Here is a 55,708-nt window from a genome sequence, read left to right on the forward strand (position 1 = left end):
ATTCTATCTCAACGGCTCTGAGGTCCACGAGATCTACAAGGTGAATACAGATCGGTCCGTATCCTTGGTCTCCCGTTCGATGGCGAACGACTGACCACCGATACCACCGCAGACACCCTCCGCAGACAGTGAAATTCCGCCTTCAACCACAATCATGAGCTGAATGTAAATTCATCTGCTCAATCTTAAAGATAGGAAAACGACCATGAAGACCATCATCTCTGCAGCCCTCATCGCCCTCGCTGCCGGCACCTCCGCTTTTGCCGCCGTCCAGCCGATCCCGGGTTCGATCACCTATGACAACGCCAACGTCATGCTGGAAAAGGCTCCGGCCGGTTCGACCTTCTTCCACACCTTTGCCAACGGCGACGGTCGTGACGTCCGCGAAGTCTACAAGGTCAACGCCGACAAGTCGGTGACCCTCGTCAACCGCACCATCTCCAACGCTTCGTAATCCCGAAGCGTCCAGTCAACACGCGTCCCAGGACGCCCCCTTCGGCGGCCGGCTCGGCTCCCCTCTCCCCCTTCCCCCAACCGAGCCGCCGCCACCCCAAACGCACAAAGGAAACAAGATCATGAAGACCATCATCTCCGCAGCCCTCATCACCCTCGCCGCCGCTTCGGCTTCTTTCGCCGCCGTCCAGCCGATCCCGGGCTCGATCACCTATGACAACGCAAACGTTCAGCTCGAAAAGGCTCCTGCCGGTTCGACCTTCTTCCACACCTTTGCCAACGGCGACGGTCGTGACGTACGCGAAGTCTACAAGGTCAATGCCGACAAGTCGGTGACCCTCGTAAACCGCACGATCTCCAACGCTTCGTAATCCGAAGCATCCAAGACCATAGCGCCTCCCAAGACGCAAAGACCTCCAGCGGCAGGCTCGGCCCTCTCCACCGCCCCGAGCCGCCGCCCATCAAACGCACAAAGGAAACACGACCATGAAGACCATCATCTCTGCAGCCCTCATCGCCCTCGCTGCCGGCACCTCCGCTTTCGCCGCCGTCCAGCCGATCCCGGGCTCGATCACCTATGACAACGCCAACGTTCAGCTGGAAAAGGCTCCGGCCGGTTCGACCTTCTTCCACACGTTTGCAAACGGTGACGGCCGCGACGTTCGCGAAGTCTACAAGGTCAACGCCGACAAGTCGGTGACTCTCGTCAACCGCACCATCTCCAACGCCTCCTGATTCAAGGGTGCGTGATGGGCCTCGGGGCTTCGGCCCCGGGGCCTTTTTGTGTCTGTAGGGATGACGTGAAGGACCTGCGGCCGTTCCCGTTCAGTGGGGAGGTTCGCTGACTTCGCCTGCCGCATCCGCAAGGCTGGTCGACAGCAGCACTGCGCGGGTCTCGTCGGCGACCCGGGCAAAGACGCGGCGGATCTCGCAATCGGTCTCGCCGTCGCAATCCTCGCAGCGGCGATAGGCCGTCAGCGACAGGCAAGGCAAGGGCGCGACGGGACCGTCGATCAGGCGCAGAACCTCGCCATAGGTGATATCGCTTGCCGGCCGGTGCAGAAGGTATCCGCCCTGTTTGCCACGCCGGCTTTCGACCATGCCGCCGCGTTTCAGGTCGAGCATGATCTGCTCGAGAAACTTCTTCGGGATCTTTTGGCGGTCGGCGATATCAGGAATCTGGATCGGCTCCCCCGGCTCTGCACGGGCGAGGAGTGTCAGCGCCCGGAGCGCATATTTGGCTTTCTGCGTGATCATGAGGCGTATCCCGGAGCGCATGGGCGAGACCCGGGCGCAGGTGGGCCTTAGCGCAATTTCCCCTCGCATTCAAACGACAAGGCTGGGAGGACCCGGCAGGAATTGCCGCATTTGCCGGTTGAGAGAGAGATATTTGCTCTGGGTCGCCCTTCCTGCGAAAGGCGTTTCCTGTCTTCTCGGCAGAAGCTCGGCGATAATCCCGCATGATCAGCAGGAATATCGTGATGCCTTCCAGCAGTCCCGCAGAGCTCGCCGCCTCCCTCGACCGCCAACTCGCCTCCGTACCCCTCCAGGAGCGCCTGCGCATCGTCGCCGGGCTGGACGGCCGCGCCGTGTTCACCACGTCACTCGGCATCGAGGACCAGGTGATAACAGCCGCGATCGGGCTTGGTCGTTTTCCGATCGACGTCTCGACGCTGGAGACCGGGCGCCTGTTCAAGGAGACGGTCGATCTGATCGCCGAGACCGAGGAGCGCTTCGGCATCGCGATCAAGCGCTTTTATCCCAAGCCTGACGACATCGATGCCTATGCAGCGAAGTTCGGGCTGAACGGTTTTTATGAAAGTGTGGAAGCCCGCCATGCCTGCTGTCATGTGCGCAAGCTGGTTCCGCTCGCGGAGGCGCTGTCCGGCGCCCGCTTCTGGATCACGGGCTTGCGCCGCTCGCAGTCCGGCAACCGCGCCGCGACGCCCTTTGCCGAATACGACGCCGAGCGCGATCTGATCAAGGTGAACCCGCTGGCCGACTGGTCGCTCGACGACATCAATGCTTACGTCGAGGCCGAGAGCGTGCCGACCAACCCGCTGCACAAGAAGGGCTACCCCTCGATCGGCTGCGAGCCCTGCACCCGGGCGATCAAGCCGGGCGAGCCGGAACGCGCCGGCCGCTGGTGGTGGGAAAACGACGAGAAGCGGGAATGCGGGCTGCATGTGCCGGAGGCGGCAACGTCTCTGGTGCCGACGCCGGCTTGAACTGAATTCGCTCCGGTCGCTGCGAACGAACATATGCGGGCGACAGCCCAGTGAAAGAAAAGAAGACCATGCACGTACACACATCCGAATTCGATCCACATTCCAAGGATCCCGTGACCAAGCCGCCACTCGATCCGCATCTGAAGGCGCTGGAAAACGAAGCCATCTATATCTTCCGCGAAGTGGCGGCCGAGTTTGAGAAGCCGGTGATGCTCTATTCGATCGGCAAGGATTCGTCGGTGCTCTTGCATCTAGCGCGCAAGGCCTTCTTCCCCGGCCGCGTGCCCTTTCCGCTTCTGCATGTCGACACGGGCTGGAAATTCCCCGAGATGATCGCGTTTCGCGATGCGACGGCGGAAAAGTTCGATCTGGATCTGATCGTGCACACCAATCCGCGCGGTGCAGCCGAGGGCATCGGCCCCTTCACCCACGGTTCGTCTTACCACACCGACGTGATGAAGACGGAAGCGCTGCGCCAGGCACTCGACGCCGGCAAATATGACGCGGCCTTCGGCGGCGCACGCCGCGACGAGGAAGCCTCCCGCGCCAAGGAACGCATCTATTCCTTCCGCACGCCCGATCATAAGTGGGATCCGCGCAACCAGCGGCCGGAACTCTGGAACATCTATAATGGCATGGTTCGCCGCGGCGAAAGCGTGCGCGCCTTCCCGCTGTCGAACTGGACCGAAGTCGACATCTGGCGCTACATCCAGGCTGAAAACATCGAGCTTCCGCCGCTCTACTATGCCAAGCGCCAAAAGTATGTCGAACGTGACGGCATGCTGCTCTGGGCGGAAGATCCGCGCTTCGAACCGCTGCCGGGCGAAGAGATCCAGGAAGGCATGCTGCGCTTCCGCACCCTTGGCTGCTGGCCGCTGACCGGCGGCATCCGTTCCAACGCGACGACGCTCGATGCTGTCATCGCCGAACTCGAAATCGCCACCGTCTCCGAACGCCAGGGCCGCGCCATCGACCGCGACCAGGCAGGCTCGATGGAAAAGAAGAAGCGCGAAGGATATTTCTGAGATGACCGCTCAAGCCAACACCGCCCTCGCCGCCGAGATTTTCGAAGCCCCGCTTGCCGATGCTGCACCGGCCACGCGCGATTCGCGCCCGCTGCGTCTGATCACCTGCGGCTCCGTCGATGACGGCAAATCGACGCTGATCGGTCGCTTGCTCTGGGATACGAAGGCCGTCAAGGAAGACCAAGCGGCGAGCCTGCACCGTGATTCCGGCAGCCAAAACGATCTCGGCCTGCCCGATTTCGCGCTTCTGCTCGACGGTCTGCAAGCGGAGCGCGAACAGGGCATCACCATCGATGTCGCCTATCGCTATTTCGCCACCGACCGCCGCTCCTTCATCGTTGCCGACACGCCCGGCCACGAACAGTATACCCGCAACATGGCAACCGGCGCTTCGACGGCGGATCTCGCGATCCTGCTGGTCGACGCGCGGACCGGGCTGCTGGAGCAGACCCGCCGCCATGCCACCATCGCCTCGCTGATGGGCATCAAGCAGTTCGTTCTGGCGGTGAACAAGTTCGACCTCGTGGGTTATGACCGCGCCGTGTTCGACCAGATCAGCACCGACTTCAAGGCGCTCGCGCTGTCGCTCGGCGTGCGCCAGGTCACCGCCATCCCGATGTCGGCGCTGAAGGGCGAAAACGTCGTCTATTCCGGCAAGTCGGTCATTCCGTGGTATGAAGGCCCGACACTGGTCGAGACGCTGGAACTCGCGACGCTGCGCTCTGGCCAGTCGACCGGTTTCCGTCTGCCCGTCCAGCGAGTCTCGCGCCCCGGCGAGAGCTTCCGTGGCTATCAGGGCACCGTCGCTGGCGGTGCGGTGAAGCCTGGCGACAGTGTCGCCATCCTGCCGTCGGGCCAGGTGGCGAACGTCAAGCAGATCGTCACTTTCGACCTCGTGCGCAATGCGGCCGTCAGCGGCGACGCGATCACGCTGGTGCTCGACCGCCAAGTGGACGTGGCGCGCGGCGACATGATCGTCTCGCTCGACGCCCAGCCGCAGACGGGCCTTGCCTTCGACGCCCAGATCGTGGCGCTTCAGCCCGACGGTATCGTGCCGGGGAAGCGCTACTGGCTGAAGGCCGGCTCGCGTCGCCAGCGCGTGCAGGTGCAGCCGGTGCAGCAGCTGGACCTCAAGTCCGGCAAGTGGCAGCCGGCCGAGATGCTGCAGATGAACGCGATCGGCAAGGTGCACCTTTCCTTCGACGAGACCGCGATCTTCGACCCTTACGAGCTGAACCGCGGGACCGGCGCCTTCATCCTGATCGACCCGGATACGAACAACACGGTCGCCGGCGGCATGATCTCCGCCAAACGCACCGAGCTCGGCGGTCTGAATGCCCATGACGGCCGCGTAATCCTGTCGCTCCCATCAGATCTCGCCGAACAGCTGCTCGCGACCGAGCTGCTCGCCAGCCGCCGCGACGAGGTGGAGACACGCCGTGTGACCACGGCTGCCGCGCGCGAACTTCTGGACGACATCGACGGCTGAGCCGGCATCCCGACACTTGCCAGGAACGGCCCGCCTTGCGCGGGCCTTTTCTCGTTGACGCGTTCACGCCAAGTCCCGCTTCCCTTCCTGAAACTGAGCGCTAATATAAGGAACAAATCAGGTTGGGGTTGCATGGTGCGAATCAGGCAAAGGAATGAAGGCGCGCTGATCAGTCTTTCCGACGCGCTTTCCACCAGTGGGCTGACCAAGCTCCTGCTGCATGCCTGGGAACGGCGCTATGGCCTCACTCCCGCCGAGCGCACCGACACCGGGCGACGTTTCTACACAGCCGATCAGGTCGAACGCATGCGGCTCTTGAAGTCCTGCAGCGACGGTGGCCACCGGATCGGGTCACTCGTCGAGCTCCCGACCGAAGCTCTGACCCGCATCGAGCAAGAGCTCAAGGCGAAGGAATCTCTGACGGAAATCCTGAAGGCCATGCAGGAGCTGGACAGCGATCGCCTGCATGCATTGCTGCAGGCGCGGGCAGACACTGAGGATCCTGAGCGTTTCATTCGCATGACCGTCCTGCCGCTCATGCGCGAGGTCGGAACGCGGTGGGCATCGGGGCGGGCGACAATCGCGGCCGAACACCTGGCGACGGCGAAGATCAAACGGATCCTTGGTGGGCTCTTCGACCGCTGTCCTCCGGCCGCCAGCGACGCATTGCGCCTCGTCGCCACGACGCCGGAGCGGGAGGAACACGACATCGGCGCGCTCGTCGTCACCTTGCTCGCACGCCTCAGGGGCTGGAATGCCCTCTTCCTCGGCGCGAGCTTGCCGGCTGACGAGATCGCGGATGCCGCCCATCGCAGAGGCGCCCGGTGTGTCTGCCTGAGCGCACTCAATGGCCGCCGCGCCGCCCTTGCGCGCCACTTGCGCGATCTCCGGTCCGAACTCGCCCATGGTATCGACATCTGGATCGGCGGTCCGGCCTATCAGGCGGTGCCATCCGTCGAAGGCGCCAGCTACCTGCCCGACCTCGATGCCTTTCTGCAGGCTCTCGACGCTGCACAGACGGATCCTGCCATCGCTCTTTGAGACTGGTCTTCGCCCCTCCCAGACAAATCTCCAGACGCTCAATGCCGGGGGTCGAAGCTGCCCGTGCGGGTGACGCGGGACGCGGCTTTGCCGTCGTGGCACGATAGATGCGCGAACTTGCCCAGCGGTAACTTCACCCTTCGCGTGCGGTCGAGCCGCGCTCGACGAGCTGGAAACCGAGATCGACCATGTTCGGCGGGGGCATGCCGGTACCGGCCGCGCGTATGATCATGTCGGCGGCGCGATAACCGATATCGTAGCGCGGGACGCGCACCGAGGTGATGGCCGGGAAGGCAAAACCCGCATATTCGAGATCGTTGAAACCGCAGATGCCGAACTCCTGCGGCACGGACAGTCCACGGCGTTGGCATTCGAAGAGCGCACCGAGCGCAATGTCGTCGTTCTGACAGAAGGCGGAATCGGCATCCGGATGTTCGCTCTTGAGCCGCTCAAGCAGTTGGCAGCCGAGGCCGACGCTGCTGTGGCTGTCGACGGAGAGAACGAGCGTCGGGTCGAAGAGACCCGCCTCCTCCAGCACCGCCTGATAGCCGTCCAGGCGCCGGCGGGCACGGAAATCCGAGCCGTTGCCCAGCATGGCGATGCGACGATAGCCTTTCGCGATGAGATGACGGGTCGCCGTCTCGGCCGCCAGCCGGTGATCGATGCCGATCACCATGTCGGACGGTGGGCGGCTGATATCCATGATTTCCACGACGGGACAGGGCGCACGCCGGAGCAGCTCGTCGATGGCAGGGTCCGGCATCTGGCCGACATGGACCAGCCCCGCCGGATTTTGCGAAAGGAAGAAACGCAATTGCCGGAGCTGGTCCTCCCTGTCGCTGTCGGAACTCGCATACTGGATGCGAAGGTCGGAGGAACGGACGCGGTCTTCGATGCCCCTGATCACGGCGACGAAGACGTGACTGGCGAGACCGGGGGAAATGACGCCGACGAGGCCGCTGTTCTTGCTGGCGAGCGCACGGGCGGCGAGATCGGGCACATAGCCCATCTCCTCGACGACCCTGAGGATCGTATCGCGCAGATGCGGGGAAACTTTTTCCGGATCGCGCAGCGCCCGCGAGACGGTGATCGCGCTGACACCGGCGCTCTGCGCCACATCCGACAGGGTGACCTTGTCCTGGCGCTGTCGACGCTTTCTCGTTCCTGGAGTCATGCCCACCGAACCGGCCCGATCACAATCTTCGGTGGATGACACGGTTGTATTTCTGCAAACCGTCGACTGCCCCCACGACAATTCAAGATAGCCTAATCTTCTTGTTGCAGCAATGGCTTGCAGGCAGTGATCGCAGAAACGAGCGCAGTCGAAGGATGCGTATCCACTACCACTGTTTGCATTGGATACTATTATTCGGCGCGGCCGAAGCCGACGCGTTTACGCACCGCCAGCGGCGGCGGCTCGCTCTCGAGAGAGCAAATATCTTTTCGGAACAGGGGATTGGTCGGGATTTCAAGCTGGTCGGAGTGAGATGATTCGAACATCCGACCCCCACGTCCCGAACGTGGTGCGCTACCAGGCTGCGCTACACTCCGTGACCAGCGGCGCTTCTATAGACCAGTGATTTTCGTTGTACAAGCAGGGAAACGAAAAAACCCGGAAGAAAGTTGAAAATTTCGTGACGGTCCTGCGTATCCCTTTGATATCACTTCCATATGAGCAAGCGTCCAGCCGAGAGAGAGGGCCGCCCGGGCGGGCATGGCATGGTGTGGGAGCGATGCGCGCCGCAGGGGCCGTTGCCGAGAAGACACCGGTCGGAAAATTGCGCGCGTAACCAGCTCGCCTCCGTTTCACGGCCGCGCGTTTCGCAGTAAAGCAGTCGTGGGCCATGTGCGGCAGGCGGCATGGCGACCATGGCGCCGCACAGACCTTCATGGGGTTCGAGGGACAGTGACAATGACTTTGCTGAAAAGCACGACAACAGGACTGATCGCAGTGTTCTGCCTTGCGGCCGCTGGCTGCACGACGACAGGCGGGGTCCCGAAAAACGAGATCGAAGCGCGCTGGAGCGGCCAGCAGGCCGGCGCCTTCTTCGCCAAGTTCGGCCCGCCGGTCTCGGATGCCGCTTCCGGCTCGTCGACGCTCTACACATGGCGCGGCGGCTTCAACACCCGCGTCGTGCCGGCAACGTACGAGGATCTCGACGGCAAGAGGGGCAAGATGCTGACCCGCGCCCGCACCGAATATCTGCGCTGCGAAGTGCAGTTGACCGTGTCGTCCGAATACATCATCCGCGGTGTGCGCACGGTCGTCGATCGCCCCGGCACGAATGGCGGCAAGAGCTATTGCGCGGAGTTCCTGACGGCCAGCTGAGTTGGCCCAGTCGGACGCGCAGGTCCAAAATCGAAAGCCTCCCGCCGATATGGCGCGGAGGCTTTCTCATGTCTTCAAATCGGATTGGGATCACTTCCAGCCGGCGGATCGGAGATGATCTCGCCATGGGGCCTCATGCCCTTGGGACGCGCGGTCGATGGCGTAAACGGGAGAGCGCCGTGGATGACGCCCTCCCCGATACGCAATACAGAAACCGTGCGCTTCGCGACGCATTACCTTGGTGGAAGCGCATTCTTTATAGAGAGATCAAGGTTAACAGTTGGCTTACAAGCCGCAGAATTTATGGTTAATTTTCAGTGACCTAGCAAAGGCACTGGAAGGCCGCGCAAGCTCGCTTCGAAACCCGTGAAAAGCCTTGAAATCCAGTGCTTCCAGCGTTTCGTGATCATGTTCTCACTTGACGATGTTCTTGTTTTGTTCAAGATCATTCCCATGACCCAGACAATCGATACCCTCGGAAAAGCCCTGCGCCACAACATGCTGGTGGTCGCCACCTGTCGCGAATGCCAGAACCAGGGACGCTTCATGGCGAAGGACCTCGCGACCTTCTATGGCCACGGACGTGACCCCTCCTCGCTGAAATTTCGCTGCACCCATTGCGACACGCGAAACTGCAAGGTGACGATCATGGACAACCCCTATGACCGCACGCCGGAGACGATCGTCTGGCGGCCCGTGAAGGTGAAGCTGTGAGCCCTTGTGACGTCGCCGTCCGGCCGCCTCTCGAAGAACCCGCCCAGGTTGCGGCAGAAAATTCCGTGTCACGATAACCGCCTGCCTGATAGCAGGAAGCGGCGTTACCGCAGAACTAAGCAACAGCCGAAAGCCTACCCAAGGACTGAGTGAGCTTCATCACTTTCTTTCGTAGTTTTGCAGCAAATTCAAGAAAGTTTAACCATGCCAGTTGAAAACGGTTTTAATTGAAACCAGTGATTCAGGCCGCTCGCATGGGGTCCAGTTCGATCATCGTCTATATTCCACCTGTGCTGTTCGGACTGGTTGCATTGACCTTCCTTGTCCTACGGCAGCAGAGGATCGTCACCAACTGGCAGTGGGGTGCCGGCTTCGCTCAGACCGCGCTCGGATTTTCGCTGTCGACCTTCCCGATCGAGCCGACCTTCGATGCCTTCACTTCCGGCATGATTTTCATCGGTGCTGCCTATTGTTACAGCAGCGCCGTGTTCGACCACTTCCAGGCGCGGTCCTACGACCGTGAAAGGCACTGGTTCGTCGGCGCCTACACGCTGCTGCTCGTTTATTTCGTCTTCGGACTGCAAAGCCTGCGCTACCAGCTTTTCCTCACCGATATCGCCTTTGCCTGCCTGATCGGTATGGCGCTCGTCTCTGCCTTCTCCAAGGCCAGACGCAACGCGGACAAATGGCTTGTCGCCTCCATAGCCCTGGTTGTCGTCGATACTGTTGCGCGGGCCGGCTATTTCTTCTTTCACACCGATGGCAGCGACAGTTTCTCGGACTTCGTCGATTCAGCCTATAACCTCGCGGTTCACGTCACGACGATCACCATCTGCATGACCTTTCCGTTCTCGGCGCTCGTGGCGAGCGGCGTGGCGGCGCTCGAGCGGCATCGCGAGGCGGCCGAACGGGACCCGCTGACCAGCCTCTTCAATCGGCGTGGCTTCGAGGCAGCCCTTGGCGGCGACGGAGCGTCGGATGGGGCCGTATTGGTCTGCGACATAGACCATTTCAAACAGATCAACGATACGCTCGGCCATGCCGTCGGCGATGCCGTCATTGCAGCCGTGGCCGACATGTTGCGTCAGGTGAGCGGCGATGATGCCGTGACCGCGCGTTTCGGCGGAGAGGAATTCGTCGTCTTCCTGCCGAGGCGACAACTGCCGGAGGCGCTCGCGTCGGGAGAACGGATGCGACAAACAGTGTGCGAGAAGGACTGGCGCTTCTTCGGCCTGACCCGGACCGTGACCGTCAGCATCGACCTTGTCCGCGAGGGCGAGAGCGATCCGCATGCGGCCATCGCACGGGCGGACAGGGCGCTTTATGCAGCGAAGGCCGCCGGCCGAAACCGCGTATTCCAAGCGGGCCATGAGGCAGACGCAAACCTCAGCGAACTTGCATCTGCCTGACCGGCCTCGTCAGGGCAGATCCGGATAGCCCGCGTCGATCGCCGCCTGCTCGTAGTCGAGCAGAATCTCGTAGGCGCTCTCCTCCAGCACCACCACATCCTTCAGGCCGAGGATCGCTCGGGCCTCGGCGAGCTGCGGTGCTGTCACCGCTGCCTTCAGCGCTTCACGCAGGGCGGCCACTTCCTCGTCTGGGGCAGACCGTCGGGTGATGAAGGGAAGATTGGGACCGGACGGCGTTCGGTCGAGGATGGAGAGCCCCGCAAGGCGCTCAGGTGCGTGGCGGCGCAGGAGGTCATAGGTGATGCAATCGATCGCCGCGAGATCGGCCGCGCCCGCCTGCACCGCCTCCATGCTGGCGACGTGACCACCCGTTTCGACGACGCCTGAGAAGAAGGGTTTGCCGCCGGCATGGGGCGCTACGGCGGCGCGCAGGAGATTGTAGCCGGAATTGCTGCCCGTCTCGTTGATCGCGGCCTTCAGGCCGGCGCAGGCGGCGAGGCTCGATGGGGCCTGCCGTTCGCGGACGACGATGACGCTGCACATGGTCGCCCCTTCACAGCCCGGGGCTTGATAGACAGGGGTGGCGACGAGACGCACGCGGCCCCTCAGGCGCTTGACGAAGGGAAAGCCGCAGGTCTGGGCGAGCAACAGGCGCGGATTAAGCCAGGCGTCGTGATGGGCCATGTGCTCGTCGAGCGCCTCCGGAACGTCGGCGAAACCGTTTTGGCGCAGGTTATCCCGCAGGAAGAACCAGAGGACACGCTGCGCCTCCACCACGACAGCGGGGGCGACATACATTGCGAGGCTCGCGAGCCTTGCCTCTCCGGCCCCGGTCAGGAATGCCTCGGATGGGTCGGGGCGTCGTGCTTGCGGAACAGGTAGCGGCGGGCGACATCGAGATAGCCTCGATAAACCAGACCGCCGTTCAGCCGCACGAGGAAGTCGCGATGTTTCTCGTAGAACCGAGGCAGCATGTACCAGGGCAGCGCCGGCACGCGGTGATGCAGGACATGCAGGTTGTTGTAGAGGAAGAGAAGGCCGAAAAGCGGGGTCTTCTCGACGATCGCCGTGCGTTCCTCATGGTCATCCGCAAAACGGTGCTCGGCATAGGAGCGCAGGCGCGACAGCGCCGTGCCGCAATAGATGAAGCCGAAGAAGAAGAGCAGGAAGGGCATGTCGCAGACGGCGAGTACCCACCAGAGCACGATCGCCACACCCAGGCCATGGCCCGCCCAGAGACGACGGCTGTCGCCCTCACCCCGGATCACCTTGACCGCCTCATGCCAGAGGAAGGAGCCGAGGATGATGGCGGGGCCGACGGTCAGACGGCCGGCGAGTGTCAGGTTGAACTCGCGCAGCGTGCGGCCGAACCAGCCGAAGCGGTCCCAGTCCTGAGCCGTGAAATAATAGGATTCCGGATCCTCGATCGGATCGGTCAGGTGCTCGTCGCGGTGATGGGCGAGATGGCTCTGCTTATAGACGTGATAGGGCAACCAGAGCGAAATCGGCGGAACGCCAATCGCATCATTGATCCAGACATGACGGGTCGGATGATTGTGGATGACCTCGTGCTGCAGGGAGCCATGCCAGGCAGTCAGCCATGCCCCAAGTGGAACGAGGATCCAAAGCGGAATGTCGCGCCAGAAGAAAGTGAGGCCCAGGAAGCCTCCGTATATCAGAGCGGCCAATGCGACGGTCGGCCATTCGATGCGCGCTATGCGCGGTATTGCGATCTCACCTTCGGCAAGATGTGCCATGCAGTCCCCATGTGACTATCCCCATGGAACATGACAGTAGCTGCATTTCAAATGATTCGCTGAAGCAAAAACGGCACGTTTCGCCGCGAAATGAGCAGAATAAGGCCCATTTCACGCCAGATGCGGCAGGAAACCGCTCCACCTCTCATGCGTCCGGCCTTTGCCCCTCAGGCGGCGAGCTTCGCGTACGCCCCTGCCCGCTCCAGGAGTTCGGCATGGGTGCCCACCTCGACGATGCGGCCCTGCTGCATGACGACGATGCGGTCGGCATTGCGGATCGTGCCGAGCCGGTGGGCGACGACCAGCGTGGTGCGGCCCTTCGACAGCTCTTCCAGAGCTGACTGGATTTCCCGCTCGGTCGTGCTGTCGAGCGCCGAGGTGGCCTCATCGAGCAGCAGGATCGGCGGATCCTTGAGGAAGGCGCGGGCAATCGCCACGCGCTGCTTCTGGCCGCCCGACAGCATGATGCCGCGTTCGCCGACGATCGTGTCGAGGCCCTCGGGCAGGTTCTCCAGCATGGTGGAGAGCTGGGCGCGCCGACAGGCTTCCAGGATCTCGTCATCGGTCGCGCCGAGGCGGCCATAGATGACGTTTTCCCGGAGCGTGCCGCCAAAGAGGAAGACGTCCTGGGAGACGAGACCGATCTGGCGGCGCAGGCTCTCGACGGTCATGGCGGACAGTTCCAGACCGTCGATGGTGATCGTGCCTGACGTCGGCTCGTAGAAACGCGGCAGGAGCGACAGAAGCGTCGACTTGCCGGCACCGGATTCGCCGACAAAGGCGACGGTCTCGCCCGGGTTTACATGCAACGAGATGTCATGCAGCACCGGGCGGCCAGGCGTGAAGGCGAAAGCGACATCCGAGAAGCGTATGTCGCCGCTGAGCGTCGAAACCGGACGGGCATCGGGCCCATCGGTGATCTCCGGCTCGGTGGCAAGAAGATCCAGATAACGGCGGAAGCCGGCAATGCCGCGCGGGTAGGTTTCGATAACGGCGGTGATCTTGTCGAGCGGCCGGAAGAAGACGCCGACCAGAAGCAGGAAACCGACAAAGCTGCCGGTCGACATGGAGCCCGACAGCACATAGCCGGAGCCGATCACCATGATCACCACCTGGACGGCGCGCATGCCCATGTAATGCAGCGAGGAAGACGCTGCCATGACACGATAGGCGTCGAGCTTGGTCCGGCGGTAGCGGGCATTGTCTTTCGCGAACAGCTTGCGCTCATGATCTTCGTTGGCATAGGCCTGGACCACACGGATGCCGCCGATCGTCTCTTCCAGCCGCACATTGAAAGCGCCGATGCGGCCATAGATCTCCTGCCAGGTGCGCGTCATGCGGCCGCCATAGACGGAGACGATGGCGACCGTGCCCGGCACGATGAGCGCCGTGACGAGGGCGAGCTCGACATGCAGGTTGAGCATCAGGAAGAAGGCACCGACAAAGGTCATGATGGCGATGAAGAGGTCTTCGGGACCGTGATGGGCGACTTCGCCGACTTCTTCCAGGTCGCGGGTCACCCGGGCGACGAGCTTGCCGGTGCGGGCGGTGTCATACCAGCGCCAGGAGAGCGTCGTCAGGTGCTCGAAGGCCTTGGCGCGCATCGAGGTCTCGATGTTGATGCCGAGCTTGTGGCCCCAATAGATGACGATCGCCATCAGAGCGGCATTAACAACATATATGGCGAGCAGGCCGGCAGCGGCGATCAGGGTCAGCGTCCAGTTGCCCGTCGGCAGCAGCCTGTCGATGAAGGCGGTGACGGCAAGCGGAAAGGCGAGCTCGAGCAGGCCGGAGACGACGGCACAGGAGAAATCCAGCCAGAACAGGCCCTTCCACGGGCGATAATAGGCAAAGAACTGTTTCAACATGCGATAATCCTGCAATTGTCCACTGCACCCTCAAAGGGCGCTGGCGAGCGGCGAGCGGCCGGGACGTGTCACCACATCCATGGCAAGACCGTAGACCCGTGACAAGGCATCCGGTTGCATCAGGTCTTCCGACGTGCACAACCTTTCCGCCTTTGAGCGCGATGATGTGATCGGCGAAGCGGGCTTCATAGTCGGCGAAACCGCACTCGACAATCGCGGCCAGGCCTGGATCGTTTCGATCACCGTTCGGAAGACTGGGCGACAAAATGTTCCGGAAACATTTTCTGATCGGCCTAAACCGGCAGGAATTGCCATTCATGGCAATGGCTGGGGCGCCAGGATTCGAACCTGGGAATGCCGGTACCAAAAACCGGTGCCTTACCGCTTGGCGACGCCCCAACAGGATTGCGAGAACACGAAGTGGCGCCGCAAATCGCCGCCTGATTAGCAAAGCGCAGGCGGGGCGGCAACACCTGTTGTCAGGGAGCTCGAAAGTTTTTCGGGGAACGATGCGGACGCGTCTCCGTTTCCTTCTCATCCCCAAGGCAACGAGACACGAAAGGACATCCCCATGCCTTCCATCACATCCGCCCGCATCCTCATTCTCGCCACCCATGGCTACGAGCGCTCCGAGCTGCGCGTGCCGCTGGAACAGCTCACCGCCAAGGGCGCCACGGTCAAGATCGCGTCACTCGAAAAGGCGCCGATCAAGAGCTGGGACGAGAAGAACTGGGGCGACACCGTCAATGTCGATCTGACGCTCGAAGAGGTCAAGATCGACGACTTCGACGCGCTGGTCATTCCCGGCGGCCAGATCAATCCCGACCTCCTTCGCAAGGAGCAGAAGGCCGTCGATCTGGTCAAGACCTTCGTCAATTCGGGCAAGACCGTCGCTGCGATCTGTCACGGCCCGTGGCTTCTGATCGAGGCCGGCGCCGTCAAGGGCCGAAAGGCAACCTCGTTCACCTCGATCAAGACCGACATGATCAATGCCGGCGCCAACTGGCGCGACGAGGCTGTCGTGACCGACCAGGGTATCATCACCTCGCGCAAGCCAGATGATCTCGATGCCTTTGTCGCGAAGATCATCGAGGAGATCGAGGAAGGTCGCCACGAGCGTCGCGCGGCCTGAGGGCATTCGCGCCTATTCCGACATCATGGAAGGAGGCCCGGCAGTCCGCTGCCGGGCCTCCTTTGGTCAGGACACATCGAAGGGGCCCAACTCTCCGGGGCGATCTCACCCGTGGACCCACAGCACATCGCGTTTCAGATCCGGTTCGTCGTGGATGAACGTGAGCCGCAGGGTCGCCATGCGCTCACCGGCGCGATCATCGGGACCGTCTATCCGGGCGGGTGATCGATCACGACGCCGCGCTGCTGCGGTGCTCGATCGGCCGGACAAAGGCACCGGCTGGCAGGGTCGGTCGGACCGTGTTCATCATGTTCGAATACACGCGCACATCGCCGATCCAGCCGCCGAAGCGGTTGACTGTGTCGAAGACGAAACTGGTTGCGGTCCGGCGCTCGGGGAGCGTTGCGGCCTGCAGCATGATGATAGCCGTGTCGGAGCCTCCCGGCTGTTCTGAAGAATGAAATCGGCTGCGGTGACAAATCGAGCCCTGTATGGAATAGGCTCTGGGGGACGCGCCTCGCGGCGCCAAGGGCAGGCACGGGCATGAAGAAGCAGAAGCATCCGAAACAAAAATCGGGACGGGGCAAACCGAAGAACGGACGCGTGGTGACCGATGAGGCGCAGGCGGTTGCGGCTCATGGTGATCGCGCATCGTCTGCGGGGCGAAGCAGCCCGTCGACCGACAAGGGCACTGCGCTTGTGGGTGACATACGCCCCGACGGCAGCGCGGCCTCCGCCCGCTTCAGGGCCGGCGTTCGGACGCCGGCATTTCGCTGGGCCTTCCTCGCCTTTATCCTCGGTGTATCGATCGTCGCAGCCTCGCTCGTGATCCCGCACGAATTCGCCTTTTTCGAGCTCGGCTATCTCTTCACCCTGTCGATCTACGATCTGGTGCTCGCCATGCTGGGCCTCTCGATCGCCATTGGTCTCGCGGAGCGCCGGAGCGAGGTTGTTTCGATCTTGCTCGCCTTTATCGCCTCCATCGCGCCGATGCTGCTGTTCTTCGATCCCATCTTCCATGCAATCCTGCAAAGCCCGCTTGGCCACGAGCTTTTCCTGATCGCGCCTGTTGCCGTGATGTTGTCCGGCCTCGTGCTCTGGCTTCCGGCCAGCCTGCGCCGGTTTGCAGCGCCGGTTTCAGCAAGCATTGTGGGCTTCTCGCTCTCGCTCTTTATCGGGCTCGACGATTTCGGCATCGGCATCAAGGAATTCGCCTTTTCCGCCGTACTCGGCGCCGTGTGGATCCTCGCCGTGCCGGGCCTGATGCTGCGGCCTTTCCGGGGAGCATGGCTCACCATACCCGCCCGCATCATCGGGTCCTGGCTGATGGTGATCGCCGTCATCGTCACAGTTTCACTCTACGTGCCGTTCAGCCCAGACGCGCCGCCGCTCGCCCCGCCGCTTACTGATCCCACTGAGCCCGACGGCGGAACGAACCTCGACGCACCGGCGCTGCCACCGCTCGATCCGGCGGTCGAAGAGGGGCTGATGGAAGCGCCTGAAAGCTTCGATGACGCACCGCCAGACGGCGGCATCCCCGCACCGGATCTGGGTGGCAATCCGCTGCTTGGTGGCGGACGCTCCGGCGAGCCCTAGCGACACTCGCACAGCTTTGCCTGTCGACGCCCTCCGCGCGAGCCGTTACAACCGAGGACGAAACGCCTCCTGATTCCGGTAGATCCGCATGCTTGTCCGCTATGACCGTCCGGTGTCCCGGTCCGCCTTTGTCGCGCGGCGCATGGCGCTGTTTTCGCTGGGCATGCTGGTGGTCGTGGTACTGGCGCATCGCTTCGGGCCGCTCACGACCCCGGATTTCGTTCTTCTGGTGCTGGCATGCGCCCTGCCGGCAGCACTTTCTGTGCCGCTTGCGCTTCTGGGGCTCGCCCGGCTTTGGCGGATCGGGGCCCTGGGCGGCGTCGCCGCCGCCTGGGCGCTGATCTATGCCGCCCTGCCGCTCGCACTGCCGGGTTATGGCTATTATCTCTATGTCACCAAGCCACGGCTGACCGAGGTTGCGACCGATCTTTCGGATCGGCCGGCCTGGGTTTCGCTGCCGGAGGCGGAGCAGCATCTCCTGCCGCGCCCGGCCCTGCCTGAGAATGCCGATGCGGTGCAACTCTCCGCCTATCCGGGTCTCATCGGGCGGCGCTACGAGGGGGCGATCGACCGCGTCTACGAGGCGGTGCGCAAGGTGGCGGCACAGAACAGGCTGGTGGTGACGGCGAGCCGCGGCGAGGAATATGGCCTGCCGGCGCTGGAGCTTCGTCCGACGACGGAGGAGCCGGATGCAACGGCCGCCGGGGCAGTGACGGCGACGGACGAGGCCCTGCCGGAAAGCGGGCCACTGCCCATCGCACGGCCGGAGCCCAGTCTCACCGTGCCGCTCGACGACGGCGAGCCCGAAGGGACCGCGCGGCTGCAGCTTTCGACCCGTACACTGGTGTTCGGCCTGCCCTTCGATGCGGTGGTGCGGCTGCGCGAGGAGGCGGAAATGACGCTGGTCGATATCCGCGTCGCCTCGCGCTACGGGCCGCATGATCTCGGCATCAGCGACCGGATCGCCGAGGGCTTCCTGCACGCGCTGGATGCAGAGCTTCTGGGGATTGCCGGCAACTGAGGGTCTGGCGTTTGACGACGTCCAGCCTTGTGCCGGACCTTGCCCCCCTCTGCTTGCCAGGCATCTCCGCCACGGGGGGAGATCGGATTGACGCTGGCGCCGCAGCCTTAACCCGGCCGGTACTCGCCCGATAGTCTTGGCGAGCCATCCGTCGCGACTAGCCCCTTCTCCACCAGGTCCTCGATATGGGCGAGCACGGAGAGGGCGGCGGCCCCATGCAGGCGCGGATCGGTCGAGGCGTAGATGACGCTCACCATGTCCGCGATCAGGCGGTCACCCTTTCGGACGCGCTCCAATACCGCCCTTTCGCGCATGCGGCGATGGGTGCGGAGCGCCCTCACGAAGGTTCGAGGCTCGGAGACGGGGCCGCCATGGCCGGGCAGATAGAGGCGGTCGTCGCGCGAGAGCAGCCGGTCGAGCGAGGCCATGTAGTCGGCCATGGCGCCATCCGGGGGGGCGACGATCGAGGTGGCCCAGGCCATGACGTGATCGGCCGAGAAGAGGATACCGGTGTTATCGAGCGCGAAGGCCGTGTGATTGGCCGTGTGGCCCGGCGTGTGGACGGCGGTGAGCCGCCATCCGTCGCCTTCGACCGTGTCACCATCGGCAAGAGCGCGATCGGGGACGAAATCGGTGTCCGAACTTTCGGCAAAGGGGTTCACCTCACCCTCGAACAAAGGCCGTGATGGCCGGTGCGGGCCCTCGGCGACGATCACGGCCCCGGTTCGTTCCTTGAGCCGGCGGGCGAGCGGGGAATGGTCGCGATGCGTGTGGCTGACGGCGATGTGGGAGACCTCCCTGCCCTTCAGCGCCGCCATCAGGGCATCCAAATGCGCGTCGTTATCAGGGCCGGGATCGATGACGCAGACGGATTTCTGGCCGACGATATAGGTGTTGGTGCCGTGGAAGGTGAAGGGGCTGGGATTGGGCGCAGTGAGGCGCTCTACGCCCTCGGCCACCGGTACCGCCACCCCGTGCTGCGGATCGAAGGTGGTGACGAATTGCGGCAGCGCCTGATCGTCGGTCTCGCTCACTTGTATTCGATCTCGATGAAGCTCATCGGCTGATCGCCGCCATTGACGACATTGTGCTCGACGCCGGCATCTCGGCGATAGGCCTCGCCGGCCTTGCTCGTCACGCGGCGCTCGCCCGCGGCATCCTCGATCAGGAAATGGCAATCGGTGAGCGGCACGACGACATAGCCGAGGCCATGGGTGTGATGGCCGGTCGCAGCACCCGGCTCGAAATCCCAGCGGGTGATGCGCGTGACGGCGTCGTCGAGAACCACGGTCGGGATGGCGGGTGGACGGGCGGAATAGCCGGGCATCTTGGGTCTCCGGTGGATGCGGCGCAGGATGCGACGTCTCCCCGATTTATACCCGGCCCGGAGCCTGCGGCAACCGCCGCAGGCCCGATTGCGGACCCAAGTCCCGGCCAATCATGCAGCCGTTGCGAGCGCGACCGCATCTGCCCCTGCCGGATAGCGCGCCTGTGCCGTGCCGTCCGTCACCGCATGCCAGACGGCTTCGGCAACATCGCTTTCGCGGGTCACCATCGTGGGGGACGCGAAGGCTTCGAAGATCGGCCGGGCAAAATCGAGATAGGCGCCGGGAAGAAGATCCATGACGTTGATATCGGAATTGGCGGCAAAGCGGGTCGTCGGCGCATAACCCGGCTCGACCAGTTTGGCGCGGATGCCGAAGGTGGCGAGTTCATGGGCGAGCGACTGGGTGAAACCCTGGATCGCCTGCTTGCTTGCCGTATAGGCAGCGGCAAGCGGCATCGGTGCGAGCGTGACGCTGGAGGTGACGTTGACGATGACGCCGGCGCCCCGTTCGCGCATGCCGGGGATCGCGGCCTGGCTCATCGCCATGGTGCCGAAGGTATTGGTCTCGAAAACCTTACGGATATGCTCCATCGGCGTTGCCTCGAAGGCGCCGACCACGCCGATACCGGCATTGTTGACCAGTGCGTCGATCGGGCCTGCGGCCTCGAAGGCGGCATGGATGCTGTCAGTCTTGGTCACGTCGAGCGGCAGGATGCGCAGGCGGTCGGACGGGGCGAAGATGTCCTGGCGGGGCGTGCGCATCGTTGCGATCACGGTCCAGCCGCGGTCGAGGAAATGCTGGGCGATGTGCTGGCCGTAGCCCGACGAGCAACCGGTGATGAGAATGGTCGGCATGGAAAACTCCTGGGACGTTTTGTTGGAGGCGCTTGGTGTTGACGTCCCAGGTTTAGCCGCGTTACTCTGGACTATCATCAACCATAAGTCCGCATTTCATTCGAGATAGTCCAGATGCGTGATCCGCTTTCCGATGTCATCGCGCTGCTCAAACCGCGCACCGTCTTTTCCAAGGGCATTAGCGGCGCTGGTCGTTGGGCGGTTCGATACGCCTCCTTCGGTCAGCCCGGCTTCTGCGCCATCACGAAAGGGCGCTGCCGGTTTGCGATCGATGGTGAGGAGCCCGTCATTCTCGAAGAAGGGGATTTTCTGCTGCTGCCGGCAACGCCCGCCTTCACCATGGGCAGCATCGAGCCTGCGCCGCCCGTCTCGATCGATCCCAAAACCCTGGTTTTGACACCCGACGGCGAGAAGCGGCATGGGCGGCCGGATGGCGAGCCTGACATGCGGCAGTTCGGCGGCTATTTTTCCTTCGATGCGCCCGATGCCTCGCTGTTTGTCTCGCTTCTGCCGCGCATGATCCATGTGCGCGGCGCGACCCGGCTGACGCAGCTCGTTCACTTGCTCGGGGACGAGGCCCGGCGCGCGGATTTCGGGCGCGATCTCATCCTGGAACGCTATGCCGAAATCCTGCTGATCGAGGCGCTGCGCAGTGTGCCGGCCGAACAGGCACCGCCCGGTCTGTTGCGCGGACTGGCCGATCCGCGTATCGCGCTTGCGCTCCAGTCCATGCATGCCGAGGTCGATCGCTCCTGGACGGTGGAGGCGCTGGCACGACTGGCGGCCATGTCACGATCTGCCTTCTTCGACCGTTTTCGCGATACCGTCGGCCTGCGGCCGATGGAATATCTGATGACCTGGCGCATGGCTCTCGCCAAGGACCTGCTGCAGCGCCAAGATCTGAGCCTGGATGCGGTGGCCGAGAAGATCGGTTATGGCTCGGCGAGCACATTCAGCACGGCCTTCAGTCGGCATGTCGGCGTGCCGCCGGGGCGGTTTGCAAGGGCGGCGGCATGAGGCAGACGGACTTTGGGCGTCAGACGGCGATGGCGGCCGCCTGTTCCCGCTCCTGCTCGACACCGTAGCGCGAGGGCGGCACGCCGACGAAACGGGTGAAGGCGGTGGAGAAGGCACTGGCCGAGCCATAACCGACGCGGCCTGCGATCTCCTCCATGCCCAGATCCTCCTGATCCAGATAGGTCTTGGCGAGCGCCATGCGCCAGGCGGTGAGATATTCCATCGGCGGCATGCCGAGAGCCGTGCGGAAACGCTTGTAAAAGGCCGAGCGCGATAGGGCCGCCTCGCGGGCGAGGCTCTCGATCGTCCAGTCCCGGGCGGGATCGGCGTGCAGGCGGCGCAGGCTTGCCGCCAGGCGTTCATCGGCCAGGCCACGCAGGATGCCAGCCGGCGGCGCTTCGCCGAGGGTGGTTTCGTCCGGTGCTGCGCGCAGGGCTTCGAGCAGAATGACGTCGAGCAGGCGGGCGAGGATCATGTCGCGCGCCGGGAGGATCGCTCGCGTCTCGTCGGACAAGAGCCGGACCAAAGCCGACAGCCGTTCCGCCTTGCGTAGGTGGAGGAAGCGGGGCAGGAGCTGGATGAGCAGGCGCGAATCCGGCGAGCCGAAATGGAAATGGCCGACCAGCAGCCTCGCATTGGCCGGGCCCTCCGGATCGCCATGGCGGATCTCGCCGGGCAGAGCCGTGACCAGCGATGGATCGGGCGCCGTCAGGCCCTCCATAGCCGCCACCTCCCTTTCCATGCTCTCCATGGCGAAGTGGAAGAGCGACGGGACGAGGACAAAATCGCCGGCCTGCAACTGCACGGTCGGATGGCCGTCGACGGTCATCCGGGCCGTCCCGTCGAGCACCACGCAATAGAAAGGCTCGCCATCCAGTTCCCGCGTCACGCGCCAGTGGCCGGCCCCGCTCGCCACCTTGGCAAAACCGGCACGTGGCCTGAGCAGCGATACGATCTCGCCAAGAGGATCACTCGAGGGATCTGCCAAACGACACTCCTGATAATGGAAACTGCACGATCCATTATAGATAACATCACGACCAGAATCTAGTCTCCGGACATGCAATCACACAGGAGACGGCACATGAAAACAATATTGATCACGGGCGCTTCGGCAGGCTTCGGCCTTGCCACGGCACACCTCTTTCTCGACCGCGGCTGGCGGGTGATCGCCGGCATGCGGACCCCACGGCACGACCTTCTGCCCGCATCCGACCGGCTTCAGGTGGTGGCGCTCGACGTCACCGATCAAGCCTCCATCAAAGCCGCCATCGAACAGGCGGGGCCGATCGACGTGCTCGTCAACAATGCCGGGATCGGCTGGATGAATGCGGTGGAAGGCACGGATGGAGAGACGCTGCGCGCGCTGTTCGAGACCAACATCTTCGGGCCGACCGCACTGATGCAGGCGGTGCTGCCGCAGATGCGGGAACGGCGCTCGGGCGTGATCGTCAACGTCTCCTCCAGCGTGACGCTGAAGCCGCTGCCGCTGCTCTCGGCCTATACGGCGAGCAAGGCGGCGCTGAATGCGCTGACGGAGGTTTCGGCGCTGGAACTCGCGCCCTTCGATATTCGGGTGCGGATCGTCCTGCCCGGACGCGCGCCGACCACCGGCTTCGGGGACACGGCACGCGCCCGGATCCAGCAGCAAGGCGGCTTTCCGGAGCCCTATCTGCCGATCGTGAAGGCAGCCTTCGATACATGGGCCGAGGAGAGCGAGGCAGAGGTGACACAGGCAACCGACGTCGCCGAAGCTGTCTGGCAGGCGGCAACGGATGCGGCAGCACCGATGCGCATTCCGGCAGGTGCAGATGCGCTGGCGCTGGCGGGCTGAGCCAGGCCGACATCGGGAGGGCGAGCCAATCGCCCTCCCCCGCCGTCAATCGGCTCCAGTCGAACCGGCCGCAGAAACCGGTTGACTAGAAAACTATAACCTTATAGTTTCCTAGTCAACCACATGGAGCCTGGCATGCCACCCCCATCAGAACTCACCGTCCACCAGGGCTACTGGTTGCGCATGGTCTCGAATGCCGTGTCGCAGGATTTTGCCCGCAAGCTTGCCGCAGAAGACGTGACGGTCGCGGAATGGGTACTGATGCGATCCCTCTACGGCGAGGCGCCGACGACACCATCGAGCCTCGCCGACCGGATGGGTTTGACGCGGGGCGCGATCACCAAACTCGCAGACCGGCTGATGGCCAAGGGGCTGGTCGGGCGCAAGTCGCATGAAAGTGACGGGCGGGCGCATTATCTCTTCCTCACCGAAGAAGGCATGACCCGGGTGCCGAAACTCGCTGATATCGCTGACGAGAACGATGCCGCGTTCTTCGACGTGCTGGACGCAAATGACCTCGCCACCCTGGACCGGCTGCTCCGGCTGCTCGTCGAAAGGCACAGCCTGAGAGACGTACCGGTGGACTGACGAACCGCACCCCCCGTTACAACAATCTGACCCAAGAAGGAGATCCGCCATGGACGCGGAGCGCATTTCCATTGCCGAAACCTGCCTGAAGGCCGCACACGACGGCAGCCTGAGCTTTCCTGATATTGTCGGCCGGCTGATCGCTGCCGGCTTCGAGGGCTATACCGTCGACTACCGGCGCAACGAGCAGACCTATTACCTACCCGACGGCGATAGCGTGCAACTGGCCATGCCCGCGCATGCCGGTCCGATTGGTGCTGCCTTCGACGCAACCGAGATCGAGCGGCTGGTGCGCTGGGCGCAATCCGGCGCGGAGGAATACAGCTATCTGGCCTTCAGCGCACAAGCGAAGGCGGCGGGTTGTGCGGGATATCTCGTCTCGTTTCTCGGGCGGCGCGTGGTCTATTTCGGGCGGACAGCGGAGACGCATGTGGAGATGTTTCCGCCGTGAGGCGTGCACGTTCCGGGGCTGCCTGCTATGGGCCGCGGCTCGCTCGGCGAATGCGGGCGAACCGTCGGCGTCAGACGCCATAATAGAGATAGATGGCATAACAAGAGGCCAGGCCGACGATGATGTTCATCGGCAGTCCGATCTTGACGAAATCGCTGAAGCGGTAATTGCCGGCGCCGTAGACCAGGGTGTTGGTCTGGTAGCCGATGGGGGTCGCGAAGCTGGCGCTCGCGCCGAACATGACGGTGACGACCAATGCCCGCGGCTCGATGCCCAGTTGCTGACCGAGGCCGATGACGATGGGCGTCAGGATGACCGCGACGGCATTGTTGGTCACGCATTCGGTCAATGTCGAAGCCAGGACATAGACAAGGATCAGGACGACGAAGGGCGAGACGGTCGACATGATCGGCATGGCCGCATCGACCACGAGTGTGACGGCGCCGGTCTCTTGCAACCCCTGGCCCACGACCAGCATGGCAAAGATGAGGATCAGGATTCCGCCCTCGATCGACCCCCAGGCCTCGTCCGCATCGATGCAGCGTAGGATGAGGATGGCAGGGACGGCGATCATCGCCAGGATGCCGATCTCCATCACATTGAAGGCCGCAAGCACCACGACGAGACCGAGCGCCAGAAGCGCCAACGGTGCCTTGGTGGGCCGAAAGGCACGCGCTGTCGAGCGGGTGACGGAAACGAGTTCACTCTGTTGCGCCAGTTCATCGAGCGCCTCGGGCGTGCCTTCGAGCAGGAGTTTATCGGCAGGACGCAGTCGCACATTGGCGAGATCTGGGCCTGGCACATGCCCCTGTCGATGGGCACCTATTATGCGTACGCCATACCGACGGCCGAGCGACAGACTGGAAAGACGCGTACCATGGCTCATGCGGCCGGGCGCCACCACCGCTTCGACGACGATGCCCTCGCTATTGGCTGCAGCACCCCGCCTCTGGCCCACGCGCAACCCTTCCTGATCGTTCAGCGTCAGAAGTGCCGAGGATTTGGCGAGGATGATCAGCCCGTCGCCCTTTTTCAGGACGATGGCGTCGAGATCCTTGCGAACCACGCCTTCGTCCGAGCGCACACCCACAATGCGCAGTCCGGTCTGCTTGAACTCGGTAATCTCGCCAATGGGTTTTTCGGTGTGAGGACCGTCTGCAAGCACGGTCAGTTCGGACAAGAACTCGGCGTCATCCCCATTGTCCAGCTCCCCGCCCTCCTCGCGCCGGTCAGGCAAAAGAAATCTGCCCAGCACGAGCATTGTGAGGATGCCCGTGGCGGCAGCCGCCAAGCCGATGGGCGTGATCTCGAAGAGGGAAAATGGCTCGAGGCCCTGGTCGCGCGCGACGCCATCGACGAGAAGGTTGGTGGACGTGCCGATCAAGGTCAAAGTACCGCCAAGAATAGCCGCGTAGGACACCGGGATGAGGAGCCGGGTCGCTGCGATGTCGAGTGCGGCGGCAAGCCGGATGACAATCGGGATCAGAACCAGGACAACGGGCGTATTGTTCATGAAGGCGGAGGCGACGAGTGCCGTCAGCAGAAAGACGGCAAGTGCCAGCTTCGGACGCTTCTTGGAGCGGTCGAGCACCAGCCCCGCGACCCTTTCCAGCACACCGGTTCGGACCAGCGCGCCAGTGAGCACGAACATGGCCCCGATCGTCAGCGGTGCGGAATTGGAAAATACCGCCATGGCCTTGTCGGTCGGCACGAAGCCGAGCACGATGAAAAGGGCAGCACCGGCGGACGCCGTGACGTCGGCCGGATATTTTTCCCAGATGAACATCCCAAAGAGCAAGACGACCAGCCCGAGCGCGATCTGCGCCTCGTAGCCCGCAAAGAACCCCATCATCATATTTGGTATCGTCCCCGAGTTTTCACGTTGCTAAACGCGCGACCTTCGATCTGGCTCCACCGACCGCAAAAGATCTCGTAGACGATAGCCGCATACACGGCGATCGCATTTAAAAACACTGTGCATGGGCAAGTTCAAGGCGCAGGCGAGCGGGTAGAGACGACGCTGTGCTCCTACCAAACTACCCCCGCGCCTTGATCGCCGCCTGGGCCGCAGACAGCCGCGCAATCGGTACGCGGAACGGCGAGCACGACACATAATCCAGGCCGACATCCTCGCAGAAGTGGATGGAGGTCGGGTCGCCGCCGTGTTCGCCGCAGATGCCGAGTTTCATGTCGGGGCGCGTCTTGCGGCCGCGTTCGGCGGCAATGCGGATGAGTTCGCCGACGCCGTCGAAATCCAGGGATACGAAGGGGTCCTGGATGATGATGCCCTTGCGCTGATAGGTCGGGATGAAGCGGGCGGCGTCGTCTCGGGACATGCCGAAGGTGGTCTGGGTCAGGTCGTTGGTGCCAAAGGAGAAGAATTCGGCGGCTTCCGCGATGATATGGGCGCGGATCGCGGCGCGGGGCAGTTCGATCATCGTGCCGACGAGATAGGAGATCTCGAGCTTGGCTTCGCCCATGACTTCGGCGGCGACGCGGTCGATCACGGCTTTCACGTAATCCAGCTCGGAGCGCAGGCCGACCAGCGGGACCATGATTTCGGGCACGACGGGTGCGCCCGTTTCGCGGGCGGCGGCGACGGCGGCTTCGAAGATGGCGCGGGCCTGCATTTCGGCGATCTCCGGATAGGAGATGGCAAGCCGGCAGCCGCGATGGCCGAGCATGGGGTTGAATTCGTGCAGCGCATCGATGCGGCGGCGCATGAAACCGGGTTCGAGGCCCATGGCGTTGGCCACTTCCTCGATTTCCTCATCCGACTTGGGCAGGAATTCATGCAGCGGCGGATCGAGCATGCGGATCGTCACGGGCATGCCATGCATGATGGTGAAGAGCTCGGTGAAGTCAGAGCGCTGCATGGGCAAGAGCTTGTCGAGGGCGGCGCGACGGCCGGCCTCGTCTTCGGCGAGGATCATCTCGCGCATCGCGTGGATGCGCTCGCCTTCGAAGAACATGTGTTCGGTGCGGCAAAGGCCGATGCCCTCTGCGCCGAAGGAGCGGGCGGCGCGCGCGTCGCCCGGCGTATCGGCATTGGTGCGCACGGTCATGCGGCGGGCAGCATCGGCCCAGACCATAAGCTGGGCGAAATCGCCCGAGAGTTCCGGCTGCAGCATGGGCACCTCGCCCTTCAGCACCTGGCCGGAAGAGCCGTCAATGGTGATGATATCGCCTTTTGTCAGTGTGACGCCGAGGCCAACGAGCTTTTCCTGGCGCAGGTCGACGCGCATGGTGCCGGCACCGGAGACGCAGGGGATGCCCATGCCGCGGGCGACGACCGCCGCATGGCTGGTCATGCCGCCACGCGTGGTCAGGATGCCTTCGGCGGCATGCATGCCGTGGATGTCCTCGGGGCTCGTCTCGACACGGACGAGGATGACCTTGCGGCCTTCGGCTTCCGCCTCGACCGCCTCTTCTGCGGTAAAGACGATGGCGCCGGTCGCCGCTCCCGGTGAGGCGGGCAGGCCCGAACCGATCACATGGCGATCGACACGCGGATCGATGGTGGGGTGCAGGAGCTGATCGAGCGAGGAGGGCTCGATGCGCAGGACCGCCTCCTGCTGGCTGATCAGGCCCTCGGCGACCATGTCGACGGCGATCTTCATCGCAGCCTTGGTGGTGCGTTTTCCCGAGCGGGCCTGGAGCATCCAGAGCGTGCCGCGCTCGATGGTGAATTCAAGATCCTGCATGTCGCGGTAATGGGCTTCCAGCCGGTCGCAGATCGCGTTGAACTCGGCAAAGGCCTCCGGCATCAGCTTTTCGAGCGAGGGCTTGTCGGAGCCACTGTCGATGCGGGCGGCCTCGGTGATCGATTGCGGGGTGCGGATGCCGGCCACGACGTCCTCGCCTTGCGCATTTACCAGGAACTCGCCGTACAGTTCCTTGGCGCCCGTCGATGGATTGCGGGTGAAGGCGACTCCGGTGGCAGAGGTCGAGCCGAGGTTGCCGAAGACCATGGTCTGGACGGTGACCGAGGTGCCCCATTCTGCGGGGATATTGTGCAGCATACGATAGGTCTTGGCGCGCGGGTTCATCCAGCTGGAGAACACGGCGCCGATCGCGCCCCAGAGCTGGACATGCGGATCCTGCGGGAAGGGTTGGCCGAGATCCTGCTCCAGCAGTTCCTTGTAGAGCTTCACGACATGCTGCCATTCGATGGCGGACATTTCCGTATCGAGCTCATGGCCCAGACGGGCCTTTTCATCCTCAAGGATCTCCTCGAATATCTCGTGGTCGAGGCCCATGACGACATCGCCATACATCTGGATGAAGCGGCGATAGCTGTCCCAGGCGAAGCGGGCATCGCCCGAGTGGTGGCCGAGCGCTTCGACGGTGTGGTCGTTGAGGCCGAGATTGAGGACGGTGTCCATCATGCCGGGCATGGAGGTGCGCGAGCCTGATCGAACCGATAGCAGCAGCGGATGACTGGTGTCGCCAAAGGCGCGGCCCGTCGCCGCCTCGATCCCGGCTATGCCCTGGAGCACTTGCGCCCGCAGATCTTCCGATAGGGTCTTGTCGTTCTTGTAGTAGAGCCCGCAGGCATCTGACACGATCGTGAGGCCGGGCGGCACCGGCAGACCAAGCGCCGCCATTTCGGCGAGATTGGCCCCCTTGCCTCCCAGCTGCTCGATCTCGGCTCTACTCCCCTCGGCCACTCCTCCGCCGAAGGTGTAAACCCATTTGCGCATCGCCCTCTCCACCCGAACAGGCTTGTTTTTCCACCATTTACAGCAATTGTGACGGATTGGAAACGCCACCCCCTCAAGATTATGCTGCAATGCATCATAATTGCGGCGGTTCGGACCGAAAGAGCTCACGCGACGTGAAGTTTCGTCAGCCTGCGGGATGGATGATGTGCGGCAGGCCGATGTCCTCTTCGAGCCCTCCGGGCAGAGGCGGACTGACCGGCGTTTGTTACAGCTCATCACGCAATGCGATGAACGGTCATGTAAAATGACCAGAGAAAACGTGCCGGGATGATGCACTGCGGCTCAGTCTTTGCTAGTGGGCATGCACGCCAATTGTAATTTGGAATCAAAATGACACTGACCAGCCCGGTTTCCCTGACTGAGATCCCGCAGAACAACCTCTACCGCAAGGGCGATGTCTTCGTCCTGTTCGGCGAATTGTTCGGGCGCGGCTATGTCACGGGCCTGCTCGACCAGGCGAAGAAGGCCGGCATGGAGATCATCGGGATCACCGTTGGCCGCCGCGACGAGAACAACAAGCTGCGTCCGCTGACCGACGAAGAGCTCGCCCAGGCGGAAGCCAATCTCGGTGGCCGGATCATCAACATTCCCGCCATGGCCGGCTTCGACCTCGATGCACCCGAAGGCGAGAAGACGCCGACCGACCTCTTGTCCTCGCTGACGCTGGAAAACTGGGAAACGGAAAAGCTCGACTGGGCGCATATCGAAAAGTGCCGTCAGGTTGGCGTTGAACGTTTCCAGAAGGCCGTTGCCGATATCATGGCGGAATTGGAAGGCATGATTGCCGATGGCAAGAATGTTCACTTCGCCCACACCATGGCCGGCGGCATTCCGAAGGCGAAGGTCTTCCTCGTTCTTGCCAACCGCATCTACAAGGGCCGCGGCGCGCGCCACATGTCCTCGCAGGTGCTGCTCGACAGCGATCTCGGCAAGCTCATCCTGCAGAACTTCGACGAAGTTTCGGCCAACACCTTCCGTCACCTGATCGAAGGCAGTGCTGCGATCCGCGCCCGCATCGAAAAGAGCGGTGGCCAGGTGCGTTATTCGGCCTATGGCTATCACGGCACCGGCATCCTGATCGGCGACGAATATCGCTGGCAGACCTATACGAACTACACCCAGGGCTATGCCAAGATGAAGCTCGAGGCGATTGCCGAAGAGGCCTTCGCTTCCGGCATCAAGGCGACCGTGTTCAACTGCCCCGAGATCCGCACCAATTCGTCCGATGTCTTCGCCGGCATCGAGCTGCCGCTTCTGCCGCTGCTCAAGGCGTTGAAGAAGGAGAACGGCGGCGCGCGGGCCGAGAAGGTTTGGGCTGATTGCCAGAACCTTCTGGTCGAGGGTGCGACGATCGACGACGTTCTGCAGAAGATCGCCGACTTCCAGGCCAGCGACGTGATGATCCCGTTCTACGACTTCAACAAATGGCCGATGCCGAACAGCCAGGGCCAGTCGGACATCACCATCGGCACCTCGCAAGAGATCGCCCAGATGCACAAGGACGGCAAGGCGCTGATCTCGGACTATCTGAGCGTGCTCGTGGTCGAGGCGACCGGCGCGCTGATCTTCGGCGAAGTGGCTGATCCGTCGGCGCCGGTGCTCTGGCTCAACCACGACATGGTGGCGCGGCAGATCAATTCGGCTGGGTGAGCCAGTAGTCAGTAAGCAGTGGCCAATAGGATTGTGCCGGGAGCTTTGCATCCGGCATTTTTCGTTTCGGTGGATCGTCATCCTCGGGCTTGTCCCGAGGACCTACTGCCGCCGCTCTTGGCCCGACGGTCAGGGCCCTCCCCTCAGCGTCCCATTCATGCCCCCGTTGGCAGATCCTCGGGACAAGCCTGAGGATGACGGCGGGTGCGGGCCCTGCAGTGCAAGCCATTCAACGTGCACGCCCCGTCTGGACAGGGCCTTTTCCGGGGGCGAACCGATCGGCTTCCGGGACGGCTAGACATCTTCGACCGATGCTGGCACGCCGTTGACTGGTCATCAGACAAATCGAGTCTTCCCGATGCATTTTCAGCCGCAGTATCGCGTCTATATCGCCTTCTTTCTCTTCGCCATGTCGACCGGGTCGCTGTTCTCGCGGTTGCCAGACCTGCAGGTGCAGCTTTCGGTCAACAAGGCGGAGCTGGGGCTGACGTTGATCGGCATGGCGATCGGTTCGCTGATTTCGCTCACCCTCTCATCCCCGCTGATCGTCCGGCTCGGCTCGCGCACGACGCTGGCCATCTCGCTGCTCGGCGTGATGGCGCTCTTGTCCGTCATCTCGCTTCTGCCGTCCGCGCCCTTCGTCTTTGCAACGCTTTTTGCTGTCGGACTTCTGGCCGGCGCGCTGGAGATCTGCCTCAATGTCGAGATCGGGCGGATCGAGGCGCAGGCTGGTTTCGGTATCATGAACCGCGCGCATGGCTGCTGGAGCCTCGGATTCTTCGTCACCGCCATCACAGCTTCGCTGGTGCGGCAGGCCGGGGTGACGATGCAGGTGCATATGCATATGCTGCTCGGGCTGATGTTCATCATCGGCGCGATCACGATCGCGGGCATGAAGAACGCTCCCGTCCTCACCACTGCCGGAGCCGAGGACAAGGCACCGCATTTCGCGCTGCCGACGCTGGCTCTCCTGCCGCTATGCATCATCGGCACCTCGGCATTCCTGATTGAAGGTGCGGGAATCGACTGGTCGACGATCTACATGGAAGAGGTCTTCGACGTCTCGCCGTTCATCTCGGGTTCGGGGCTTACGCTGTTTGCCTTCTTCATGGCGCTGGCGCGGCTCACTGTCGACCCGGTGGTGGATCGCTATGGGGCAAGGCTCGTCGGGCGGGTGTTGTTGACGGTTGCGGCTCTCGGCATCGCCATGGCCTGGCTTGCGCCCTCCCCCTCGCTGGCATTGATTGGCTTTGCGCTGATGGGCGCCGGCTGCAGCGCGGTCTATCCGATGGCGGTCTCAGCCGCGGCACAGCGCACGGACCGGCCGGCAGTGATCAATGTCGCAGCGATCGCGCAGATGGCCTTCGTCGTCTTCTTCCTCGGCCCCCCGCTGCTCGGCTTCGTCGCCGAAGCCTTCGGCATCCGCAACGCTTACTTGGTCTGCCTGCCCTTGGTGCTCGGTTCGATCCTCGCGAGCGGCGCGCTGCCGGTCGGACCGGCTCGGCGGGAGAAGTTGGCGGCTTGAAGGCTTAGCGGGTGAGGAAGGCCAGCTCTTCCGGCGTCGGATCGCCGAAGATCTTGATGCCGAGCTTGGCGTCGGAGATATAGAGAAGCGCCCGCTTACCGTCTTCAGAATAAAGCACGCGGATCCAGCTGGTTTCGCAGGTGCGCGGCTCGCAGGCGCGGAAGAGCTGCATGCGCCTGTCCTTGACCGCGACCTCCTCGGAGGCGAGCGCGACGTAACGCGGTTGGCGGACCAGCGCGCGCACCCAGAAGGGCAGACCGGGCTTGCCCTTGATCATCTCCATCAGACTGTCGCGATGGGCCGGGGAGGTTGCCAGCACGCTCGGCAGGTAGTTGCCGGCGAGCGAGGTGGAGGCCGTCTGGGCGTGGAGGGGGCTGGCGCTCATGGCAGCCAACACGCCAAACGTGATGAGGAGTCGCCTCACACCAAATCCCTCTCGCGCAGCGCCTCCGCCGTCTGCAGATCGACGGAGACGAGTTGGGAGACACCCTGTTCGGCCATGGTGACGCCGAAGAGGCGGTTCATGCGGGCCATGGTGATGGGGTTGTGGGTGATGATGACGAAGCGGGTCTCGGTGGAGGCTGCCATTTCGTCCATCAGGTTGCAGTAACGCTCGACATTGTGGTCGTCGAGCGGCGCGTCCACCTCGTCGAGAACGCAGATCGGCGCGGGGTTGGTGAGGAAGACGGCGAAGATCAGGGCCATGGCGGTCAGCGCCTGTTCGCCGCCTGACAGCAGCGTCATGGTCTGCGGCTTCTTGCCCGGCGGGCGGGCGAGGATTTCGAGGCCCGCTTCCAGCGGGTCGTCGCTTTCGATCAGTTGCAGTTCCGCTGTACCGCCATTGAACAGGTGGGTGAAGAGGCGCTGGAACTGCGCATTGACAACGTCGAAGGCGGCGATCAGGCGTTCGCGACCTTCGCGGTTGAGGCTCTGGATTGCGCCGCGCAGCTTGCGGATCGCATCGATGATGTCGTCGCGCTCCTTGATCATGGCAGCGAGCTTGTCGGACAGTTCCTTCTGCTCTTCCTCGGCGCGCAGGTTGACGGCGCCCAGGCGCTCGCGCTCCATCTTCAGCCGGTCGACATTGCGCTCGACTTCGCGGAGATCGCCAATCTGTGACGGGTCTCTCAAGCCCGTGAGGCGGAAGGCCTCGTGCGGGGGGACGTTCAGCGCTTCGGCAATGCGGGCCTCGGCATCGAGGCGCCATTCGCGGGCGGAGACGAGGCGTTCTTCGGCGCGGCCGCGCTTTTCTCTGCTTTCGGCAAGCTCGGCCAAGGCGGCTGCCGCCTTCTGGTCAGCCTCGCGCTGGCGGGTCTCGGCCTCGATCAGACGATCGGCGGCGTCGCGGCGGTCCTTCTCGGCCTTGTCGAGGGCGGTCATCAGGTTGCGGCGCTTGTCCTCGAATTCGTCGGGCGCCATTTCGAGATCGGTGATCTCCTCGCGGGCTTCCGCCTCGCGCTCGCGCAGGGTCGCGATATGCTCCTCGGCGGATTTCGCGCGGCTCTGCCAGTTCTGCTTTTCCTGGCGGATCGAGAGGATGCGGCGGCGGCGCATCTCGTCTTCGCGGGCCAGCCCCTCGAAACGGGCGCGGGCTTCGGCAAGCAGGCCCCGGTCGCGGGCAACGACGGCTTCCGCGTCGCGCAGGCGGGCGTCGAGGGCGGAGAGGTCGGGCGTCTCCTCCATCTCGATGCGGGCGGTTTCTTCCTGCTCGACGATCTCCTCGATCTGTCCCTTCAGGCCATTGACCGCCTCCTCGATCACCTCGCGGCGGCGGATGAGGTCGCCCGAGGCGCGTTCTGCCTGCGCAAGGGCATCGCGGGCTTCGGCGAGCGCGCGGACCGTCAGGCGGCTGCGGTCGCGGGCATCCGTCAGTCGAGCTTCCTCGGTTCGGATGGCGTCGGCGGCCTCGGCGAGGCGATCCTCGGCCGCGACCATCTGGTCGCGGGCTTCCTCTGTTTCGATCTCGATTTCGGCGAGGCGGTTCTTCTGGGCGAGACGCAGGGCGGCTGCACTTGGGGCATCGGCGCCGGTGACATGGCCGTCCCAGCGATAGACGGCGCCGTTAAGGGTGACGAGGCGCTGGCCAGGGGCAAGGCTTGCCATCAGGCGGAGGGCGTCGGCTTCCTCGACGACGCCGATCTGGCGGAGAGCGCGAGTGAGTGCCGAGGGCGCCCGGACATGGGCGATTAGCGGCTTCGCGCCGAATGGTAGGTCAGGGTCCCCTTCCCCGTCGCCATTGCCGTGCCAGTGGGCGGGAGCGGCTTGGTCGAGTGCACTGTCGAGGTCGTCACCCAGAGCGGCGCCAAGCGCGGTTTCGTAGCCGCGATCGACGGAGAGGTCGTCGGCGACAGGCGGGAAGTCGCCTGTGGTCGTTGAGGCCAGGATACGGGCGATGGTGCGGGCTTCGGTCTCCAGACCGTTGACGTGGGCGCGGGCGGCTTCGAGCGGCTGGCGTAGATGGCTTTCGGTGAGGCGAGCCTCGGTCAGCGCGGCCTCGGCTTCCATAGCGGCGCTTTCAGCGTCTGCCACCGCCTGTTCGGCGATCTCGACCATTTCGCGCTTCTCGTCCGGATCGGGCAGAGCTGCGATGCGATCGGAAATCTCGGAGAGTTCGCGGGAGGCGTCGGAGACCTGACGCTCGAGACGGGCACGGCGCTCGGCCAAATCGCGGATGGCTCGTTCCAGCTGGTTGCGGCCGGCAGCGGCCTCGGCGCGTTCTGCGGTCAGGCGGGTGAAATCGCGTTCGCTTTCGGCGAGTGTCGCCGCGGCGGCGTCGAAGGTCTCCTTGGCCTCTTCGGCAAAACGTCCGGCATCGGCGAGGATTTCCTCGAGCTCGGCCTCTTCCTCGGCCAGGCGATTGATGACCTCGGCATTCTCCGAGACGAGACGCTCCTCGCGGCGGATGTCCTCGTCGAGCTGGGCGAGACGGCGGGTGAGCTCGTCGCGGCGGCGCAGGATACGGCTGGCTTCCTCGTCCAGCTGGCTGCGGGCGATCTGCAGGCGCTGGAGCGCTGCGGCACACTTGGCCTCCTCCTCGCGCAGTTCCGGCATCTTGAGGCTCGCAACGGCTTGAAGCTTGGCCGCCTCCATCTGGTGGTTCGCCTTCTCGGCGACCGTCGACATGGCCTGGTTTAAGGCGCTTTCGGCCTCGCCCTCGGCCTGCTTGGCCTGCGCCCAGCGGATATGCAGGAGCATTGCCTCGTGCGCGCGGATATCGGCGGAGAGCTGTTTGAAGCGGTTGGCCTGGCGGGCCTGGCGCTTCAGGCTCTCGATCTGGCTTTCAAGCTGGGCGGTGATGTCTTCCAGCCGCTCAAGATTGGTCTCGGCGGCACGCAGCCTGAGTTCCGCCTCGTGGCGGCGCGAATGCAGGCCGGAAATGCCGGCGGCTTCTTCGAGCAATTGCCGGCGCGCCTGGGGCTTGGCCTGGATCAGCTCGCCGATGCGGCCCTGACCAACCATGGAGGGCGAGCGGGCGCCGGTCGAGGCATCGGCAAACAGCAGCTGCACATCCTTGGCGCGGGCTTCCTTGCCGTTGATCCGATAGACCGAGCCATTGCCGCGCTCGATTCGGCGGGTGACCTGGATCTCGTCGGCATCGTTGAAGGCGGCGGGTGCGGTGCGATCGGAATTGTCGAGATAGAGGCCGACTTCCGCCGAGTTGCGCGCCGGGCGGTTGCCGGAGCCCGAGAAGATGACGTCGTCCATGCCGGAGGCGCGCATATTCTTGTAGGAATTCTCGCCCATGACCCAGCGGAGGGCCTCGACGAGATTGGACTTGCCGCAGCCGTTCGGCCCGACAATGCCGGTGAGGCCACGCTCGATGATGAATTCTGAGGGTTCGACGAAGGACTTGAAGCCGACGACACGCAGGCGATTGAATTTCATGGCGTCATCCCAATCGGGAAGGCATGAAAAACGGGCGCACGGGTTTCCCCGGCGCCCGTCGTCAAAACGGAGCGTCGATCAGAGAAGGCTGTCGAAGAGGGCCGACATGGAGTCAACCGACATGTCCCCCGAATAGGCCTTGCCATTGATCAGGAAGGTCGGGGTCGACTGAACTCCGAATTCCTCAGCACCGCGATCGCGGACTGCCGACACATCACCGGCAAGCTGCGCGTTCGTCAAGCAGGCGTCGAAGGTCTCCTGTGTAAAACCACCCAGCTTGGAGAGCTGCAGCATGGCGCCACGGACGTCACCGTCACCGGGGGCCGCCCAGGTGCGCTGCTGCTTGAGCAACATGGAGACGAAGGGGAAGAACTTGTCTTCGGTCGTGCAACGGGCCAGCATGAAGGCGGCGAGCGAGGCGGTGTCCTGCGGGAACGGGAATTCGCGCAGCACGAAGTAGACCTTGCCGGTGTCGACATACTTGGTCTTGATCGTCTCGAAGGTGTTTTCGTGGAAGTTTGCGCAGTGCGGGCAGGTCATCGACATGTATTCGATCACCTTGACCGGCGCGTTCGGATCTCCGAGCGCCATTTCCTTCAGCGAGCCCGGCTTCAGGGCCTCTTCCATGTCGACATCGCGATCGGCGGTCGGGATCTCGGCAGAGGTGGTCGAGGCCGTGGTCTCGTTGCTGACGGCCGGCTGGGCTTCAGCGCTGGCAGCCTTGTCTTCTGCGTCGCTGCAGGCGGTGAGCGCCATGGAGACTGCGGCGATGGCGATGCCGCCGAGGAGACGGCGCTTGGTGATCGAGAGTTCGGAAGTCGACATGGGTCAGTTACCTGCTTGCAAGGGTCTTGGATGGGTCCACCGTTATAACGGCAAAAGGCGGCAAACAAGGCAGGGGCACCCGCGAAAAATCAAAGTTCCGTGACCTTTTGTCGCCATTTGCCCTCGAAGGAACGGGGATCTGCGTTTTCTCGCACCCCTGTCTGCGGTTGGACTCGGTCGTTGATCGGCAAGCGACGTGGTTGGGGAAGGCATCGGCGCTCTGCATTGCCAGAGGGCATCGGGACGACTAACAATTCGAGCCTCGACCGCGCGACGCCTGCTACTTCACCAAACTTGGCCGACCGGCCCGCGTTTCTCGTATTCAAACAAGAGCTCGCCTTGCCGTAAGGATTTTCGACAGTTCATACTTAGAGTTCTTTTCAAATGTTATTGCCGAAGATCCTGGGCGTGTTTCGCCTCGCCTCATACAAGTTGAGCCTTGCGGTTGGCGCTCTTTTCCTGGCCATGCCTGTTTTTCCGACCCTTGCCCAGCAATCGCAGAATGTCGCGCCGCGAACAGGCAGCATCTCGTTGGGCGCGATCGAAGCAAAGCGGAAAGCTCTCTTCGAAAGGATGATGGTCGCCCCCGACGATCTCGACACGGCGTTCGAATACGCCGCCCTGTCCTCGCAGGCGGGTGACCTGGAAGGGGCGATCTCGACGCTGGAGCGCATGCTGATCTATGCGCCCGGCCTGCCCCGGCTGCAACTCGAACTCGGCGTGCTCTATTACCGGCTCGGCGCCTATGAAACGGCGCGGCAGTATTTCGATGGCGCCAAGGCTACCGGCGACGTGCCGCCAGAGGTCTCGGCCAAGGTCGACCAGTATCTCGCGGCGATCGACAGACGTGGCGCTCCATCGCAGCTTTCGGGCATGCTGCGCACCGGGCTGCGTTATCAGAGCAATGCCAATGCGGGTCCTTTAAATTCCACCGTCACGCTGAACGGTCTCTCCTATACGCTGGATGACCTGAGCGTCGCCGGCGAGGACTTCAATGCTTTCGTCAATGGCGGCCTGCGCTATCGCCACGATACCGATATCCAGGGCCTGTCGCTGGAGGCGGGCGTATCCGGCTATGCGGCGGGATACCGCAACCGCGACACGCTGAACACGGCGGCGGCCGAAGCCTATGCCGGGCCCGTCTTCGATCTCGGCCGCTTCGGGCTGGACGACAGGTCGCTCTCCGTCATGCTTCTCACCAACGGCGTCCTGATCGAGGGCGACCGCTACCTCGCTTCCGCCGGTATCTCGACCAATTTCGACTGGCAGGTTACGCCGGTCGACAGTTTGTCGGCGAGCCTGCAATACCGTTACGAAGACTATTCCAACACCAAGTCGCGCCAGACGGCGGAATTGCAGTCCGGCGACCGCTTCGATGCGCAAGCCTCCTGGTCGCACAATGTGAGCGAGGACTTCAGCCTCACCGGCCGGATGTTCGCGACACGGCGCGATGCCGAGACGGGTTATCTCTCCTCCACCGAGGTCGGGGGCGCGATCTCCGGCACCTATCGCTATGCAGCGCTGATCGGCAACGGGCCGGCCTGGATCATCGGGCTGGAAGCGGCAGTGGCGGGTCGCGCTCATGACGACCCCGACACCATGATCAACGTGACCGAGAGCCAACGTGACACGGACTTCAGTCTCAACCTTCGCCAGATCACGCCGTTCAACGAGCGCGTGGCGCTGGTGGCCGAGGCCGGTTACCGCAAGGTCTGGTCGAACTACGACATCAAGGCCTTCGACAATATTTCGCTGTCGATCGGCATCCAGGCAGCCTTTTAGGAGCATCACGATGAAGACGAACAAACATCATGCCCTGCTCTGCGCCTCTGCCGCACTGCTTCTGCTTGCCAGCTCTGCGGTGCGGGCCGAAGGTGATATCGCGGGCGTGACGGCTGCGGTCAATCCGAAGGCGACAGCCTTCGACGGAGCCGGCAGGCCCCGCCTGATCTCGCTCGGCGACCCCGTCATCCGCAATCACAGAATCGAGACGAGCAGCGAAGGCCTGGTGCAGATCCTGCTCGTTGACGGGACATCCTTCACGGTCGGGCCGAATTCATCCGTGGTGATCGACAGCTTCGTCTACGATCCGGAGAAGAATACCGCCTCGCTTGCCGCGACCATGACAAAGGGGGCGCTGCGCTTCATCGGCGGCAAGGCCTCCAAGGCGAGCGGAAACGTGAAGATCGACACGCCGATCGGCACGGCCGGTATTCGTGGTGCCGTGGTCGACATCAATCTCAACGGCCAGACGCGCGACGGGCAGCCACTGCCGCCGCATATGACGCTGGTCTATGGCAAGGAAGTGCAGCTTAGCGGCAATGGTTCGCCGCAACGGCTGTTCAAACAGGGCTTCTCGATCGTCGCCGGCGACGGCCAGCCGCGCATCCAGCGGACGCCGCCGCAATGGGTGAGTGGCTTGCAGCAATTCCTCGCCGGCCGTCCCGGCCAGAGCGGGGGTGCGAGCAACAGACCGACAGACCAGACAGTCGCCACGAGCACAGTCGCCAGAAGCAATTCGGCGCAGTTGCCATCGGAAAATACGATCCCGGTGCCGCAGCCACGGCCGGTCGTGACGACGCCGGCCGAGGATGTGGCGGGTGAATCGCAGCGGGATGTGGGGCCGCGGCCGGAGGTGCCGGTGGATGGTGGTGATGGAGACGATGACAGGATCGCCGTTTCGGTTCTTTCGCCGGTGGAAACAGGCGGTGACGGCGGAGGAAATGTCCCCCTTACCACAGACCCGAGCGGCATCCGACTGGAGCAGTCGAGTGGTACGCTCGTCCGCAATGCCGACGGCAGCTTGACGGGCACCGACGGCGCCGGCAACGACTTCACACTGCCGGAACTCTCGTCGACCAGCGTGCTGACGGAGCAGACCGTCACGGGCGAGGTCAACGGAACGGCGGTCAGCGGCACGGCCTATACCGGGAGCGGTGGTTTCTTCACCTATATGCTCAGTGCCGGAAGTGCCGATCCGCAAGCCTTCTACGTGGTCGGCGGAACGCCCGCCGTTGCGCGGGAAACGCTCTCGACCGAAGAGATCCTGTCTTACGTGCTGGAGCCGGACCTGCTGGCAGCCCTGATGAATGCCGACGGGCAGACGATCCCCTTCACCGGCAGCTTCATCGACAGCGGCGAAGCCGTGGTGAGTGACCTCCTGGTGGGTGGCGTTGCCGATGTGAGCGGATCGGTTGTCGGTCGCGCATTGCAGGCTTCGCTCGTCATCAACGGCACGGGCGCCGGGCAAACCAGCGCCATCAACGTGCTGAGCGGCAGTTTCGATCTGCTTTCCGGCGGCGGTTACGGGCTTGCCGCATCGACGGCCGGATCGAGCCGTGAGAATGCAATCGACAGCGCCACCTACGGACAGGGCACGGCGGCCAGCATCGGCTCGAAGGCCGGTGCGGATCATTTCCTCGGTGCAGACGGCGAGTATCTGGTCATCGCATCCGGCTCGATCACAGACACAGTCTTCGGCGAGGCGGCCCCAGAATTCGCGGGATATGAGCAGGTCCATGTGGTGAGCCGGGACGAGGCGGCGAAGCCCGGCGCCAGCCGGACATTCGGCGGGCAGACCATGACAGGGTTTTCATCCGGCGTCGGCACATCGGAAGACAGCAGTTCCGTTACGCGCGGGAGTGCAGACCTCACCTTCGACACTGCGAAGGGCACCTTCGAGGGCAGTATCAGCACAGACAGTGGCAGCTACTTCGCCGAATTCGATGACGACGCCGACAAAGGCTATCTCTCTGACCAGCTGATTGCCGGTACCAGTTCCAAAGACGGCTCCTACATGGTCTCGTCTGCCGTCGTGCCAGCGATGATCTTCGACAATGGCACCAGTTCCGCGATCTGCAATGCCTGCGAGTTCATGACCTGGGGCTGGTGGGGCAGCAACGTCTATGGCGAAATCAACTACAGCGTCCATCTCGGCAACTGGATCATCGGCAAGCAGCCGGAAAACAGCGCAATCCCGACCTCGGGGACCGCGACCTATAACGGCAATGCGGTCGGGACAGTCATCAACGGCAGTGCGCAGTACATCGCGACCGGGGCGATGACCTCGACGATGGACTTCGGCTCACGCACCGGCACCGTTGCGGTCTCAGGCTATGACAGCAAGACCTTCAGCGCCGATGTCAGCTTCGGCAGCGGTACGGCCACTTTCAGCGGCAGTTCGAGCAGCGGCATTGCCGCAAGCGTCACCGGCGCCTTCGCCTCCAACGGCACGGATCCGGTCAAGGGCATCATGGGCAACTTCTCGGCGGCGGACGGCAACTGGTCGTCGACCGGCATCTTCGCAGGCAGCACCGCGGACATTCCTCAGTGACAGCTTCTGCACAGGGGCGCCCGACGACGGTGCAGCCCCGCACGCCACGTCGCCGTCTGTCCTCATCGCAACGGCGCAAGCTCGGCGTGATGCTGATGGGGGCAGCAGCGCTCGTCGCGGTGATCACCGCGCATGCGGCACTCGCCCCGCAAGCCTTCCGGCTGACGGCACTGGTGTTCGACGCCTATCAGGTCATCAAGCCGCGCGCGGCGACCGATCCGCCGGTCGCGGTCATCGATATCGACGAGGCCTCGATCGGCAAGCTCGGGCAATGGCCCTGGTCGCGCGGAACTGTGGCCGAGATCGTGACGCGCGCAAGCGGGCTCGGAGCGGCTGCCATCGGCTTCGACATCGTGTTCTCCGAACCTGATCGGACGGCACCGGCGCGCCTCGTCGAGGAGATGCGGCGCCAGGGCATCGCCATCGAGGTCGATCCCGATCTGCCGGATCCGGACGCCTTGCTAGCCGGGGCGGTGGCCTCGAATGCAGTGGCACTCGGGATCGCACTCAGCAACGAAACCTCTGTTGCGGCTTCGGACCCCAAGGCGGGTTTCTCCTTTGTGGGGGCTGATCCACGGGCACGGCTTCTGCCCTATTCTGGCGCTCTTTCGAACCTGCCCGAACTGACCGAGCGCGCGTCCGCGATGGGCTATTTCTCCTTCCCGCCTGCGGCCGACAACATCATCCGCACTTTCCCGCTCGTCTCGAAGAGCGGCGACAAGCTCTATCCGGCGCTGTCGATCGAGACGCTTCGGATCGCCCAACAGGCGAGCTCCTTCCTCCTGCGCTCGGCGGGGAGCGAAGATGGCGCGGCGATAACCGATCTGAGGGTCGGCGCCCTCGATGTACCGCTGTCCGCCGATGGCGAGATCTGGATCTACTATTCCGGCCTGCCGAAGATGAATGTCATCTCCGCCGCCGATCTCTTCGATCCGACCAAGGCCGCCATGCTCATGGGGCAGATCCAGGGGCGCATCCTGCTGGTGGGCACCAGTGCCGTCGGCCTGCGCGACATCGTGGCGACGCCGATCGATCCGGCCATGGCCGGCGTGAAGGTGCATGCGGAAATCATCGACCAGATCGCGAGCGGCGTCTTCCTGCAAAGGCCGGACTGGATGATCGGCGCGGAGCGGGCGGCAGCGGTTGCAGCAGGTCTCGTGCTGCTTCTGGTGCTGGCCACCGCAACCCCTGCCCTTTCGGTAGTGACCGGCCTCTTGCTGGCTATCCTTGTTGCCGGCGGCTCGTGGGTCGCGTTTGCGAAAGCGCTGAAGCTTTTCGATCCGCTGTTGCCGATGGCAGCGCTTGGCGCGGTGCTGCTGACGGCCCTGCCGCTGCTCCTGATGCTCACCCACCGCGAAAAGCGTTTCGTGCGCGAAAGCTTCGGGCGTTACCTCTCGCCGACACTGGTCGAACGGCTCTCGGAAAATCCGGAAGGCCTCACGCTCGGTGGCGAGGACCGGGAACTGACCATCCTGTTCTCCGACATCCGCGGCTTCACCGCGCTTTCGGAAAAGCTGACCCCGGCCGAACTCACGGGGTTGCTCAACAATTTCCTGACGCCAATGACGCAAGTGCTTCTGCAGCGCGAGGCGACGATCGACAAATATATCGGCGATGCCGTCATGGCCTTCTGGAACGCGCCGCTCGACATCGCCGATCATCCGCAAAAGGCCTGCCTTGCCGCGCTCGATATGGTCTCAGCGCTCGAGCGGCTGAACCGCGAGAGCGGCATGGCGCTCAAGATCGGCATCGGTCTCAATACCGGCATGGCCTGTGTGGGAAACCTCGGCTCGGACCAGCGCTTCAGCTACTCCTGCATCGGCGACAGCGTCAATCTCGCCTCACGCGTCGAGGGCATGACCAAGCTCTACGACGCCTCGATCCTCGTGACCGAGGACGTACGGGCGCGGACAACGGGGCTGCTGTTTGCCGAAGTTGACCGGGTGCGCGTGGTCGGGCGCCGGGCGCCGGTGACCTTGTTTGCGCTTGTCGGCGTAGCCGGGGAAATCTCCGGGCGGGTCGCCGAACTGGTTCAGCGTCACGATGATTTCATCGCCGCATGGCAGGCGGGCGATCTGGGCGTGGCACGGGAGAGGCTGCAGGCGCTGCTGTCCATGCCGGAGAATGCCCTGACCGGCACGCATGCGCTTTATGGCGAGCGCCTGGCGGAACTTCCTGAGACTGCGCCGGAAGGCTGGGACGGCGTGTTCACGGCGAACAGCAAGTAATCCCCCTTCACTCGTGCAGCGCCTGAACCACCCGGTTGCCGATTGTCAGACGTTCGGCGAGCGCGGTGGCGCAGAGGCGGTGGACCATCAGGGCGAGTTCGGGGGGTGGCCTGTTCGAGATGCCGCAATTGCCGGCGGGCCAGACGTTGTCGGGTACCGCCAGCCTATTTGCGTTTTGCCTGCAGAACCGCCGTGCCGAGACGTTCCACCGCGCGGCGGAGGTTTTCGTCTTCGATCCCCTCCATCATGGTTTCGAGGCGGCGTGCCTTCTCGCCTTCGAGTTTCCTGATCTTCGGCCTGGCGCTCGCGACCGAGACCGGCTTCTGCACGATGCGAACCTGGCCGATTGCGGGATAGCCGAAAAAGCCGTTGATCCGGGCGATCAGTTCGCCCTGGGCATGGGACAGGAAGAGCGCGCGTGCGCCCTCGCAGGCGATGGTGAGCACGCCGGGGCGATGGCCGCCGTCCTCCGGCAGGTCCGAGCGGCGCGGCCAGGCGATCTTTTCCGGGCGTGTGCAATCGGCGAAATTCTCGCCGACGATGTCTTCCCAGGAGCCGAGCAGGGCCGTGTTGATGCCGGCACGGCGCGCCAGAACGGGATCGACGATCCCGTTGGCGATGTCGGCGATCTGGTTTGCGCCGTATCGGCTAGGCTGATCCTTCGACATCGTCACTCGCTTTCGGCGTGGCCGATACGGCAATCACCAATCCGACCCAGAGGAATAGGGCATCATAGATATCATGGCCGAAGATTAAATTCGTCAACCCACCAAATGCATACGTCAAAACGAGCGCCAGAGCCAACAACAGACGCGGAGCATGAAGCGCATCCTTCGGCGCCCTCAGGGCGATGAAAAGTGGCGCAAACATGAGGAGGCCAAGCGCCAAAAGGCCAATGACGCCATTGTCCACAAGCGCCGTGATGTAACCGTTGTGCAGGTGGGAATAGCCATAGCCAAATTCCTGGATCAGGGCACGCCGGTTCTGCAGGCCGTGTCCAGTGACAGGTTTTTGCGCGAAGGCCGTCAGTGCCTTGTCCCAGAGATCGAGGCGAACTGTCGTCGATTGGCTGAGCGCCGCGTCACTGGCTCCGCCCGTCAGTACAGCGATTTCCTTCAGGCGATGATGACTTCCTGAGGCATAGATGCCGATGGCGACGAAGGCACAGACCGCCAGACCAATCGCCAACACCTGACCCAAGCGCAATTTGTGACGAAGGTGTTGCGCCAAGACAAGAGCCAGCCCGATGAGCGGAATGGGCATCAAGCCCTTGGTCTGGGAGAGAAATATGCAGAGGTAGCCGCTGAAAAAGCCGCAAATTCCAAGAAGTCGGAGGCGGCGATCCTCTTCGAGGAGTGTGATCAGGGAAGCAACGGAAAGAAAGGCGCAAGTCAGTGCGAAGGGAATTGCATTGCCGCTGCCGCCTTCCGCACGCTCCCCAAGCGCGAAGGCCTGATAGGCGGCGAGAGGCAAGACAAGGATCGCGCCGACGGCTGCGGCGCGTGGCACGCTGCGGAGCAGGCTCTCTGCAGAGCTCAGGGACAAACGCATCATGACCGGGATTGCGCCCAGAAAAAGGATTTGCGGCGCAAGCTTCTTAATCTCCAGGAGCGGAGAGGTGAAGGTCTGGCCGAAATTTAGTCCAAAAAAGACGAGATTTACGAGAACATAGACGAGGATGGCGAGAGTGAACAGGCGAGTGCCATCCCGCCAAACACATGCAATTTTTCCGAATGAGAGATAGAGGATAGCCCACACTGCCGAGGCGGCCAGCAGGATGGTGACGACCGATCCGCCCAGAGCCGCCAAGCCGAAAACCAAGTATATCGCAACCAGGTTGTTTTCATTCATCGTGCGTTTCAATAGATGCATGTTACCCGCCCCTTAAATCGTTGCGACAGGTAACCGCAATTTATCCGAGCCACAAGGCCATGACAGCCCCACAATCCACAACCCTCCTCGTCTGGTATGACCGGCATCATCGGGAGCTGCCCTGGCGGATCTCGCCTGATGCCGCCAAGCGCGGCGTCAAGCCGGATCCCTATTACATCTGGATGTCCGAGGTGATGCTGCAGCAGACGACGGTTGCAGCGGTGAAGGCGTATTTCGCCAAGTTCATCAGCCGATGGCCGACGGTCAAGGATCTGGCCGAGGCGCCGAACGAGGATGTCATGGCCGCGTGGGCGGGGCTTGGCTACTATGCCCGCGCCCGCAACCTGAAGAAATGCGCGGAGGCCGTTGCCTCTCAGCATGGCGGTGTGTTTCCCGACAGCGAAGAGGGTCTGCGAGCGCTTCCCGGCATCGGCGACTATACGTCTGCCGCCGTCGCGGCAATCGCCTTCAACCGGCCATCCGCTGTCATGGACGGCAATGTCGAGCGGGTGATCTCGAGGCTCTTTGCGATCGAGGCGCCGCTCCCGGGATCGAAGCCGCAGATGAAGGCGAAGGTGGCGGAACTCACGCCGACCGACCGGCCGGGCGACTTTGCCCAGGCGATGATGGATCTCGGCGCCACGATCTGCACGCCGAAGCGGCCGGCCTGTGCGCTCTGTCCGTTCAACGATGCCTGTGTGGCGCTCGCCACAGATGAGCCCGAGCGTTTCCCGGTCAAGGCCGCCAAGAAGGCGAAGCCCGTGCGGCTTGGAGCTGCCTTCATCGCTGTTGATCGCGAGGGGCGGCTTCTGCTGCGCAAGCGGGTGGAGAGCGGTTTGCTGGGCGGCATGACGGAGGTGCCGACGACAGACTGGACCTCACGGCAGGACGGCGAGACCGGCGTGGATGCGGCACCCTTCCCGGCTGACTGGCAGCCGGCGGGAGCGATCTCCCATGTCTTCACCCATTTCGAGCTCAGGCTGTCGATCTTCCGGGTCGGGCCAATCGACAGTCCACCCGGAGATCACGGTTTCTGGGTGCCCGTCACCGAACTTGATGGGGAAGCGCTGCCGACTGTCATGAAGAAGGCAATTGCGGCAGCTATTCCAACCGCCTTTCCAACACTCAAGGGTTAAGACATGACCGAAATCCGCCATATCGTCTTCGACATCGGCAAGGTGCTGATCCATTACGATCCGAACCTGCCTTTTTCGCGGATCATCCCCGACCCGCAAGAGCGGGCGGATTTCTTCGCATCGGTCTGCACCCATGACTGGAACATCGAGCAGGATCGCGGTCGCAGCTGGGCCGAGGCCGAGGCGCTGCTGATCGGGGAGTTTCCCGAGAAGGAAGCGCAGATCCGCGCTTTCCGGAAGCACTGGGCGGAGATGGTGCCTCACGCCTATGAGGACAGCGTAGCTGTCATGACCGGCCTAATCGATGCCGGTTGCGACGTGACAATGCTGACCAATTTTGCCGCCGACACGTTTTCCGAGGCTCGCCGGATGTATCCGTTCCTCAACCTGCCGCGCGGCGTCACGGTTTCGGGCGAGGTTGGGTTGATCAAGCCGGACGTTGCCATTTACGAGCGGCATGCGAAGGATTTTGATCTCTCGCCGGCGCATTCAGTGTTCATCGACGACAGCCTGCCCAATGTCGAAGGCGCGCGTGCGGCCGGCTGGCAGGCGGTGCATTTTACCGGTGCGGAGAAGCTGAAGACGGATCTGCAGGGGCTGGGCATCAGCCTTTAATCGTCCACACGAAGACGCATTGGGCGGCCTGCTGAGGCGGGCCGCTTTTGCCTCAACCGGGTCTCTCGACCAGTTCCACGCGGCGGTTCATGGCGCGACCCGGCTCTGTCTGGTTGCTGGCGCGCGGTGCCAGCATGCCCATTCCGGCGGCGGCGAGGCGTTCTTTCGAGATGCCCGCCGACACCAGGGCTGCCATGACCGCTTGCGCCCGCTTTTGTGACAGCGACAAGTTCGTCTCGGCGTCCCCGATCCAATCGGTGTGGCCGACGATATAGACCTTCAGCTCCGGGTTCGAGGTCAGGAGCTTTGTCATCTCGGCGATAGCGGGTGCAGCTTCCGGCGACAGGTTTGCCGTGCCGAAGTCGAAATAGACATTGTCGAGCGCGATATGGCCCTCGTCCGAAATGCCCTTGGCCATGGCTGCGGCATCGATCATGCGGCTTTCGAGGGCTGCCGAGGTGACAAGATCCAGATGCACGGCCGCACGCTCGGAGGCATTTCCGGAAAGCGGGGCTTTCTGGTTCTGCGCGACGTAGAGCGCCACATGACGCGTGCCATCGGCTGATACGGCTGCCATGTAATGCTCGCCATCCTTGATATAGAGCGCAAACTCGGAGGCTGAGCCCAGATTGCGCAGCTTTCGGTCTGCAGGATAGATGACCAGCTTGCCAAGAAGGGCATTGTTGCTGCCGCAGCTTCGCCCGGCGCATTCGAACAGGCTCGAAAAACCGGCCCCCAGCAGAGCGGTGCGATAATTCAGAAAGACATCGGCGGCACTAGCACCTTCCGGAGCGACATAGAGCCGGCGCTGCAGTTGGCCCTCGACCGGCTTGAGTTCGGTCGGCGCCCCGCCCTTCATCGGGCCGACGGGCAAATCGAAGCGCGTAAAGCCTGCGTCCTCCGCGCCGTAGAGGCAGGCCCCGTCATAGACCGCCATGGCCTCGAGCGGTGCAAAGCCTTCGAGGGGCGGACAGGTTTCTGCGGAACTGTCGTCAACGGAGCCCAGCAGCGCGAGCGCGAAAATGGCAAAAAATTGCGCGGATATCCGGACCATGAAGCACCTCTGACCGGGCATTCCGCCAATGGCCTGCCACCGGACCGGATGGTGGCGCGATCGCCTTGCCTGATCAAGTGTTTCCTATCACGCGGCGTGGATTTCAACCGTGTGGCATGCGGCCAAACAAAACCGATCCCAAGCGGATGGGTGACGATATCCGGGTCATGAGAGAGAGGGAGTGGCAGTTGCTGTGAAAGCGCTGGCGCGGGTGGAGTTGGCGGACCCCTGCCCGCGCCAGTTCGATCCCGAAAGATCGAATGCAGCCCACATAGAGTGCCCGACTTGCTCGAAGCTGATCACAAGTATGTGATGCTATTCTAATGTTTTTTTAGACGGGTGTACCGGCGCGGAACGTCGCGCCGGTAGCGCTTGTTGCAGAAGGCCTATTCCAGGCCGCCCATGCGGCTGCGGATCACGCTGCGCAGATCGTCGATCGGCTTCAGCGCGCCCTCTTCCTCGACATGCCAGAAGGTCCAGCCGTTGCAGGCATCGAGCCCCTGTACCTTGGCGCCCATGCGGTGGATCGAACCGCCCTCGCCGTTTGCCGTCAGCGTGCCATCGGCGCGGATGATGGCGGAGTGGCGGCGCTTGATGTCGGTCAGCACCTGGCCGGGCTTTACGAGACCGGCTTCCAGCAGCACGTTGAAGGCGACGCGGGGTTCGGCCTTCTTGCCGGTCAGGACGGTCAGTTCGACCTTACCAAGTGGCTCGACAGCGGCGATGCGGGCAGAGGCTGCGTCGATGTAATCCTGCTCGCGTTCGATACCGACGAAATGTCGGCCGAGGCGCTTGGCAACCGCACCCGTGGTGCCGGAGCCGAAGAAGGGATCGAGCACGATGTCGCCGGGTTTCGACGAGGCCATCAGGATGCGGGCGAGAAGTGCTTCCGGCTTCTGGGTCGGATGGACCTTCTTGCCGTCGTCACCCTTCAGCCGCTCGCCACCCGAGCAGATCGGGAAGAGCCAGTCGGAGCGCATCTGCACGTCGTCATTCGAGGCCTTCATCGCATCGTAGTTGAAGGTGTAACCCTTGGCCTTCGGATCCGGCGATGCCCAGATCATGGTTTCATGGGCGTTCTGGAAACGGCGGCCCTTGAAATTCGGCATGGGGTTGGTCTTGCGCCAGACGATGTCGTTGAGGATCCAGAAGTTGAGATCCTGCAGGGTGGCGCCGACGCGGAAGATGTTGTGGTAAGAGCCGATCACCCAGATCGTGCCGGTCGGCTTCAAGACGCGGCGGCAGGCCAGGAGCCAGGCGCGGGTGAAGGCGTCATAGGCTTCGAACGAGGCGAACTGGTCCCATTCGTCGTCGCAGGCATCGACGACCGACTGGTCGGGGCGATGCAGGGCGCCACCGAGCTGCAGGTTATACGGCGGATCGGCGAAGATGACGTCGACGGACTTGTCGGGAAGGGCTTCCAGCGCAGAGACGCAGTCGCCCTTGATGATGCTGTCGACCCAGGCCAGCGGGTCGGACGAACGGCGGAGTTCGGCAATCGGAAATACAGAAGCCATCGGTTACTCACTCTTACGCTGACGCAGCACGGGTTGTGAGGCTTATGGTTACCGAAGTTGGTTACTGAACGGTGAAGAGGGCGTGAGATTTTGTGCGGGGGTGGGATGTGTGTGGGGATCATCTCGATAAGCAGCAGCGCCGCTTGCAAGCAACTATTGCTTGAAGCACTCTTCTTACGGTCACAGAAACCAGCGGCTGGAGAACCGCTTGCCCCACAGCTCTTCACGCCCCCCTATGACTGAAGGCGCCGCGCAAGCTGTAGCGCGCAACTCGATTTCACCTGAACAAAGTATGAAACATTCAGAATTGCCGCTTGATTTCCGCAAGCCAACTTCGCGGGATGCCGACGATGGACCAAGTGTTGCTGTTGGCCTCATGCGAGTGGCGACCTTTTTCGCAGCCGTCGCGATGGCCTCCTATTTCGTCTGGGAGATCTTTAGCGAGAGCGCTGCTCTCAGCCGGCTCAATACAACGGCAGATATTTTCTCCTACCCCAGCCGATGCGCCGGAGACGGAACTCCTATCGAAACAGGTGAGCCCAATTGCGTCGATCTCGGTCGATACATCTTCATCCATGGCTCCGTGAACATGGCTGTTCGCAGGGCCTGCCCCGGGGCTCCATCTGCCGTGCTATCGTTTGAGCCGGGTCAGGTCTCAAGGAAGGAAATCCATTTGGCTAGGAAGAGCCTGCAGGTTTACGCCGAATATGGGACCAAGGTGCCGTGCTGAGGAGGCTCTGGAAACTGGTACATTTCCCGACAGGGCTGAGTTGATCTGAGAGCCCGTTCATCTTGTATTTCATGCCCGTATATTATATTTTGGTACAAGCCTGTAGGAGCTTCCATGTCCCGCAACACCTCCGTGACACTCGGCGACCACTTTACCAGCTTTATCAATGAGCAGGTGGAGACGGGGCGCTATGGCTCCGCGAGCGAAGTCATGCGGGCTGGGCTGCGCCTGCTCGAAGAGCATGAGGCCAAGGTCAAGGCTTTGCAGGATGCGCTGATTGAAGGCGAACAGTCCGGTGAGCCTCAGCCGTTCGATTTCGATGCCTTCAAGGCGCGCAAGCGTGCCGAGTTCAAGGCCGGATGAGAGCGCTCGCGCTCTTACCAGCGGCAACTGCCGATCTAGACAAAATCTGGGATTTCACGGCCGAGAGTTGGGGCGTCGAGCAGGCCGACAACTATACGGACGAGATACGCGCAACCTGCACTCGCCTCGCTTCGGGTTTCTTGCGGGGCCGCCCCGTGGATGTTCGCCAAGGCTACCTGAAGCAGTCCGTCGGATCGCATATCATCTATTTTTGGGACAAGAAGGATCGGATTGAAGTCGTCCGCATCCTGCATCAGAAGCAGGATGTCAGTCGAAATCTGCCGACCTGAAATCCCCCTCATCCGGCGCTGCGAGCCACCTTCTCCCCCGCGGGGAGAAGAGGACCGCTACCGCCCCCCATCCCAAGCCTTCACCACCGCCTTCTTCGCCTGCGCCCGCCAGACACGCGTAAGGTTTTCCCGCGCCCATTCGATGTCGAGACGCTCTGGGCGGGCCAGCACCATTGGATGGGGCCGATGGTGGTCCGTCGTGAAGAAGGTGTCGGGGTCCATCTCGATCAGGTGGTCGCGCTCCTCGAAGGGGACCTTGAAGACCGGGCAATCATGGGTCGGGTTCCAGAACAGCATGGCCTTGCCGTTGACCTTGAAAGACACCGCATTCCACGACGTGGTTTCCTCCGTCGTCGGCAGAGCAAGGATGATCTGGCGAAGCATATCGAGGGTGATCATGGCGCCTCCTCATGCGATCATGCCCGGGATCGGCCGGCCTGTCATGAACAAGATCGGGCCTCTCGTCTGATTTACCCAGCAAACCGGGAGAAAGAAAAAACAAAACCTCTGCCGCGAGCAGTGCAAATCGAGCCAGCATGCACTAGATGTCCGATAGACAATCAGGAAAGCCTGCTGGATATAGATGTCGATCAACAAGAACCAGGATCCGAAATTCATTGCAGCAGCACTGGCGTCTTCGGATGATTGCATCAAGATCATCAGCCTAGAAGGCGCGCTGGAATACATGACCGACGGCGGGCGGCGCGTGATGGAAGTCGACAACTTCGATGACATCAAGGGTTGCCACTGGCCTGATTTATGGAGCGACGAAGGCAATCTCGCCGCCGTCGACGCTGTCGAGGCAGCCCGCCAAGGCCAGAACTCGCGGTTCACTGGATTCGCCCCGACAATCAAGGGAAACCGGCGCTTCTGGGATGTGAAGGTCAGCCCGATCTTCAGTGACGACGGCCGTGTCGAAAGCATTCTCTCCGTATCCCGCGACATTACGGCGATCAAGAATTTCGAGACCGAGCAGGAATTGCTGCGCAGCGAGCTCTCACACCGGATCAAGAATATCCTCGCGCTCGTTCAGTCTCTGGCCAACCAAACTCTGCGCAACGACACAGATCTTCCGTCTGCCCGGGTGGCCTTTCTCGAGCGGTTGCATGCACTCAGCCACGCGCAGGATCTGTTCATCAAGCAGAACCAGGTTTCGACGACGCTCAAACTGATCGTGGAATCGGTCACTTCGACGCAATCGCCTGATCGCGTTCAGGCGAGTGGCCCGGACGTCTATCTCTCGTCCAAGAGCAGCATCGCGTTTGCCCTCACACTGCATGAGTTGATGACCAACGCGGTCAAATACGGCGCGCTGTCGAATGCCGGCGGCCAGGTCCACATTACCTGGTCGGTCGAGCCCGGCGACACGGAAGGCGAGTTGCGGTTCGCCTGGACCGAAAGCGGCGGACCAAGCGTCGCCGTGCCTTCCCGCAAGGGTTTCGGATCGCGGATGATCGAGAAGGCACTGGTCGGCTACATCAACGGGCAGGCGAGCATCACCTATGCCCCAACCGGGCTTGTGGTCGAGGTGACCGCGCCGATCGCAGCCCTGCGCGAGATCTGAAGGGGATTGGTGCGGGAATGCGCCTTGCCCTCGACGAAACCGAGCCGCCCTCAATGATGGCCATTCAGCACATTGGATCGACCCTGGCGCCAAGATAGCCGCCGTCTGCGACGCTGTCGCAGAGGCTGGACCATTCGCAGCCGGAGCAGGCGGTGCGGATCTCGCCGGTGGCGAAGGTCTTTCTCAGGCGGGCGAGGAGAGCGGCAGTCGGGGTGATGCGGGCACCTGGTGGGAGTGGGTCGCCGATGAGGCGGACGACGGCATCTGCCGCTTCACAGTCCCGATCGATGACACCAGCACCATGGCAATGGGCCTCGGGATCTGTGGTGAGCGGGCCGCAGATATCGTCCGGCCCCGCCACCAGTTCAATCTCCTCGCCGGCCGACAGACGGGCGGCGATTGCCTCGTAGTTTTCCACGAAAGCGGGAGAATAACCCTTGCCGACATAGGTCAGCATGCACAGCAGGTGGTGGGCGCGGAGCCGAACGGTCATGCTTTGTATCAGTCGGATTTCAGGTCTCAGAGGTCGAGCGGTTTTGCCTTGCCGCGGGCAAGCGCCATCAGTAGAGCAGCGGCAAGCGCGGATTTGAGCACGGCACCCAGGATAAAGGGTGTGACGCCCAGCGCCAGGCCCTTTTCGGCACCAATGAGCCAAGCGAGCCAGGCGCCGCCGATGACGAGGCACAGGATGTTGGCAGAGAGATGCGCGACAAAGCTTTTGACCATGCGCTCACCTGTCCAGCCCTTTTCGGCAAGGTAGCCTGCAAGGGCCGCGATGATCGGGAAGGAGACGAGGTAGCCTGCGGTGGGGCCGACGAAGGGAGCGAGACCACCACTGCCGCCCGCCAGCACCGGGAGACCCATCATCGCCTCGCCCAGCCAGGCGAGAACGGTCAAGGCGCCCAGGCGCCAGCCATAGAGCACGCCGATCATGGTGATGGCGAAAGTCTGCAGGGTGATCGGCACCGGCACCATTGGCACTGATATCTGGGAGGCGAGCGCGAGCACGCCCGTGCCGAAGAGGAGAAGGGCGGCCTGCATGGGAAGCGATCGGCCGGCTATTCCGAGCGGATCAAAGGCGCGGGATGCAGGGGCAAGGATAGTGGTCACAGTCAATCTCCATTTTATAGATAATTTTAGTGGCACGGAGTCTTTTATCTATAGAATCAAAGTTTGCCAAGATGGAATTGGAGTGAAGTGCGATCGTGAACGCATCAAGGCGACAACTGGCGACCTGCGGTAAGCCGATGGGAGATGCTCTTCGAAATTTTATCTATAATTTATCGATCGCGGCAGATGGCGCGTCCCCACCCTACCCTATCCCAATAGCCGGGGAGACGGTGCCGGCGTGTTAGGGTTGGCGCGGATGCCCTCCCCGTGAGGCGCCTGCGCCAACAGGCCTCGAAGGCGAGGCCACGGAGGAGGCCGCCAGCCCCCCGTGCTTCGAGGGTCGCTCACGCTGCCAGCGCGGGATGAGGGCCGGCGCGTGATGGACGGCGACTACGTCAACCGACGATCGCAAATCCTTCGGTGTCGGCACGGCCGGGCACCGGCATGGGGGCGCGGCCGATCCACTGGACGTGGCGCTCGAGGATGCGGGCGGCTTCCGTTGCATCGCCGGATTTCAGAGCTTCAAGGATGGCGCGGTGGTCGTGGTCGGTGCGGGCTTCCCAGGTGGCGTGCCAGGCCACGAAGAGGAAACGGGCGGAGACGGCGTGGAGATCGTCGATGACGGAGAGCAGGCGCGGCATGCCACAGGTGGAGACGATCAGGCGGTGGAAGCGGCGGTTGGCTTCCTCCCAGGTGCGGACATCCTTGGCATTGTCGGCATCGGTGGCGGCCTGTTCGGCGGCGGCGAGCACATCCGGCGTGAGATTTGGAGCGGAGTGGCGCAGCGCCAGCACTTCGAGGGCAGCCCGCATTTCGGCCACTTCACGAACCTGCTTCAGGTCAAAGCTGGCGACGCGCACGCCGCGACGGGGAATGCTGACGACGAGCCCTTGCGCCTCCAGCCGGCGAAAGGCCTCACGCACGGGCACGTGGCTCGCGCCGAATTCTTCCGCGATATGGTCCTGGGCGAGGCGCGATCCGGGCACGAGTTCACCATGGATGATGCGCTCCGCCAGCGCGCGGCTGATGCGGCTCGCAATCGTATCCTCGGGAGAATCTTCCGGCTTTTTCGGCATGGGTTCCTGCATAGTCAGCAGGCGACGGCTTGTCGAGGGAGGCAAGGGTCGCAGCCCTCTGCCAAAGCCCCCTCACCCATGCCTTTCCCGGCTATCCTCCGGCGCTTCGGTGCGATCATTAAGGCCGTAGTCGCGCAAGACCTCCGCGACGCGCAGGCGATAGGCGGCGAAGACACCACCTCGGCCGGCGGCCTGGGCGGCGCGGTGTTCTTCCGTCTCGCGCCAGCGGCGCACCGCCTCTTCGTCACGCCAGAAGGAGAGCGAGAGGAGCTTGCCACGTGTCGTGAGGCTTTCGAAGCGCTCGACGGAGACGAAGCCGTCGGCGGCTTCGAGCTGAGCGCGCAACTCGCCGGCGAGATCGAGATAGCGGTGACGCTCGCCGATGAAGGGTGTCACCTCGAAGATGACGGCGATCATGGCTGGACTTTCCAGGATGGCGGGTGGGAAACATTTTTCAGGAAGAGCCGGTCCTCCTCCAGAATGAAACGGGCGTTTTTCGCGAATTCGTAATTGGCCTTGCCGAGAGGATCGGCGGCCAGCTTCAAGCGATAGGCCTCGTAAGCGGCGAGGTTTTCGATGTTGTAGATGCCGTAGGCGGTGGTCGCAGACCCTTCATGCGGGGCGAAATAGCCGACGAGATCGGCGCCGCAGCGCGGGATCGCTTCACCCCAGTTGCGGGCGTAAGTTGCGAAGTCGTCGCGGCCGAAGGGATCGATGCGGTAGCGGATGATGCAGGTGATCATGATGGCTCCTCATTTCTTGCGAGGTGGGTTTTGCCATGATCGACATGCGTGATGCTTCGATCGGGGTCGAAGTTTTGCCAGCGCTTCCTCACCCTCGACAGTTCGACCGGGATCGAAGCATTCGCTACAGTGGCGACAGAGACTGTGGCGAGCAAACAGGGAGACCACGATGGCGGAAGGACCGGACATTGCACGCATCGCGTCGCTGATCGGCGATCCGGCACGCTCGAACATGCTGCTGGCGCTCATCGGCGGCAAGGCATTGACGGCGACGGAACTGGCGGGGGCTGCGGGGGTGACGCTGCAGACGGCGAGCTCACATCTGTCGAAACTC

Annotated in this window: 55 protein-coding genes and 2 tRNA genes (1 of these 57 cut by a window edge); 29 read left to right on the forward strand and 28 right to left on the reverse strand. The window is 63.0% G+C overall.

Annotated features, from left to right (window positions below; genetic code table 11):
• Positions 1 to 205 precede the first annotated feature (205 nt).
• The 3 genes from E9677_RS00005 (at position 206) to E9677_RS00015 (ending at position 1,188) form a co-directional block, all read left to right on the forward strand.
• Positions 206 to 454: a hypothetical protein gene (locus E9677_RS00005; RefSeq protein WP_136556058.1), complete on the forward strand. Its 249-nt coding sequence runs from the start codon at positions 206 to 208 to the stop codon at positions 452 to 454.
• Positions 455 to 575: 121 nt separating this feature from the next.
• Entirely contained in the window at positions 576 to 824 is a 249-nt protein-coding gene (locus E9677_RS00010; protein ID WP_136556059.1) for a hypothetical protein, read from the forward strand.
• A gap of 115 nt (positions 825 to 939) precedes the next feature.
• Complete coding sequence (locus E9677_RS00015; RefSeq protein ID WP_136556060.1) at positions 940 to 1,188, forward strand: hypothetical protein; 249 nt, start codon at positions 940 to 942, stop codon at positions 1,186 to 1,188.
• 90 nt (positions 1,189 to 1,278) lie between these two features.
• On the opposite strand, the gene E9677_RS00020 is transcribed toward E9677_RS00015, so the two are convergent.
• A complete protein-coding gene (locus E9677_RS00020) occupies positions 1,279 to 1,710 on the reverse strand; it encodes an RrF2 family transcriptional regulator (RefSeq protein WP_136556061.1) in 432 nt (143 codons plus the stop codon).
• 224 nt (positions 1,711 to 1,934) lie between these two features.
• Here E9677_RS00020 and E9677_RS00025 point away from each other — a divergent pair, with 224 nt between their 5' ends.
• The 4 genes from E9677_RS00025 (at position 1,935) to E9677_RS00040 (ending at position 6,236) form a co-directional block, all read left to right on the forward strand.
• Positions 1,935 to 2,681 (forward strand): phosphoadenylyl-sulfate reductase, encoded by a 747-nt coding sequence (locus tag E9677_RS00025; RefSeq protein ID WP_205910079.1) that lies wholly within the window; start codon positions 1,935 to 1,937, stop codon positions 2,679 to 2,681.
• Positions 2,682 to 2,749: 68 nt separating this feature from the next.
• Positions 2,750 to 3,706, forward strand: coding sequence for a sulfate adenylyltransferase subunit CysD (gene cysD, locus E9677_RS00030; RefSeq protein WP_136556062.1), 957 nt, complete (start codon positions 2,750 to 2,752; stop codon positions 3,704 to 3,706).
• A 1-nt stretch (position 3,707) separates the two neighbouring features.
• A complete protein-coding gene (gene cysN / locus E9677_RS00035; RefSeq protein ID WP_136556063.1) occupies positions 3,708 to 5,195 on the forward strand; it encodes a sulfate adenylyltransferase subunit CysN in 1,488 nt (495 codons plus the stop codon).
• A 132-nt stretch (positions 5,196 to 5,327) separates the two neighbouring features.
• Positions 5,328 to 6,236, forward strand: coding sequence for a MerR family transcriptional regulator (locus tag E9677_RS00040; RefSeq protein WP_136556064.1), 909 nt, complete (start codon positions 5,328 to 5,330; stop codon positions 6,234 to 6,236).
• 133 nt (positions 6,237 to 6,369) lie between these two features.
• On the opposite strand, the gene E9677_RS00045 is transcribed toward E9677_RS00040, so the two are convergent.
• From E9677_RS00045 to E9677_RS00050, 3 genes are all read right to left on the reverse strand, one after another.
• Positions 6,370 to 7,410 carry a LacI family DNA-binding transcriptional regulator gene (locus E9677_RS00045; RefSeq protein WP_136556065.1) on the reverse strand — a complete coding sequence of 347 codons (1,041 nt, stop codon included), beginning with the start codon at positions 7,408 to 7,410 and terminating at the stop codon, positions 6,370 to 6,372.
• 191 nt (positions 7,411 to 7,601) lie between these two features.
• Complete coding sequence (locus E9677_RS25710; RefSeq protein ID WP_268960294.1) at positions 7,602 to 7,736, reverse strand: hypothetical protein; 135 nt, start codon at positions 7,734 to 7,736, stop codon at positions 7,602 to 7,604.
• Positions 7,711 to 7,787, reverse strand: a tRNA-Pro gene (locus E9677_RS00050). Before E9677_RS00050 ends, E9677_RS25710 begins: the two co-directional genes overlap by 26 nt.
• 361 nt (positions 7,788 to 8,148) lie before the next feature.
• Between E9677_RS00050 and E9677_RS00055 the strand changes: the two genes are divergently transcribed.
• The 3 genes from E9677_RS00055 to E9677_RS00065 all read left to right on the forward strand — a co-directional run bounded on the left by E9677_RS00055 (position 8,149) and on the right by E9677_RS00065 (position 10,688).
• The gene (locus E9677_RS00055) at positions 8,149 to 8,565 is read left to right on the forward strand and encodes a hypothetical protein (RefSeq protein WP_136556066.1); all 417 of its coding nucleotides are present in this window, start codon (positions 8,149 to 8,151) and stop codon (positions 8,563 to 8,565) included.
• Positions 8,566 to 9,018: 453 nt separating this feature from the next.
• Positions 9,019 to 9,279 carry a hypothetical protein gene (locus tag E9677_RS00060; RefSeq protein WP_136556067.1) on the forward strand — a complete coding sequence of 87 codons (261 nt, stop codon included), beginning with the start codon at positions 9,019 to 9,021 and terminating at the stop codon, positions 9,277 to 9,279.
• Positions 9,280 to 9,533: 254 nt separating this feature from the next.
• On the forward strand, positions 9,534 to 10,688 hold the full coding sequence (locus tag E9677_RS00065; RefSeq protein WP_136556068.1) for a GGDEF domain-containing protein: 1,155 nt from the start codon (positions 9,534 to 9,536) through the stop codon (positions 10,686 to 10,688).
• Between the two features lie 9 nt (positions 10,689 to 10,697).
• Here the strand turns inward: E9677_RS00065 and E9677_RS00070 are convergent, their stop codons facing one another.
• The 4 genes from E9677_RS00070 to E9677_RS00085 form a co-directional block, all read right to left on the reverse strand.
• Positions 10,698 to 11,486, reverse strand: a complete 789-nt coding sequence (locus E9677_RS00070) for a phosphate/phosphite/phosphonate ABC transporter substrate-binding protein (RefSeq protein WP_136556069.1) — start codon at positions 11,484 to 11,486, stop codon at positions 10,698 to 10,700.
• Positions 11,487 to 11,521: 35 nt separating this feature from the next.
• Positions 11,522 to 12,445: a fatty acid desaturase gene (locus tag E9677_RS00075; protein ID WP_136556070.1), complete on the reverse strand. Its 924-nt coding sequence runs from the start codon at positions 12,443 to 12,445 to the stop codon at positions 11,522 to 11,524.
• A 167-nt stretch (positions 12,446 to 12,612) separates the two neighbouring features.
• Entirely contained in the window at positions 12,613 to 14,313 is a 1,701-nt protein-coding gene (locus tag E9677_RS00080) for an ABC transporter ATP-binding protein (protein ID WP_136556071.1), read from the reverse strand.
• A gap of 324 nt (positions 14,314 to 14,637) precedes the next feature.
• Positions 14,638 to 14,712, reverse strand: a tRNA-Gln gene (locus E9677_RS00085).
• 172 nt (positions 14,713 to 14,884) lie between these two features.
• On the opposite strand from E9677_RS00085, the gene E9677_RS00090 reads away from it, so the two are divergent.
• Positions 14,885 to 15,445, forward strand: coding sequence for a type 1 glutamine amidotransferase domain-containing protein (locus tag E9677_RS00090; protein ID WP_136556072.1), 561 nt, complete (start codon positions 14,885 to 14,887; stop codon positions 15,443 to 15,445).
• A gap of 229 nt (positions 15,446 to 15,674) precedes the next feature.
• Here the strand turns inward: E9677_RS00090 and E9677_RS00095 are convergent, their stop codons facing one another.
• A complete protein-coding gene (locus E9677_RS00095) occupies positions 15,675 to 15,863 on the reverse strand; it encodes a hypothetical protein (RefSeq protein ID WP_136556073.1) in 189 nt (62 codons plus the stop codon).
• Between the two features lie 125 nt (positions 15,864 to 15,988).
• Between E9677_RS00095 and E9677_RS00100 the strand changes: the two genes are divergently transcribed.
• Both E9677_RS00100 and E9677_RS00105 read left to right on the forward strand, forming a co-directional pair.
• Complete coding sequence (locus E9677_RS00100; protein ID WP_136556074.1) at positions 15,989 to 17,041, forward strand: hypothetical protein; 1,053 nt, start codon at positions 15,989 to 15,991, stop codon at positions 17,039 to 17,041.
• An 88-nt stretch (positions 17,042 to 17,129) separates the two neighbouring features.
• Positions 17,130 to 18,062, forward strand: a complete 933-nt coding sequence (locus tag E9677_RS00105; RefSeq protein WP_136556075.1) for a DUF1499 domain-containing protein — start codon at positions 17,130 to 17,132, stop codon at positions 18,060 to 18,062.
• A 107-nt stretch (positions 18,063 to 18,169) separates the two neighbouring features.
• Here E9677_RS00105 and E9677_RS00110 read toward each other — a convergent pair whose 3' ends face one another.
• The 3 genes from E9677_RS00110 to E9677_RS00120 all read right to left on the reverse strand — a co-directional run bounded on the left by E9677_RS00110 (position 18,170) and on the right by E9677_RS00120 (position 20,244).
• Positions 18,170 to 19,072 (reverse strand): MBL fold metallo-hydrolase, encoded by a 903-nt coding sequence (locus tag E9677_RS00110; RefSeq protein ID WP_136557136.1) that lies wholly within the window; start codon positions 19,070 to 19,072, stop codon positions 18,170 to 18,172.
• A gap of 20 nt (positions 19,073 to 19,092) precedes the next feature.
• Positions 19,093 to 19,389: a cupin domain-containing protein gene (locus tag E9677_RS00115; RefSeq protein WP_136556076.1), complete on the reverse strand. Its 297-nt coding sequence runs from the start codon at positions 19,387 to 19,389 to the stop codon at positions 19,093 to 19,095.
• A 111-nt stretch (positions 19,390 to 19,500) separates the two neighbouring features.
• A complete protein-coding gene (locus E9677_RS00120; protein WP_136556077.1) occupies positions 19,501 to 20,244 on the reverse strand; it encodes an SDR family oxidoreductase in 744 nt (247 codons plus the stop codon).
• A gap of 114 nt (positions 20,245 to 20,358) precedes the next feature.
• On the opposite strand from E9677_RS00120, the gene E9677_RS00125 reads away from it, so the two are divergent.
• Positions 20,359 to 21,261, forward strand: coding sequence for an AraC family transcriptional regulator (locus tag E9677_RS00125; protein WP_136556078.1), 903 nt, complete (start codon positions 20,359 to 20,361; stop codon positions 21,259 to 21,261).
• Between the two features lie 19 nt (positions 21,262 to 21,280).
• On the opposite strand, the gene E9677_RS00130 is transcribed toward E9677_RS00125, so the two are convergent.
• Positions 21,281 to 22,249, reverse strand: a complete 969-nt coding sequence (locus E9677_RS00130) for an AraC family transcriptional regulator (RefSeq protein ID WP_136556079.1) — start codon at positions 22,247 to 22,249, stop codon at positions 21,281 to 21,283.
• A 96-nt stretch (positions 22,250 to 22,345) separates the two neighbouring features.
• Between E9677_RS00130 and E9677_RS00135 the strand changes: the two genes are divergently transcribed.
• From E9677_RS00135 to E9677_RS00145, 3 genes are all read left to right on the forward strand, one after another.
• Entirely contained in the window at positions 22,346 to 23,095 is a 750-nt protein-coding gene (locus E9677_RS00135) for an SDR family oxidoreductase (protein ID WP_136556080.1), read from the forward strand.
• Between the two features lie 135 nt (positions 23,096 to 23,230).
• Complete coding sequence (locus E9677_RS00140; protein WP_136556081.1) at positions 23,231 to 23,683, forward strand: MarR family winged helix-turn-helix transcriptional regulator; 453 nt, start codon at positions 23,231 to 23,233, stop codon at positions 23,681 to 23,683.
• 49 nt (positions 23,684 to 23,732) lie between these two features.
• Positions 23,733 to 24,134: a DUF1398 domain-containing protein gene (locus E9677_RS00145; RefSeq protein WP_136556082.1), complete on the forward strand. Its 402-nt coding sequence runs from the start codon at positions 23,733 to 23,735 to the stop codon at positions 24,132 to 24,134.
• A 70-nt stretch (positions 24,135 to 24,204) separates the two neighbouring features.
• Here E9677_RS00145 and E9677_RS00150 read toward each other — a convergent pair whose 3' ends face one another.
• Positions 24,205 to 25,989 (reverse strand): SLC13 family permease, encoded by a 1,785-nt coding sequence (locus E9677_RS00150; protein WP_328591111.1) that lies wholly within the window; start codon positions 25,987 to 25,989, stop codon positions 24,205 to 24,207.
• A gap of 181 nt (positions 25,990 to 26,170) precedes the next feature.
• A complete protein-coding gene (gene ppdK, locus E9677_RS00155) occupies positions 26,171 to 28,837 on the reverse strand; it encodes a pyruvate, phosphate dikinase (RefSeq protein WP_136556083.1) in 2,667 nt (888 codons plus the stop codon).
• Positions 28,838 to 29,194: 357 nt separating this feature from the next.
• Here ppdK and E9677_RS00160 point away from each other — a divergent pair, with 357 nt between their 5' ends.
• Entirely contained in the window at positions 29,195 to 30,508 is a 1,314-nt protein-coding gene (locus E9677_RS00160) for an enoyl ACP reductase FabMG family protein (protein WP_168801126.1), read from the forward strand.
• A gap of 358 nt (positions 30,509 to 30,866) precedes the next feature.
• Entirely contained in the window at positions 30,867 to 32,033 is a 1,167-nt protein-coding gene (locus tag E9677_RS00165; protein ID WP_136556085.1) for an MFS transporter, read from the forward strand.
• A gap of 4 nt (positions 32,034 to 32,037) precedes the next feature.
• On the opposite strand, the gene E9677_RS00170 is transcribed toward E9677_RS00165, so the two are convergent.
• From E9677_RS00170 to E9677_RS00180, 3 genes are all read right to left on the reverse strand, one after another.
• Positions 32,038 to 32,418, reverse strand: a complete 381-nt coding sequence (locus tag E9677_RS00170) for an Ivy family c-type lysozyme inhibitor (RefSeq protein ID WP_136556086.1) — start codon at positions 32,416 to 32,418, stop codon at positions 32,038 to 32,040.
• Positions 32,419 to 32,453: 35 nt separating this feature from the next.
• Positions 32,454 to 35,918 carry a chromosome segregation SMC family protein gene (locus E9677_RS00175; RefSeq protein ID WP_136556087.1) on the reverse strand — a complete coding sequence of 1,155 codons (3,465 nt, stop codon included), beginning with the start codon at positions 35,916 to 35,918 and terminating at the stop codon, positions 32,454 to 32,456.
• 78 nt (positions 35,919 to 35,996) lie between these two features.
• Positions 35,997 to 36,743 carry a DsbA family protein gene (locus tag E9677_RS00180; RefSeq protein WP_136556088.1) on the reverse strand — a complete coding sequence of 249 codons (747 nt, stop codon included), beginning with the start codon at positions 36,741 to 36,743 and terminating at the stop codon, positions 35,997 to 35,999.
• Positions 36,744 to 37,127: 384 nt separating this feature from the next.
• On the opposite strand from E9677_RS00180, the gene E9677_RS00185 reads away from it, so the two are divergent.
• The 3 genes from E9677_RS00185 to E9677_RS00195 are packed head-to-tail and all read left to right on the forward strand — an operon-like array spanning position 37,128 to position 43,304.
• A complete protein-coding gene (locus tag E9677_RS00185) occupies positions 37,128 to 38,525 on the forward strand; it encodes a tetratricopeptide repeat protein (RefSeq protein WP_136556089.1) in 1,398 nt (465 codons plus the stop codon).
• A gap of 10 nt (positions 38,526 to 38,535) precedes the next feature.
• Entirely contained in the window at positions 38,536 to 41,076 is a 2,541-nt protein-coding gene (locus tag E9677_RS00190; protein ID WP_136556090.1) for a FecR domain-containing protein, read from the forward strand.
• Positions 41,073 to 43,304, forward strand: a complete 2,232-nt coding sequence (locus E9677_RS00195; RefSeq protein WP_136556091.1) for a CHASE2 domain-containing protein — start codon at positions 41,073 to 41,075, stop codon at positions 43,302 to 43,304. Before E9677_RS00190 ends, E9677_RS00195 begins: the two co-directional genes overlap by 4 nt.
• A 164-nt stretch (positions 43,305 to 43,468) precedes the next feature.
• Here E9677_RS00195 and E9677_RS00200 read toward each other — a convergent pair whose 3' ends face one another.
• Positions 43,469 to 43,972: a DUF721 domain-containing protein gene (locus tag E9677_RS00200; protein WP_136556092.1), complete on the reverse strand. Its 504-nt coding sequence runs from the start codon at positions 43,970 to 43,972 to the stop codon at positions 43,469 to 43,471.
• Positions 43,953 to 45,167 (reverse strand): O-antigen ligase family protein, encoded by a 1,215-nt coding sequence (locus tag E9677_RS00205; RefSeq protein WP_168801080.1) that lies wholly within the window; start codon positions 45,165 to 45,167, stop codon positions 43,953 to 43,955. The genes E9677_RS00200 and E9677_RS00205 overlap by 20 nt, the downstream gene beginning before the upstream one ends.
• Positions 45,168 to 45,235: 68 nt before the next feature.
• On the opposite strand from E9677_RS00205, the gene mutY reads away from it, so the two are divergent.
• The gene (mutY, locus tag E9677_RS00210; RefSeq protein ID WP_136556094.1) at positions 45,236 to 46,312 is read left to right on the forward strand and encodes an A/G-specific adenine glycosylase; all 1,077 of its coding nucleotides are present in this window, start codon (positions 45,236 to 45,238) and stop codon (positions 46,310 to 46,312) included.
• 3 nt (positions 46,313 to 46,315) lie between these two features.
• Entirely contained in the window at positions 46,316 to 46,927 is a 612-nt protein-coding gene (locus E9677_RS00215) for an HAD family hydrolase (RefSeq protein WP_136556095.1), read from the forward strand.
• A gap of 52 nt (positions 46,928 to 46,979) precedes the next feature.
• Here the strand turns inward: E9677_RS00215 and E9677_RS00220 are convergent, their stop codons facing one another.
• Together E9677_RS00220 and E9677_RS00225 are read right to left on the reverse strand one after the other, a co-directional pair.
• On the reverse strand, positions 46,980 to 47,981 hold the full coding sequence (locus E9677_RS00220; RefSeq protein ID WP_168801081.1) for an OmpA family protein: 1,002 nt from the start codon (positions 47,979 to 47,981) through the stop codon (positions 46,980 to 46,982).
• A gap of 386 nt (positions 47,982 to 48,367) precedes the next feature.
• On the reverse strand, positions 48,368 to 49,498 hold the full coding sequence (locus E9677_RS00225) for a site-specific DNA-methyltransferase (protein ID WP_136556097.1): 1,131 nt from the start codon (positions 49,496 to 49,498) through the stop codon (positions 48,368 to 48,370).
• A gap of 235 nt (positions 49,499 to 49,733) precedes the next feature.
• On the opposite strand from E9677_RS00225, the gene E9677_RS00230 reads away from it, so the two are divergent.
• The 3 genes from E9677_RS00230 to E9677_RS00240 all read left to right on the forward strand — a co-directional run bounded on the left by E9677_RS00230 (position 49,734) and on the right by E9677_RS00240 (position 50,881).
• Entirely contained in the window at positions 49,734 to 50,228 is a 495-nt protein-coding gene (locus tag E9677_RS00230; RefSeq protein WP_136556098.1) for a hypothetical protein, read from the forward strand.
• 114 nt (positions 50,229 to 50,342) lie between these two features.
• The gene (locus E9677_RS00235) at positions 50,343 to 50,591 is read left to right on the forward strand and encodes a type II toxin-antitoxin system ParD family antitoxin (protein ID WP_136556099.1); all 249 of its coding nucleotides are present in this window, start codon (positions 50,343 to 50,345) and stop codon (positions 50,589 to 50,591) included.
• Positions 50,588 to 50,881, forward strand: coding sequence for a type II toxin-antitoxin system RelE/ParE family toxin (locus E9677_RS00240; protein ID WP_136556100.1), 294 nt, complete (start codon positions 50,588 to 50,590; stop codon positions 50,879 to 50,881). Before E9677_RS00235 ends, E9677_RS00240 begins: the two co-directional genes overlap by 4 nt.
• Positions 50,882 to 50,938: 57 nt before the next feature.
• Here E9677_RS00240 and E9677_RS00245 read toward each other — a convergent pair whose 3' ends face one another.
• The gene (locus E9677_RS00245; RefSeq protein WP_136556101.1) at positions 50,939 to 51,280 is read right to left on the reverse strand and encodes an MmcQ/YjbR family DNA-binding protein; all 342 of its coding nucleotides are present in this window, start codon (positions 51,278 to 51,280) and stop codon (positions 50,939 to 50,941) included.
• A 184-nt stretch (positions 51,281 to 51,464) separates the two neighbouring features.
• On the opposite strand from E9677_RS00245, the gene E9677_RS00250 reads away from it, so the two are divergent.
• Positions 51,465 to 52,445, forward strand: a complete 981-nt coding sequence (locus tag E9677_RS00250) for a sensor histidine kinase (protein WP_136556102.1) — start codon at positions 51,465 to 51,467, stop codon at positions 52,443 to 52,445.
• Positions 52,446 to 52,509: 64 nt separating this feature from the next.
• Here the strand turns inward: E9677_RS00250 and E9677_RS00255 are convergent, their stop codons facing one another.
• The 5 genes from E9677_RS00255 to E9677_RS00275 form a co-directional block, all read right to left on the reverse strand.
• Positions 52,510 to 52,938: a DUF1284 domain-containing protein gene (locus E9677_RS00255; RefSeq protein WP_136556103.1), complete on the reverse strand. Its 429-nt coding sequence runs from the start codon at positions 52,936 to 52,938 to the stop codon at positions 52,510 to 52,512.
• Between the two features lie 26 nt (positions 52,939 to 52,964).
• The gene (locus E9677_RS00260) at positions 52,965 to 53,555 is read right to left on the reverse strand and encodes a biotin transporter BioY (protein WP_136556104.1); all 591 of its coding nucleotides are present in this window, start codon (positions 53,553 to 53,555) and stop codon (positions 52,965 to 52,967) included.
• Positions 53,556 to 53,950: 395 nt separating this feature from the next.
• Positions 53,951 to 54,631, reverse strand: a complete 681-nt coding sequence (locus E9677_RS00265) for a GntR family transcriptional regulator (RefSeq protein ID WP_136556105.1) — start codon at positions 54,629 to 54,631, stop codon at positions 53,951 to 53,953.
• 72 nt (positions 54,632 to 54,703) lie between these two features.
• Positions 54,704 to 55,048, reverse strand: a complete 345-nt coding sequence (locus tag E9677_RS00270; protein WP_136556106.1) for an antibiotic biosynthesis monooxygenase family protein — start codon at positions 55,046 to 55,048, stop codon at positions 54,704 to 54,706.
• Positions 55,045 to 55,374: an NIPSNAP family protein gene (locus tag E9677_RS00275; RefSeq protein ID WP_136556107.1), complete on the reverse strand. Its 330-nt coding sequence runs from the start codon at positions 55,372 to 55,374 to the stop codon at positions 55,045 to 55,047. Before E9677_RS00275 ends, E9677_RS00270 begins: the two co-directional genes overlap by 4 nt.
• Positions 55,375 to 55,543: 169 nt before the next feature.
• On the opposite strand from E9677_RS00275, the gene E9677_RS00280 reads away from it, so the two are divergent.
• Positions 55,544 to 55,708, forward strand: partial view of an ArsR/SmtB family transcription factor gene (locus E9677_RS00280; protein WP_136556108.1) — the 5' end (the start) only. It continues 522 nt past the right edge of the window; the window shows 165 of its 687 coding nt (coding positions 1–165); it begins with the start codon at positions 55,544 to 55,546; the stop codon falls past the right edge of the window.

It is taken from the genome of Peteryoungia rhizophila (genome assembly GCF_004912145.1).
GTDB lineage: Bacteria > Pseudomonadota > Alphaproteobacteria > Rhizobiales > Rhizobiaceae > Allorhizobium > Allorhizobium rhizophilum.

Bases quoted from the DNA above. Each gene is read 5' to 3' on its own strand.
- E9677_RS00215 (WP_136556095.1), top strand. From the start codon at position 46,316: ATGACCGAAATCCGCCATATCGTCTTCGACATCGGCAAGGTGCTGATC.
- E9677_RS00025 (WP_205910079.1), top strand. From the start codon at position 1,935: ATGCCTTCCAGCAGTCCCGCAGAGCTCGCCGCCTCCCTCGACCGCCAA.
- E9677_RS00040 (WP_136556064.1), top strand. From the start codon at position 5,328: ATGGTGCGAATCAGGCAAAGGAATGAAGGCGCGCTGATCAGTCTTTCC.
- E9677_RS00255 (WP_136556103.1), bottom strand. From the start codon at position 52,938: ATGACCGTTCGGCTCCGCGCCCACCACCTGCTGTGCATGCTGACCTAT.
- mutY (WP_136556094.1), top strand. From the start codon at position 45,236: ATGACAGCCCCACAATCCACAACCCTCCTCGTCTGGTATGACCGGCAT.
- E9677_RS00105 (WP_136556075.1), top strand. From the start codon at position 17,130: ATGCTTGTCCGCTATGACCGTCCGGTGTCCCGGTCCGCCTTTGTCGCG.
- E9677_RS00190 (WP_136556090.1), top strand. From the start codon at position 38,536: ATGAAGACGAACAAACATCATGCCCTGCTCTGCGCCTCTGCCGCACTG.
- cysN (WP_136556063.1), top strand. From the start codon at position 3,708: ATGACCGCTCAAGCCAACACCGCCCTCGCCGCCGAGATTTTCGAAGCC.
- E9677_RS00120 (WP_136556077.1), bottom strand. From the start codon at position 20,244: ATGCCGACCATTCTCATCACCGGTTGCTCGTCGGGCTACGGCCAGCAC.
- E9677_RS00250 (WP_136556102.1), top strand. From the start codon at position 51,465: ATGTCGATCAACAAGAACCAGGATCCGAAATTCATTGCAGCAGCACTG.
- E9677_RS00080 (WP_136556071.1), bottom strand. From the start codon at position 14,313: ATGTTGAAACAGTTCTTTGCCTATTATCGCCCGTGGAAGGGCCTGTTC.
- E9677_RS00245 (WP_136556101.1), bottom strand. From the start codon at position 51,280: ATGATCACCCTCGATATGCTTCGCCAGATCATCCTTGCTCTGCCGACG.
- E9677_RS00045 (WP_136556065.1), bottom strand. From the start codon at position 7,410: ATGACTCCAGGAACGAGAAAGCGTCGACAGCGCCAGGACAAGGTCACC.
- E9677_RS00100 (WP_136556074.1), top strand. From the start codon at position 15,989: ATGAAGAAGCAGAAGCATCCGAAACAAAAATCGGGACGGGGCAAACCG.
- E9677_RS00005 (WP_136556058.1), top strand. From the start codon at position 206: ATGAAGACCATCATCTCTGCAGCCCTCATCGCCCTCGCTGCCGGCACC.
- E9677_RS00070 (WP_136556069.1), bottom strand. From the start codon at position 11,486: ATGTATGTCGCCCCCGCTGTCGTGGTGGAGGCGCAGCGTGTCCTCTGG.
- E9677_RS00060 (WP_136556067.1), top strand. From the start codon at position 9,019: ATGACCCAGACAATCGATACCCTCGGAAAAGCCCTGCGCCACAACATG.
- E9677_RS00095 (WP_136556073.1), bottom strand. From the start codon at position 15,863: ATGCTGCAGGCCGCAACGCTCCCCGAGCGCCGGACCGCAACCAGTTTC.
- E9677_RS00015 (WP_136556060.1), top strand. From the start codon at position 940: ATGAAGACCATCATCTCTGCAGCCCTCATCGCCCTCGCTGCCGGCACC.
- E9677_RS00265 (WP_136556105.1), bottom strand. From the start codon at position 54,631: ATGCCGAAAAAGCCGGAAGATTCTCCCGAGGATACGATTGCGAGCCGC.
- E9677_RS00145 (WP_136556082.1), top strand. From the start codon at position 23,733: ATGGACGCGGAGCGCATTTCCATTGCCGAAACCTGCCTGAAGGCCGCA.
- E9677_RS00170 (WP_136556086.1), bottom strand. From the start codon at position 32,418: ATGAGCGCCAGCCCCCTCCACGCCCAGACGGCCTCCACCTCGCTCGCC.
- E9677_RS00090 (WP_136556072.1), top strand. From the start codon at position 14,885: ATGCCTTCCATCACATCCGCCCGCATCCTCATTCTCGCCACCCATGGC.
- E9677_RS00135 (WP_136556080.1), top strand. From the start codon at position 22,346: ATGAAAACAATATTGATCACGGGCGCTTCGGCAGGCTTCGGCCTTGCC.
- E9677_RS00185 (WP_136556089.1), top strand. From the start codon at position 37,128: ATGTTATTGCCGAAGATCCTGGGCGTGTTTCGCCTCGCCTCATACAAG.
- E9677_RS00270 (WP_136556106.1), bottom strand. From the start codon at position 55,048: ATGATCGCCGTCATCTTCGAGGTGACACCCTTCATCGGCGAGCGTCAC.
- E9677_RS00150 (WP_328591111.1), bottom strand. From the start codon at position 25,989: ATGATGATGGGGTTCTTTGCGGGCTACGAGGCGCAGATCGCGCTCGGG.
- E9677_RS00020 (WP_136556061.1), bottom strand. From the start codon at position 1,710: ATGATCACGCAGAAAGCCAAATATGCGCTCCGGGCGCTGACACTCCTC.
- E9677_RS00075 (WP_136556070.1), bottom strand. From the start codon at position 12,445: ATGGCACATCTTGCCGAAGGTGAGATCGCAATACCGCGCATAGCGCGC.
- E9677_RS00220 (WP_168801081.1), bottom strand. From the start codon at position 47,981: ATGGTCCGGATATCCGCGCAATTTTTTGCCATTTTCGCGCTCGCGCTG.
- E9677_RS00180 (WP_136556088.1), bottom strand. From the start codon at position 36,743: ATGTCGACTTCCGAACTCTCGATCACCAAGCGCCGTCTCCTCGGCGGC.
- E9677_RS00240 (WP_136556100.1), top strand. From the start codon at position 50,588: ATGAGAGCGCTCGCGCTCTTACCAGCGGCAACTGCCGATCTAGACAAA.
- cysD (WP_136556062.1), top strand. From the start codon at position 2,750: ATGCACGTACACACATCCGAATTCGATCCACATTCCAAGGATCCCGTG.
- E9677_RS25710 (WP_268960294.1), bottom strand. From the start codon at position 7,736: ATGTTCGAATCATCTCACTCCGACCAGCTTGAAATCCCGACCAATCCC.
- E9677_RS00225 (WP_136556097.1), bottom strand. From the start codon at position 49,498: ATGGCTTCTGTATTTCCGATTGCCGAACTCCGCCGTTCGTCCGACCCG.
- E9677_RS00065 (WP_136556068.1), top strand. From the start codon at position 9,534: ATGGGGTCCAGTTCGATCATCGTCTATATTCCACCTGTGCTGTTCGGA.
- E9677_RS00200 (WP_136556092.1), bottom strand. From the start codon at position 43,972: ATGTCGAAGGATCAGCCTAGCCGATACGGCGCAAACCAGATCGCCGAC.
- E9677_RS00125 (WP_136556078.1), top strand. From the start codon at position 20,359: ATGCGTGATCCGCTTTCCGATGTCATCGCGCTGCTCAAACCGCGCACC.
- E9677_RS00275 (WP_136556107.1), bottom strand. From the start codon at position 55,374: ATGATCACCTGCATCATCCGCTACCGCATCGATCCCTTCGGCCGCGAC.
- ppdK (WP_136556083.1), bottom strand. From the start codon at position 28,837: ATGCGCAAATGGGTTTACACCTTCGGCGGAGGAGTGGCCGAGGGGAGT.
- E9677_RS00175 (WP_136556087.1), bottom strand. From the start codon at position 35,918: ATGAAATTCAATCGCCTGCGTGTCGTCGGCTTCAAGTCCTTCGTCGAA.
- E9677_RS00235 (WP_136556099.1), top strand. From the start codon at position 50,343: ATGTCCCGCAACACCTCCGTGACACTCGGCGACCACTTTACCAGCTTT.
- E9677_RS00055 (WP_136556066.1), top strand. From the start codon at position 8,149: ATGACTTTGCTGAAAAGCACGACAACAGGACTGATCGCAGTGTTCTGC.
- E9677_RS00115 (WP_136556076.1), bottom strand. From the start codon at position 19,389: ATGCCCGGCTATTCCGCCCGTCCACCCGCCATCCCGACCGTGGTTCTC.
- E9677_RS00010 (WP_136556059.1), top strand. From the start codon at position 576: ATGAAGACCATCATCTCCGCAGCCCTCATCACCCTCGCCGCCGCTTCG.
- E9677_RS00140 (WP_136556081.1), top strand. From the start codon at position 23,231: ATGCCACCCCCATCAGAACTCACCGTCCACCAGGGCTACTGGTTGCGC.
- E9677_RS00165 (WP_136556085.1), top strand. From the start codon at position 30,867: ATGCATTTTCAGCCGCAGTATCGCGTCTATATCGCCTTCTTTCTCTTC.
- E9677_RS00230 (WP_136556098.1), top strand. From the start codon at position 49,734: ATGACTGAAGGCGCCGCGCAAGCTGTAGCGCGCAACTCGATTTCACCT.